This is a genomic window from Pseudodonghicola flavimaris, from assembly GCF_030164425.1.
In the GTDB taxonomy this organism is placed as follows: domain Bacteria; phylum Pseudomonadota; class Alphaproteobacteria; order Rhodobacterales; family Rhodobacteraceae; genus Pseudodonghicola; species Pseudodonghicola flavimaris.
Genome location: NZ_JASNJD010000012.1, coordinates 1 through 57671, shown reverse-complemented (window position 1 = coordinate 57671; position 57671 = coordinate 1). Strand labels below are relative to the sequence as shown.

The 57671-nt window shown below is 65.5% G+C and carries 51 protein-coding genes and 2 tRNA genes (1 of these 53 running past the window's edge); 31 read left to right on the top strand and 22 right to left on the bottom strand.

Annotation, left to right across the window (positions count from 1 at the left end):
* From QO033_RS15770 to QO033_RS15740, 7 genes are all read left to right on the top strand, one after another.
* Positions 1–540, top strand: partial view of an SDR family NAD(P)-dependent oxidoreductase gene (locus tag QO033_RS15770; RefSeq protein WP_284481944.1) — the 3' portion only. It extends 102 nt beyond the left edge of the window; 540 of the gene's 642 nt are visible here — the last part of the coding sequence; its start codon lies off the left edge, out of view; its stop codon occupies positions 538–540.
* Positions 537–998, top strand: a complete 462-nt coding sequence (locus QO033_RS15765; RefSeq protein WP_284481943.1) for an SgcJ/EcaC family oxidoreductase — start codon at positions 537–539, stop codon at positions 996–998. Before QO033_RS15770 ends, QO033_RS15765 begins: the two co-directional genes overlap by 4 nt.
* Positions 999–1142: 144 nt before the next feature.
* Complete coding sequence (locus QO033_RS15760; RefSeq protein WP_284481942.1) at positions 1143–2381, top strand: aspartate kinase; 1239 nt, start codon at positions 1143–1145, stop codon at positions 2379–2381.
* 51 nt (positions 2382–2432) lie between these two features.
* Positions 2433–4676 carry a phosphoenolpyruvate--protein phosphotransferase gene (gene ptsP / locus QO033_RS15755; RefSeq protein ID WP_284481941.1) on the top strand — a complete coding sequence of 748 codons (2244 nt, stop codon included), beginning with the start codon at positions 2433–2435 and terminating at the stop codon, positions 4674–4676.
* Between the two features lie 491 nt (positions 4677–5167).
* The gene (gene edd, locus QO033_RS15750) at positions 5168–6988 is read left to right on the top strand and encodes a phosphogluconate dehydratase (RefSeq protein ID WP_284481940.1); all 1821 of its coding nucleotides are present in this window, start codon (positions 5168–5170) and stop codon (positions 6986–6988) included.
* Positions 6978–7622 carry a bifunctional 4-hydroxy-2-oxoglutarate aldolase/2-dehydro-3-deoxy-phosphogluconate aldolase gene (gene eda, locus QO033_RS15745; protein WP_284481939.1) on the top strand — a complete coding sequence of 215 codons (645 nt, stop codon included), beginning with the start codon at positions 6978–6980 and terminating at the stop codon, positions 7620–7622. The genes edd and eda overlap by 11 nt, the downstream gene beginning before the upstream one ends.
* Before the next feature lie 246 nt (positions 7623–7868).
* On the top strand, positions 7869–8654 hold the full coding sequence (locus QO033_RS15740) for a DeoR/GlpR family DNA-binding transcription regulator (RefSeq protein WP_284481938.1): 786 nt from the start codon (positions 7869–7871) through the stop codon (positions 8652–8654).
* Between the two features lie 67 nt (positions 8655–8721).
* Here the strand turns inward: QO033_RS15740 and QO033_RS15735 are convergent, their stop codons facing one another.
* Both QO033_RS15735 and QO033_RS15730 read right to left on the bottom strand, forming a co-directional pair.
* Complete coding sequence (locus tag QO033_RS15735) at positions 8722–10047, bottom strand: aspartate aminotransferase family protein (RefSeq protein ID WP_284481937.1); 1326 nt, start codon at positions 10045–10047, stop codon at positions 8722–8724.
* Positions 10044–10967: a phosphotransferase enzyme family protein gene (locus QO033_RS15730; RefSeq protein WP_284481936.1), complete on the bottom strand. Its 924-nt coding sequence runs from the start codon at positions 10965–10967 to the stop codon at positions 10044–10046. The genes QO033_RS15735 and QO033_RS15730 overlap by 4 nt, the downstream gene beginning before the upstream one ends.
* A 302-nt stretch (positions 10968–11269) precedes the next feature.
* Between QO033_RS15730 and QO033_RS15725 the strand changes: the two genes are divergently transcribed.
* From QO033_RS15725 to QO033_RS15700, 6 genes are all read left to right on the top strand, one after another.
* Positions 11270–12403 (top strand): ABC transporter substrate-binding protein, encoded by a 1134-nt coding sequence (locus QO033_RS15725; RefSeq protein ID WP_284481935.1) that lies wholly within the window; start codon positions 11270–11272, stop codon positions 12401–12403.
* Between the two features lie 63 nt (positions 12404–12466).
* Positions 12467–13540: an ABC transporter ATP-binding protein gene (locus tag QO033_RS15720; RefSeq protein WP_284481934.1), complete on the top strand. Its 1074-nt coding sequence runs from the start codon at positions 12467–12469 to the stop codon at positions 13538–13540.
* Positions 13527–14381 carry an ABC transporter permease gene (locus tag QO033_RS15715; RefSeq protein WP_284481933.1) on the top strand — a complete coding sequence of 285 codons (855 nt, stop codon included), beginning with the start codon at positions 13527–13529 and terminating at the stop codon, positions 14379–14381. Before QO033_RS15720 ends, QO033_RS15715 begins: the two co-directional genes overlap by 14 nt.
* Positions 14378–15178, top strand: a complete 801-nt coding sequence (locus QO033_RS15710; protein ID WP_284481932.1) for an ABC transporter permease — start codon at positions 14378–14380, stop codon at positions 15176–15178. The genes QO033_RS15715 and QO033_RS15710 overlap by 4 nt, the downstream gene beginning before the upstream one ends.
* A gap of 20 nt (positions 15179–15198) precedes the next feature.
* Positions 15199–15978, top strand: coding sequence for a 3-oxoacyl-ACP reductase FabG (fabG, locus tag QO033_RS15705; RefSeq protein ID WP_284481931.1), 780 nt, complete (start codon positions 15199–15201; stop codon positions 15976–15978).
* A 3-nt stretch (positions 15979–15981) separates the two neighbouring features.
* Positions 15982–16653, top strand: a complete 672-nt coding sequence (locus QO033_RS15700; RefSeq protein ID WP_284481930.1) for a cysteine hydrolase family protein — start codon at positions 15982–15984, stop codon at positions 16651–16653.
* Between the two features lie 61 nt (positions 16654–16714).
* Here the strand turns inward: QO033_RS15700 and QO033_RS15695 are convergent, their stop codons facing one another.
* From QO033_RS15695 to QO033_RS15680, 4 genes are all read right to left on the bottom strand, one after another.
* Positions 16715–17221: an acetone carboxylase subunit gamma gene (locus QO033_RS15695; RefSeq protein WP_284481929.1), complete on the bottom strand. Its 507-nt coding sequence runs from the start codon at positions 17219–17221 to the stop codon at positions 16715–16717.
* Between the two features lie 51 nt (positions 17222–17272).
* Positions 17273–19585: a hydantoinase B/oxoprolinase family protein gene (locus QO033_RS15690; protein WP_284481928.1), complete on the bottom strand. Its 2313-nt coding sequence runs from the start codon at positions 19583–19585 to the stop codon at positions 17273–17275.
* A 23-nt stretch (positions 19586–19608) separates the two neighbouring features.
* Positions 19609–21762, bottom strand: a complete 2154-nt coding sequence (locus tag QO033_RS15685) for a hydantoinase/oxoprolinase family protein (RefSeq protein WP_284481927.1) — start codon at positions 21760–21762, stop codon at positions 19609–19611.
* Between the two features lie 191 nt (positions 21763–21953).
* Positions 21954–23789: a sigma-54-dependent Fis family transcriptional regulator gene (locus QO033_RS15680; protein WP_284481926.1), complete on the bottom strand. Its 1836-nt coding sequence runs from the start codon at positions 23787–23789 to the stop codon at positions 21954–21956.
* Positions 23790–24311: 522 nt separating this feature from the next.
* Here QO033_RS15680 and QO033_RS15675 point away from each other — a divergent pair.
* Positions 24312–24385, top strand: a tRNA-Cys gene (locus tag QO033_RS15675).
* A gap of 347 nt (positions 24386–24732) precedes the next feature.
* Here QO033_RS15675 and QO033_RS15670 read toward each other — a convergent pair.
* From QO033_RS15670 to rocF, 4 genes are all read right to left on the bottom strand, one after another.
* A complete protein-coding gene (locus QO033_RS15670) occupies positions 24733–25611 on the bottom strand; it encodes a ribose-phosphate diphosphokinase (RefSeq protein ID WP_284481925.1) in 879 nt (292 codons plus the stop codon).
* Positions 25608–27125 carry a thymidine phosphorylase family protein gene (locus QO033_RS15665; protein ID WP_284481924.1) on the bottom strand — a complete coding sequence of 506 codons (1518 nt, stop codon included), beginning with the start codon at positions 27123–27125 and terminating at the stop codon, positions 25608–25610. The genes QO033_RS15670 and QO033_RS15665 overlap by 4 nt, the downstream gene beginning before the upstream one ends.
* Complete coding sequence (locus QO033_RS15660) at positions 27122–28507, bottom strand: MBL fold metallo-hydrolase (protein ID WP_284481923.1); 1386 nt, start codon at positions 28505–28507, stop codon at positions 27122–27124. Before QO033_RS15660 ends, QO033_RS15665 begins: the two co-directional genes overlap by 4 nt.
* A gap of 942 nt (positions 28508–29449) precedes the next feature.
* Entirely contained in the window at positions 29450–30376 is a 927-nt protein-coding gene (rocF, locus tag QO033_RS15655) for an arginase (protein WP_284481922.1), read from the bottom strand.
* 121 nt (positions 30377–30497) lie between these two features.
* On the opposite strand from rocF, the gene QO033_RS15650 reads away from it, so the two are divergent.
* Complete coding sequence (locus QO033_RS15650) at positions 30498–30932, top strand: Lrp/AsnC family transcriptional regulator (RefSeq protein ID WP_284481921.1); 435 nt, start codon at positions 30498–30500, stop codon at positions 30930–30932.
* Between the two features lie 15 nt (positions 30933–30947).
* Here QO033_RS15650 and QO033_RS15645 read toward each other — a convergent pair whose 3' ends face one another.
* Together QO033_RS15645 and QO033_RS15640 are read right to left on the bottom strand one after the other, a co-directional pair.
* The gene (locus QO033_RS15645) at positions 30948–31406 is read right to left on the bottom strand and encodes a disulfide bond formation protein B (RefSeq protein ID WP_284481920.1); all 459 of its coding nucleotides are present in this window, start codon (positions 31404–31406) and stop codon (positions 30948–30950) included.
* Position 31407: 1 nt separating this feature from the next.
* On the bottom strand, positions 31408–31986 hold the full coding sequence (locus QO033_RS15640; RefSeq protein ID WP_284481919.1) for a YqaA family protein: 579 nt from the start codon (positions 31984–31986) through the stop codon (positions 31408–31410).
* Between the two features lie 153 nt (positions 31987–32139).
* On the opposite strand from QO033_RS15640, the gene QO033_RS15635 reads away from it, so the two are divergent.
* Positions 32140–32223 (top strand) — tRNA-Leu (locus QO033_RS15635).
* Positions 32224–32592: 369 nt separating this feature from the next.
* Here QO033_RS15635 and QO033_RS15630 read toward each other — a convergent pair.
* The 7 genes from QO033_RS15630 to QO033_RS15600 form a co-directional block, all read right to left on the bottom strand.
* Complete coding sequence (locus QO033_RS15630) at positions 32593–33600, bottom strand: ABC transporter ATP-binding protein (RefSeq protein ID WP_284481918.1); 1008 nt, start codon at positions 33598–33600, stop codon at positions 32593–32595.
* The gene (locus QO033_RS15625; RefSeq protein WP_284481917.1) at positions 33597–34616 is read right to left on the bottom strand and encodes an ABC transporter ATP-binding protein; all 1020 of its coding nucleotides are present in this window, start codon (positions 34614–34616) and stop codon (positions 33597–33599) included. Before QO033_RS15625 ends, QO033_RS15630 begins: the two co-directional genes overlap by 4 nt.
* Positions 34617–34628: 12 nt before the next feature.
* Positions 34629–35510, bottom strand: coding sequence for an ABC transporter permease (locus QO033_RS15620; protein ID WP_284481916.1), 882 nt, complete (start codon positions 35508–35510; stop codon positions 34629–34631).
* Positions 35511–35527: 17 nt separating this feature from the next.
* On the bottom strand, positions 35528–36478 hold the full coding sequence (locus QO033_RS15615; protein WP_284481915.1) for an ABC transporter permease: 951 nt from the start codon (positions 36476–36478) through the stop codon (positions 35528–35530).
* 83 nt (positions 36479–36561) lie between these two features.
* Positions 36562–38208 (bottom strand): peptide ABC transporter substrate-binding protein, encoded by a 1647-nt coding sequence (locus QO033_RS15610; protein WP_284481914.1) that lies wholly within the window; start codon positions 38206–38208, stop codon positions 36562–36564.
* Between the two features lie 85 nt (positions 38209–38293).
* Entirely contained in the window at positions 38294–39625 is a 1332-nt protein-coding gene (locus tag QO033_RS15605) for an NAD(P)/FAD-dependent oxidoreductase (protein WP_284481913.1), read from the bottom strand.
* 123 nt (positions 39626–39748) lie between these two features.
* Positions 39749–40315, bottom strand: coding sequence for a MarR family winged helix-turn-helix transcriptional regulator (locus tag QO033_RS15600; RefSeq protein WP_284481912.1), 567 nt, complete (start codon positions 40313–40315; stop codon positions 39749–39751).
* Between the two features lie 1214 nt (positions 40316–41529).
* On the opposite strand from QO033_RS15600, the gene QO033_RS15595 reads away from it, so the two are divergent.
* Positions 41530–44001 carry a patatin-like protein gene (locus QO033_RS15595; protein WP_284481911.1) on the top strand — a complete coding sequence of 824 codons (2472 nt, stop codon included), beginning with the start codon at positions 41530–41532 and terminating at the stop codon, positions 43999–44001.
* Between the two features lie 69 nt (positions 44002–44070).
* Here QO033_RS15595 and QO033_RS15590 read toward each other — a convergent pair whose 3' ends face one another.
* Together QO033_RS15590 and QO033_RS15585 are read right to left on the bottom strand one after the other, a co-directional pair.
* Positions 44071–44424, bottom strand: a complete 354-nt coding sequence (locus tag QO033_RS15590) for a cyclophilin-like fold protein (RefSeq protein WP_284481910.1) — start codon at positions 44422–44424, stop codon at positions 44071–44073.
* A gap of 147 nt (positions 44425–44571) precedes the next feature.
* Positions 44572–45675, bottom strand: coding sequence for an NAD(P)-dependent alcohol dehydrogenase (locus tag QO033_RS15585; RefSeq protein ID WP_284481909.1), 1104 nt, complete (start codon positions 45673–45675; stop codon positions 44572–44574).
* A gap of 361 nt (positions 45676–46036) precedes the next feature.
* Between QO033_RS15585 and QO033_RS15580 the strand changes: the two genes are divergently transcribed.
* From QO033_RS15580 to QO033_RS15565, 4 genes are all read left to right on the top strand, one after another.
* Entirely contained in the window at positions 46037–46933 is an 897-nt protein-coding gene (locus QO033_RS15580) for a LysR substrate-binding domain-containing protein (RefSeq protein WP_284481908.1), read from the top strand.
* 130 nt (positions 46934–47063) lie between these two features.
* Positions 47064–47825, top strand: a complete 762-nt coding sequence (locus QO033_RS15575; RefSeq protein WP_284481907.1) for a carboxymuconolactone decarboxylase family protein — start codon at positions 47064–47066, stop codon at positions 47823–47825.
* Positions 47825–48004: an NAD(P)-binding domain-containing protein gene (locus tag QO033_RS15570; RefSeq protein ID WP_284481906.1), complete on the top strand. Its 180-nt coding sequence runs from the start codon at positions 47825–47827 to the stop codon at positions 48002–48004. Before QO033_RS15575 ends, QO033_RS15570 begins: the two co-directional genes overlap by 1 nt.
* Positions 48005–48032: 28 nt before the next feature.
* A complete protein-coding gene (locus QO033_RS15565) occupies positions 48033–48428 on the top strand; it encodes a (R)-mandelonitrile lyase (protein WP_284481905.1) in 396 nt (131 codons plus the stop codon).
* Between the two features lie 311 nt (positions 48429–48739).
* On the opposite strand, the gene QO033_RS15560 is transcribed toward QO033_RS15565, so the two are convergent.
* On the bottom strand, positions 48740–49027 hold the full coding sequence (locus QO033_RS15560; protein ID WP_284481904.1) for a hypothetical protein: 288 nt from the start codon (positions 49025–49027) through the stop codon (positions 48740–48742).
* Between the two features lie 77 nt (positions 49028–49104).
* Between QO033_RS15560 and QO033_RS15555 the strand changes: the two genes are divergently transcribed.
* The 10 genes from QO033_RS15555 to QO033_RS15510 form a co-directional block, all read left to right on the top strand.
* Positions 49105–49809: a hypothetical protein gene (locus tag QO033_RS15555; protein WP_284481903.1), complete on the top strand. Its 705-nt coding sequence runs from the start codon at positions 49105–49107 to the stop codon at positions 49807–49809.
* A 34-nt stretch (positions 49810–49843) separates the two neighbouring features.
* On the top strand, positions 49844–50560 hold the full coding sequence (locus QO033_RS15550) for a hypothetical protein (RefSeq protein WP_284481902.1): 717 nt from the start codon (positions 49844–49846) through the stop codon (positions 50558–50560).
* 12 nt (positions 50561–50572) lie between these two features.
* Positions 50573–51940, top strand: coding sequence for an oligosaccharide flippase family protein (locus QO033_RS15545; RefSeq protein WP_284481901.1), 1368 nt, complete (start codon positions 50573–50575; stop codon positions 51938–51940).
* Entirely contained in the window at positions 51937–53277 is a 1341-nt protein-coding gene (locus QO033_RS15540; protein WP_284481900.1) for a hypothetical protein, read from the top strand. The genes QO033_RS15545 and QO033_RS15540 overlap by 4 nt, the downstream gene beginning before the upstream one ends.
* Positions 53274–54059 (top strand): hypothetical protein, encoded by a 786-nt coding sequence (locus QO033_RS15535; RefSeq protein ID WP_284481899.1) that lies wholly within the window; start codon positions 53274–53276, stop codon positions 54057–54059. Before QO033_RS15540 ends, QO033_RS15535 begins: the two co-directional genes overlap by 4 nt.
* Complete coding sequence (locus tag QO033_RS15530; protein ID WP_284481898.1) at positions 54056–54973, top strand: glycosyltransferase family 2 protein; 918 nt, start codon at positions 54056–54058, stop codon at positions 54971–54973. Before QO033_RS15535 ends, QO033_RS15530 begins: the two co-directional genes overlap by 4 nt.
* On the top strand, positions 54970–55911 hold the full coding sequence (locus QO033_RS15525; RefSeq protein ID WP_284481897.1) for a polysaccharide deacetylase family protein: 942 nt from the start codon (positions 54970–54972) through the stop codon (positions 55909–55911). Before QO033_RS15530 ends, QO033_RS15525 begins: the two co-directional genes overlap by 4 nt.
* Complete coding sequence (locus QO033_RS15520) at positions 55908–56672, top strand: hypothetical protein (protein WP_284481896.1); 765 nt, start codon at positions 55908–55910, stop codon at positions 56670–56672. The genes QO033_RS15525 and QO033_RS15520 overlap by 4 nt, the downstream gene beginning before the upstream one ends.
* A gap of 30 nt (positions 56673–56702) precedes the next feature.
* Positions 56703–57479, top strand: a complete 777-nt coding sequence (locus QO033_RS15515) for a WecB/TagA/CpsF family glycosyltransferase (RefSeq protein WP_284481895.1) — start codon at positions 56703–56705, stop codon at positions 57477–57479.
* A gap of 71 nt (positions 57480–57550) precedes the next feature.
* Positions 57551–57671, top strand: a 121-nt coding sequence (locus QO033_RS15510) for a GDP-mannose 4,6-dehydratase (protein ID WP_284482010.1), incomplete at its 3' end; no start/stop codon positions are given.

The following is a 57671-nucleotide window of genomic DNA, read 5'->3' as shown; positions in this document are numbered from 1 at the left end:
AGCGCCGAAATCCGTCTGGATGTTACCGATCCGGCGGCGCAGACGGCGATGGCGGCGCAGCTGGCCGGCGATCCGGTCGATCTGCTGATCTGCAACGCCGGCCTCTATCCCGACAAGGGGCAGCGGCTGGAGGACGGCTATCCGGCGCAGATGTGGGCCGAGGCCTTCGCGGTGAACGTGACCGGCGTTTTCCTCAGCGTTCAGGCGCTGCTGCCCAATCTGCGGGCGGCGACCGGCAAGATCGGGCTGATCTCGTCGCAGATGGCCTCGCATCAGCGGGCGCCGGGGGGCAGCTATATCTATCGCTCGTCCAAGGCGGCGGTGCTGAACCTGGGGCGCAACCTGGCCGCCGATCTGAAACCGGAGGGCATCGCGGTGGGGATTTATCACCCGGGCTGGGTGCAGACCGACATGGGCGGGCCGCAGGCGGAGATCACCGTGGATCAGGCCGCCGAGGGGCTGGCCGACCGCTTCGCGGCGCTGGATATCGCCGACACCGGGTGTTTCCGCACCTGGGACGGGCGGGACCACGCCTTTTGACCGATCTGCCAGAGCGGCCCGGGGATATCCCGGCGGCCTTTGCCGCGGCCTGGGCCGCACGGGACGCCGCGGCGTTGGCCGCGCTCTTCGCGGAGGATGCGGATTTCGTCAATGTCGTCGGCCTCTGGTGGCACGACCGGGCGGCGATCGAACGCGCCCATGCCTACGGGCTGACCACCTTCTTTGCCGAGAGCCAGCTGACGCCGGAGGTGATCCGGACCCGCGATTTGGGGGCGGTGGCAGTGGTGCAGTGCCGGTTCCGCCTGACCGGCCAGCGTGACCCGCAGGGGCGGCCGGCGGGGCCGCGCCGCACCATCCTGACCTTCGTCGCCCGCCGGCTGGCGGCGGGCTGGCAGGTGGTCACGGCACAGAACACCGATGTGGTGGCGGGGGCGGAGACTCACCTGATGCAGGGCGATCTGCTGCGCCCGGCCGATTATCGCGCGCCGCCGGGCTGATCCTTCCGGTCGCCGACGGGCAGCAGAAGCCACGGGAAAACCACCCTCTGACTGCCGCCGGAGGCTCCGGGCCCGCAAGCCATCTTGCTCTTTGCGGTCCCAACGCATAAACCGCGCCGGAACCTGGGCCCAAGGGGAAGACACATGCCCATCCTAGTCATGAAATTCGGTGGCACCTCGGTCGCCAATCTCGACCGTATCCGGCGCGTTGCGAAACGGGTCGGGGTCGAGGTGGCCAAGGGCTATGATGTGATCGTCATCGTTTCCGCGATGGCGGGCAAGACCAATGAGCTGGTGGGCTTTGTCGAGGAAACCTCGCCGCTGTTCGACGCGCGTGAATACGATGCCGTCGTCAGCTCGGGCGAGAATGTCACCGCCGGCCTGATGGCCCTGACGCTGCAGGAGATGGATGTTCCCGCCCGCAGCTGGCAGGGCTGGCAGGTGCCGCTGCAGACCACCTCGGCTCACAGCGCCGCGCGGATCGTCGATATCCCGACCGAAAACATCCTGCGCAAGTTCGAAGAGGGCATGAAGGTCGCTGTCGTGGCGGGCTTCCAGGGGGTCAGCCCCGAAGGCCGGATCACCACGCTGGGCCGGGGCGGGTCGGATACCACCGCCGTCGCCTTCGCCGCCGCCTTCGATGCGGAACGCTGCGATATCTACACCGATGTGGACGGCGTCTATACCACCGATCCGCGCATCTGCGACAAGGCGCGCAAGCTGGACAGGATCGCCTTTGAGGAGATGCTGGAACTGGCCTCTCTGGGCGCCAAGGTGCTGCAGACCCGCTCGGTCGAGCTGGCGATGCGCTATAACGTGAAACTGCGGGTGCTTTCGAGCTTCGAGGAACAATCCGATGAAGCGGGCACGCTCGTCTGCGACGAGGAGGAAATCATGGAACTGAACGTTGTCTCCGGTGTGGCCCATTCGCGGGATGAGGCCAAGATGACCCTGATCTCGGTCGCCGACCGCCCCGGCATCGCCGCCGCGATCTTCATGCCGCTGTCCGAGGCCGGCGTGAATGTCGACATGATCGTGCAGAATATCAGCGAAGACGGTCGCACCGACATGACCTTCTCCTGCCCGACCAATCAGGTGGCCCGTGCCGAAGAGGCGTTGAAAAAGGCCAAGGACAGCGGCGACATCAATTTCCACGACATCGTCGAGGATACCGAGGTCTGCAAGATCTCGGTGGTGGGGATCGGCATGCGGTCTCACACCGGCGTTGCGGCCAAGATGTTCAAGGTGCTCTCGGACGAGGGGATCAATATCAAGGTCATTACCACCTCTGAGATCAAGATTTCCGTTCTCATCGACCGGAAATACATGGAACTTGCGGTTCAGGCGCTGCATGATGCCTTCGAACTGGACAAGGTGAGCTGAGCGCAGACCTGCGCCCGGCTCGCCGGCGTCCGCCGCGATGTGAAGAGGTCAATGCCCGACGGCACGGAAAGTGAGAGTCGCAAGCTGCTCAGACGCTTGCGCGAGGTCATGGCCGGCAGCGATGCCGGTCAGACCCGGCTGGACAAGATCACCCATCTGATCGCCGACAGCATGGGCACCGAGGTCTGCTCGGTCTACCTGTTCCGCGATGCCGATACGCTGGAGCTTTGCGCCACCGAAGGTCTGAAGGCGGAAGCCGTCCATCACACCCGCATGCGGCTGGGCGAAGGGCTGGTCGGTCGTGTGGCCAAGACCGGCATGGTGGTGAACACCGCCAATGCGCCGGGCGAACGCGGGTTCCGCTATATGCCGGAGACCGGGGAGGAGCGCTATTCTTCCTTCCTGGGGATCCCGGTGCAGCGGCTGGGCGAACCCCTTGGCGTGCTGGTGGTGCAGTCGCGCGAGGAGCGGCAGTTTTCCACCGACGAGATCTATGCGCTGGAAGTGGTCGCCATGGTTCTGGCCGAGATGGCCGAACTGGGCGCCTTCGTCGGCGAGGGCGCGGCACTGTCGCCGCCGCACAAGCGGGCGGAGCTGATCCGCGGCGTCAGCGCGCAGGAGGGCACCGCCGAGGGGCACGCCTGGCTGCATGAACCCCGCGTGGTGGTGACCAACCCGATTGCCGACGATCCGCAGCGCGAGACCGAGCGGCTGCATGACGCGGTCGAGGAGCTGCGCGTCGGCGTCGACAAGATGCTGGAAATGTCGCGGGCCGATGACAAGGAACAGCTGCAGGTTCTGGAAACCTACCGGATGTTCGCCAATTCCAAGGGCTGGATGCGGCGGATGGAGGAGGATATCTCGCGCGGGCTCAGTGCCGAGGCCGCGGTCGAGAAGGAACAGAGCCTGGCGCGCAACCGGATGGCGCAGTCGCAGGACGCCTATCTGCGGGAACGGCTGTCCGACCTGGACGATCTGTCCAACCGGCTGCTGCGGATCCTGACCGGGCAGGGGCAACACACCGGTGCCGATCTGCCGGCCGATCCGATCCTGGTGGCCCGCAACATCGGGCCGGGCGACCTGCTGGAATATGGCCGGACCCTGCGCGGCATCGTGCTGGAGGAGGGCTCGGTCGGGTCGCATGCGGCCATCGTTGCCCGTGCGCTGGCGATCCCGCTGGTGGTCCGGGCCCAGAGAATTACTACAGAAGCACTGAACGGCGATCACATCATGGTCGATGGCGAGCAGGGGCTGGTCCATCTGCGGCCGGACGATACGGTGGTCGGCGCCTTCCGCGACAAGATCGCGATGCGGGCGGAGGCGCAGGAACGCTATGCCTCGATCCGCGACAAGCCGGCCATCAGCCGCGATGGTCAGACCGTGGCGCTGCATATGAACGCCGGGCTGATGGCGGATCTGCCGTCGCTGGAAAGCTCCGGCGCCGAGGGGGTCGGCCTGTTCCGGACCGAGCTGCAGTTCCTGGTCCGCAACAAGATGCCGAAGCGTTCCGAACTGGTCGCGCTCTATGCCCGGGTGCTGGATGCCGCCGGCGACAAGCGGGTGGTGTTCCGTACGCTCGATATCGGGTCGGACAAGGTGCTGCCCTATATGAAGCCGCAGGACGAACCCAACCCGGCACTGGGCTGGCGGGCGATCCGCGTCGGTCTGGACAAACCGGGCGTGATGCGGATGCAGCTGCAGGCGCTGATGCGGGCCGCCGATGGCCGGCCGCTGACCATCATGTTCCCCTTCGTCGCCCAGGCCGAGGAATACCGTGAGGCCCGGGCCGAGGTCGACCGCACGCTCGCCCGCGAACGCAAGCTGGGCCACACGCTGCCTGAGCGGCTGGAGATCGGGGCGATGCTGGAGACGCCCTCGCTGGCCTTCGCGCCGCAGAAATTCTTCGATGAGGTCGGCTTCTTGTCGATCGGCGGCAATGATCTGAAGCAGTTCTTCTTCGCCGCCGACCGGGAGAACGAACGGGTGCGGCGGCGCTACGATACGCTGAACGTCAGTTTCCTCAGCCTGATCGAACGGATCGTGGAGCGCTGCGAGCGCTCCGGCACGCCGCTGAGCTTCTGCGGCGAGGATGCCGGACGGCCGATCGAGGCGATCTGTCTCGCCGCCATCGGCATCCGCACCCTGTCGATGCGCCCGGCCTCGATCGGTCCGGTCAAGAGCCTGCTGCATCGCGTCGACCTCGGGGCGCTGCGCAAGGTGATCATCGATGCCCGCCATCGCGGCCTGCAATCGGTGCGCCCGGCGGTGCTGGACTATCTGCGCGCCCAATCCTGAGGCATCCTTGCCGGATCGCGCCTGGCTGGTGCCAGCGGGTCGCGCGTTATCCCCAGATTGAGAGATACTTCATCAGTTCGCTGATGTGATCAGGCTTGTGTTTTCGCGATATCGGTTGGCAGGTTATTCAGGTAAATCTCATCATTATTTGCTGGATCCCGATATTTTCTTGGATCGGCTCCCGGGACGGTGCATAAGATGTGGGCAATTTCGGGCGAGGACGCATGTTCTCACCTCTCGCGCACTGACCGGAGCCGGGCCGTGGTGCCGCAGCGCCGCGAAGTCTCCGCCAGGGCGGGGTATTTCTGATTTCAGTGAAAAGGGTTACGAGTGACAGTTCAATTCAGGATCGACGCCGCGCATCGTCGCGACGCCGCGGGTGGGCGTCCGCGACACGTGGTCTGGCCGGGGCAGGAGGCTTGCAACCCGGCGGTGGGGCTGGGACAATGCGGTATCGCCCGTGAGACTGCACGGGCCGGGCAGGATGACAGATGACTTTGAATCCCACCCTTCGGGAGATCACCGACCGGATCATCGACCGCAGCGCGCCGACGCGCGCCGCCTATCTTGCGCGGATGGAGACGGCGCGGGGGCAGGGCCCGGCGCGGCGGCATCTGGCCTGTTCCGGACAGGCGCATGCCTATGCCGGCGCGGGGGAGGATCAGGCGGCACTGGCCGCGGGGCCGGGCGGTAACCTGGGTATCGTCACCGCCTATAACGATATGCTGTCGGCGCATCAGCCGTTCGAACATTTCCCGTCGATCATCCGGGAGGCCGCCCGCGTGCTGGGGGCGACCGCGCAGGTCGCCGGTGGCGTGCCTGCGATGTGCGACGGGGTCACCCAGGGCACCGCGGGGATGGAGCTGAGCCTGTTTTCCCGCGATGTGATCGCCATGGCGGCGGGGGTGGCGCTCAGTCACAATGTGTTCGACGCGGCGGTGTTTCTCGGGGTCTGCGACAAGATCGTGCCGGGGCTGGTGATCGCGGCACAGGCCTTCGGCCACCTGCCGGCGGTGTTCCTGCCGGCCGGGCCGATGACCAGCGGCCTGCCCAATGACGAAAAGGCCAGGGTGCGCCAGCAATTCGCCAAGGGCGAGGTCGGGCGCGCGGCGCTGATGGCGGCGGAGATGGCGGCCTACCACGGGCCGGGCACCTGCACCTTCTACGGCACCGCGAATTCCAACCAGATGCTGATGGAGATCATGGGGCTGCAGCTGCCCGGTGCCAGCTTCGTCAACCCGGGCACGGAAATGCGCACGGCGCTGACCCGGGCCGGGGCGCAGCGGGCGCTGGAGCTGAGCGCCCTGGGCGAGACCTACACCCCCACCTGCCGCATTCTGGACGAACGCGCCTTCGTCAACGGTATCGTCGGGCTGAACGCCACCGGCGGATCGACCAATCACTTGATGCATCTGGTCGCCATGGCGCGGGCCGGCGGCATCGTGCTGGACTGGCAGGATTTCTCGGATATCTCCGCGATCACGCCGCTGGTGGCGCGGGTCTATCCCAACGGTCTGGCGGATGTGAACCATTTCCACGCCGCCGGTGGTCTGGCCTATGTCATCGGCACCCTGCTGGATGCGGGGTTGCTGCATGCGGATACCGAGACGGTCGCCGGTCCGGGGCTTGCCCGCTATACCCGCGAGCCGAAGCTGATCGACGGTGCGCTGATCTGGCAGGAGGGGCCGGGAGAGAGCGTCAACGCGCAGATCCTGCGTCCGGCCTCCGACCCGTTCCAGCCCACGGGCGGTCTGAAGAAGCTGGACGGCGCACTGGGGGAGGCGGTGATCAAGGTCTCTGCCGTGGCGCCAGAACATCACGTGGTCGAGGCGCCGGTGCGGGTCTTCGACGATCAGGAAGCGGTCAAGGCCGCCTTTCAGGCCGGGGAGTTTACCAGCGATGTCATCGTCGTGGTGCGGTTCCAGGGGCCGCGCGCCAATGGCATGCCCGAGCTGCACAGCCTGACCCCGGTGCTGTCGATCCTGCAGGGCCGCGGGCTGAAGGTGGCGCTGGTCACCGACGGGCGGATGTCGGGTGCCTCGGGCAAGGTGCCGGCAGCGATTCACGTCAGCCCGGAGGCACTGGAGGGTGGCCCGATCGCTCGGCTGCGCGATGGCGATCTGCTGCGGCTCGATGCGCCGGCGGGACGGCTGGAGATCCTGACGGCGGGCGTTCTGGACCGGGCGCCCGCCAGTGCGGACCTCTCTGGCCATCAGGCCGGGGTCGGGCGTGAACTGTTTGCCGCTTTTCGCGCCCATGTCGGCCCGGCGACCGAAGGCGCCAGCGTGTTCGGAGGTTCCGATGCCGATTGATCCTGGCAGCGCCAGCCGCCGGATGCGGGAGCTCGCAGACCTCGCTCCGGTGATCCCGGTCCTGGTGATCGAGGAGGCCGCCCGCGCGGTGCCCCTGGGCGAGGCGCTGGTCGCTGGCGGTCTGCCGGTGCTGGAGGTGACCCTGCGCACAGCGGCGGCGCCCGAGGCGATCCGTGCCATGGCGTCGGTCGCGGGGGCGGTGGTCGGGGCCGGCACCGTGATCACCCCGGCGGATGTGGAACTGGCGGTGGAGATGGGCGCTGCGTTTGCCGTCTCTCCCGGCGCGACGGAGGAACTGCTTGATGCCTGCGAGGCGGCGGGCCTGCCGCTCCTGCCCGGGGCGGCGACGGCGAGCGAGGCGATGCGGCTGGCGGCGCGCGGCTATGACATGCTGAAATTCTTCCCCGCCGCTGCGGCCGGGGGCGCCGCCGCGCTCGCCGCGCTGGCGGGGCCGCTGCCGGGGATTTCCTTCTGCCCGACCGGCGGCGTTTCGGCGGCCAATGCGCCCGATTACCTGCGGCTGCCCACCGTGCCCTGCGTCGGCGGCAGCTGGGTCGCGCCGAAAGCGGCGGTGGCGGCCGGCGCCTGGGACGATATCCGCGCCCTGGCCGCAGCCGCCTGCGCATTGCGCTGACTCCGGGTGCGATGCGGGAACCGAAATCGCCAGTTCAGAACCGGTGTCCTTCGCGCCGCCTGCCAGGGCGTCAACGCGTTCGGTTCCGACCGGGGGATGCGGTTGGAAACGGTACCGTTCATCGCGGAACTGGCCTACATCCTTTGCCAGCATGGATCCGTTGCGGGGACCGGGCGCCGCGCCGGATTGCAGATCCGGCCGGAAGGGTCGCCCGGTAAGATGCGGGCGCAGCAGGGAGAGTGAAATATGGCCGCAGGCCCCGGAAGGTATTCTAAGCGGGTAAGACGCCAGCAGGATATCTTGCAGATCCTGGCGCAAGAACCGACGATGCGCGTCAAGGCGCTTGCGGCGCGGCTTGAAGTGACGACGGAAACGATCCGGCGCGATCTGGAGGAACTGGCGGAGCAGGGGCTGATCAGCCGCACCTATGGCGGGGCGATGCTGCGTGCGGAGGCCGAGCCGGCGCTGTCCCAGCGCGAACGCGAACTGGTGAAGGAGCGCGAGGCCATCGCCCGTTCTGCGTTTCGCCAATGCGCGCATGGCAAGACCTTCATGATCGGTTCCGGTGCGACCACCGCCATTCTGGCCAAGCGGCTCGCCTTCGAACTGCGCAACGTCACCGTGATTGCCCACAGCTTTGCCGTCGCCATGGCGCTGGCGCAGAACCCGACGATCCGCATCATCATGGCGCCCGGCATCTATCACGCGGGCGAGGGGGCGATGCACGGGGCGCAGACGATCCGGTTCCTGCAGGATTATGCGGCCGACTGGGCGATCCTCGGTGCCTCGGCCCTGTCGCCGGACGGGCCGAGCGACGCGCTGTTCGAGGCTGCGGATGTCTATGGCACCATGCTGCGGCAGGCGAGCCACAACATGATCGTCGCCGACCACAGCAAATTCGACCGCATGGCGACCGCGCGCTACGCGCAGTGGAGCGAGATCGAAACGCTGGTCAGCGACCGCCGCCCGGAAGGCCCGCTGATGCGGGCGCTGGAGCGGCGCGAGGTGCAGTTCATTCTGGCCGAGGGATAGGCGCTTCGGGCAGGCCCCCGGGCCTGGCGCGCGCCCCTGGGGGGAGGCGCGCGGGAGCCGCCTCAGCTCAGCTGCGGATCGCGGCGCGGAAGGCGGAAAGGAATTGCTCGGCCTCCGCCTGGTTCAGGCAGAGCGGCGGGCGAACCTTCAGTGTCGCCCCATAGCGGCCGGCGGCGCCGATCAGCACCCCCTGATCACGCATGGCGTCGATCACCCTGACGGTCAAATCCGCATCGGGCCGGCCAGTCTCTTCCTCCGCGAGATCGACGCCGATGAACAGCCCGGCACCGCGCACCTCGGCGACGCGGGGCTCTGATGCGGCGATGTCGCGCAGCCCGTCGAGCAGGAGGCGCCCGGTCTCCAGCGCGTTCTGCTGCAACCCCTGCTCCCGGATCACATCGAGCACGGCGAGCCCAGCGGCGGCGGCCACCGGGTTGCCGCCGAAGGTGTTGAAATAGCCGACATCGGTGCAGAAGCTGGCCAGATGCTCGGGCTTCGCCGCCATGCCGGCCATGGGAAAGCCATTGCCCATCGGTTTGCCCATGGTGACCAGATCGGGCGTCACCCCGTGGCGGGCAAAGCCCCAGAATGCCTCTCCGGTGCGGGCGAAACCGGGTTGCACCTCATCGGCGATGAAGAGCCCGCCGGCGGCGCGCATCGCCTCGACGGCGGGGCGGAGGAAGCCAGCGGGATCGGCGAAGATGCCGTCGGACGAGAAGATCGAATCGGCCAACAGCGCGGCGGGTCGGATGCCGCGGCGGCCGAATTCGGCGATCGCCGCCTCGATGCTGGCGCGGAAGCCGCCGGCGATATCGTTGCCGAAATGCCCGGCACTGGGCGGCGGAACGGCGATGACGTGATCGGGCAGGCTGCCGCGCTTGAGGGCGGAGGGCGAGGTTTCGGTCACCAGCGCGGTATTACCGTGATAGGCGGTCTCGGTGACGATGATGCCGGTGCCGCCGGTGGCGGCGCGGGCGACGCGGATCGCCAGATCGTTGGCCTCGCTGCCCGAACAGGTCATCACCACATTCGACAGCGCCGCGGGCAGGTGCGATTTCAGGGCTTCCAGATACTCGTCGACGATGGCGACGATATAGCGGGTGTTGGTGTTGAGCTTGCCGATCTGGGTCGCGACCGCCTCAACCACCCGGGGGTGGGAATGACCGACAGAGGGGACGTTGTTGTAGAAATCGAGATAGCGGGTGCCGTCCCGGGCAATCATCCAGGCGCCTTGTGCCGCGACCATCTCAATCGGCTGGCGGTAGAAGAGCACCGAGGCGGCGCCAAGGTTGGCGAGCCGGCGTTCCACCGCCTCGGCCTTGGTGTCGCCGGGTTTGAAGGCATTCATCTCGAGGATTTGCCGGACCTCGCCCTGCGGTGTCTGGGTGTTCATGCCGCATCCTCCAGATAGGATTTCGCCAGGGCCAGCGTGCCGGCGGTATAGGCGTCGAGACCCGCCTCCCTTGCGGTGTCGGTTTCCGCGTGGCTGGCGATCCAGGCGGTCAGCAGCAAACGGCGGTACATGATGAAATCGGGGATCATCGCCTCGTCCTCGGCCGAGAGCGGGCGGATGCTACGATAACCTTCAAGCCAGGCGCGCTGCAGGTCGGGCACGATCGGATTCAGTTCGTGGAACGAGATGGCGGAGGCGAAATCGTACACGAACCAGGAATAGCCGCAGTCGTCGAAATCGATCACCCCGAGCCCGTCATCGCGCATCAACAGGTTGGCAAGCCGCAGATCGGCGTGGATCAGGCCAAAGCGGTCGGGACCCTTGCCATAGGCGTCAAGTCGCGTCTTCAGCTTGTCCAGGGCGTGTTCCAGCAGCGTCTCTCCCGCCGGGGCTAGCCCGAGCGCGGCGCGCCAGTCGCCCCAGAGCGGGGCCGCTCCGAAGGCGCTGTCGAAGTCCCAGGTCTTGCGGGTGAAGCCATCGGGCGTCTGCCAGCACTCGACTTGACGATGCAGCCGGGCGGAGAGTTCGCCCAGTAGCCGAAAGCCGGGCACCAGCGCCGCGTCGGCGTCGGGCTCATGACCCTCCATGAATTCGAACCCGACCACATAGCGGGTGTCGTGACCGTCCTGAAACGAGGCGAGATAGCCGCCGGAGACGGTCGGCACCAGTGCGGGCGTTTCCACGGCGCCGGACTGCTGCAGTGCGGCAATCCAGGCCAGCTCGGACAGGATCTCTTCCTTTTTGTGGTAGTTCGGTCTGTGAACTCGCAGAATTACCGGGTTGGTCCGGTCCGGGTCTCGGGCGATGAAAGTGGCATTCTCCGAGACCGTGAGCAGTTTGAGCTCTGTCGAATCTCTCATACCCCACTGTTTCAGAAGGGGTTTCAGGCCATCTTCCAGCTGCGCGATGAAATCTTCCTGATAGAGCAAGGTCAAAATTTCCTCATTTCCGAGCCGATTTTCTGTTCAGTAAAACAAAAAATCTGTGACTTGCAACATTTTCGTTGCAACCACAGAAACTTTTGGGAAGCCTGAGCTCAAGGCAGCGCGACAAGGTTGCCGCGACAACAACTCTTACGTCCCGCTCTCGTGGTCCAGCCGCGTGGGGCCAACCGAAAGCGCAGGCCGCCGTGCCGATGCGCCCAACAGATATGGAGTGTCACATGAAACTTTCTCGCCGGTCCTTTACCGCGGGTCTCGGTGCCGCCGGCGCCGCGTCGATCTTCTCCCCCTCGATGTCCTTCGCCGCCCGCAGCAGCGAGCTGAACATCCTGTGCTGGGAGGGCTATAACACCGATGACGTGCTGGGTCCGTTCCGCGATCTGAACCCGGGCGCCACGGTGCGCGCCGAGAGCGGCACCTCCGATCCCGACATGATCAACAAGCTGCGCGCGGGCGAGGTCAACGTCTGGGACCTGATCAACCTGAACCAGCCCTGGGCACGTGGCCAGCTCTATCCCGAGGGGCTGATCAAGCCGCTCGATAAGGAGCGGTTCATGCCCTACTTCGAGCGGATGACGCCGGAATATGGCAACCCGCCCTATCCGATGGCCTTTGCCGACGATGGCGAGCTGATCGGCATGCCGCAGCGCTACGGCCCGTTCTCCTTCGTGGTCAATACCGACAAGATCAGCCGCGAGATGGCCGAGGACATGGGCTGGAAACTGTTCCTGGAACCGGACATGGCAGGGCGTTTCGGCATCCTGACCTATGACAACTGGAACCTGATCCACATGTGCCTGACCGGCGACCTGAACCCGTTCAAGCCGCTGGACGAGGCGGGCTTCGCGACCTTCGAGGGGGTGGCCAAGAAGATCTTCGCCGGGGCGAAGATGATGACGGACGATCTGGTGGCGATGAACACCGCGCTGATCAACGGCGAGATCGACGCCTATTTCACCGGCGGCACCTACACCGCCTCGCCGGCGCGTCTGGACGGCATGACCCAGATCCGCGGGATTACCCCGAAGTCCGGCCCGATCGACGGCAAGGGGGGCGTGGTCTGGGCCGAGGTGACCTCTCTGGTCAACAACCCGGATGCCAGCCCGCTGGCCTCGGACTTCCTGGAATTCGTGCAGAAGCCCGAGATTTGCAAGGCGGTGGGCTTTGCCGAGGGCACCTATAACCCGGTGGCACAGATGGGCGATCCGCAGGTGTTCAAGCTGTGGGACACCGATGAGCTCGACGCGATCCAGTGGGACAGCCTGGAGGAGGAGAGCGCGCTGTCGGTCGAATACGATTCGGTCGCCGATTACGACAAGCTGATGGAGATCTATACCGCCGCACGCCGCGGTTGATGTCTCTTGGCCGCGCCGCTCTGTTCCGGCGGCGCGGTTTCCCGTTTCCCGACAGAAAAGACCATGACAGACAGTTCGCCCCCCATCCTGCGCATCAACGCGCTGACCAAGACCTTCGACGATTTCACGGCGCTGCACGGTATCAATCTGAACGTGCGCGACGGCGAGTTTCTGGCCATCGTCGGCCCGTCCGGTTCCGGCAAGACCACCCTGATCCGCATCCTCGTCGGCATGGACGAACCGAGTGATGGCGCGGTCTGGCTGCGTGGCACCCGCATCGACGTGGTGCCGGCGAATAAGCGGCCGACCTGCATGGTGTTCCAGTCTCTGGCGCTGTTTCCGCATCGCTCCGTCGGGCAGAACATCGAATTCCCGCTGAAGCTGCGCGGGGTGGCGCCGGCAGAGCGCAAGGCGCGCGCGCTGGAGCTTCTGGATACGCTGCGGCTGCCGCGGGACTATTACAGCAAGCGGATCCAGCAATGCTCCGGCGGTGAGAAGCAGCGCGTTGCACTGGCCCGCGCGCTGGCCTTCGATCCCGAGATCCTGTTTTTCGACGAGCCGCTTTCGGCGCTGGACTACCGGCTGCGCAAGACGCTGGAAAAGGAACTGAAGGACCTGCACCGGCGCACCGGCAAGACCTTCATCTACATCACCCATTCGCTGGAAGAGGCGATGGTGATGTCCGACCGCATCGCCATCATGAAGGCGGGCCGGTTCGAGCAGATCGCCCCGGCAGAAGAGATCTATGCCCGCCCGGTGTCGAAATTCGTGGCCGAATTCATGGGGGAGGTGAACTTCTTCGATCTGGTCAAGGGCGCCGCGCCCGGCGTGGCGCTGTCGGCGGCGGCGAGCGCGGCGCTGGCCGGTCAGACCGGCACGCTGACGATACGTCCCGAGAGCCTGCGCAAGCTGACCGCGGAGGGTGTTGCCGATCTGTCCTTCGAGGGCATTGTGACTGCGGAGTATCTGCTGGGCTCACGCATCCAGTACCGCATGACGCTCGCCACCGGGCAGGAGATGATCGTCGAGGTGCTGCGCGAGAACGCGGTGGAGGGCGGCATCGGCGCGGCGCTGCGCGTCGGCTGCGACCTGTCGGCGGCGCATCTGATCGCGGAGGCCGCCGATGCAGCAGCGTGAACGCAGGCTGGGGCTGCTCTATGCCGCGCCTCTCTCTCTCTTTCTCCTGCTGACCTTCCTTGCCCCGATCCTGCTGGTGGCGGGGTTTTCGACCATGCCGGAGAAGGTGTTTTCGCTGACCCAGATGCCGGATTTCTCGGCCTATCGCACGGTGCTGGAGCAGGGCTATTGGAAATCGGTGGCCTGGTCGCTGTTCATGGCGCTGCTGGCGACGCTCATCCTTTTGGTGATCTGCTGGCCGCTGGCCTATGGCATGGCCAAGGTGTTCAAACGCTTCACCCTGGTTCTGACCATCGGCGTGGTGATGACGCTGTTCGTTTCGGAAAACATCCGTCTGTTCGGCTGGGTGCTGACGCTGATGAAGGGCGGGCTGATTGAGGGGTATTGGCGCTACTGGACCGGGCAGGGCTTCGATGCGCCGCTCTATAACGGGCCGATCATCGTCTTCGGTCTGGTCTATGTCTATCTGCCCTTCATGCTGTTTCCCCTGGCCCAGGGCATCTCGATGGTGCCCGACGACGCGCGGCAGGCGGCCTATGATCTGGGTGCCAGCCGGTGGCAGATCCTGAAGGAGATCGACCTGCCGCTGGCGATGCCGGGGATCATGGTGGGCTCGCTTCTGACTTTCGTGCTGGCCGCCGGCGCCATGGCGGAATCCAAGCTGCTGGGGGGGAGGGCGATCATCACCATCGCCGATGAGGTGCAAACCGCCTTCACCTACGGGCAGAACTGGCCGCTTGGTTCGGCGCTGGCCATGGTGCTGATCGCGATCATTGGCACGGTGGCGATCTGGGCGATCTCCAAGGCCGATCTGGATGCGATGATGGGGCGGAAATCATGAAGACCTCCCGCCTCTCCACTGCGCTCCTGATCGCTTATGGCATTGCCATCCTCGGCTTTCTCTATCTGCCGCTGGTCTCGGTCGGGCTCGCCTCGATCTCCAAGGCCCGCTACCTGTCGTTCCCGATCCGCAAATATGCCTTCGGCTGGTACGAGGATGCGCTGACCTCGGACACGGTGCGCGATCTTCTGGTGATCTCGCTCAAGGTGGCCGGTGTCGTCACCGTCGCCTCCATGGTCATCGGCTTCTTCGGGGCGCTGGCCTTCGCCCGCTATAACTGGCGGTTCCGCAAGACCTATCAGAAGCTGATCCTGCTGCCGATCTTCTTTCCGCAGACGGTGCTGGGGCTGGCGCTGCTGATGTGGTTCAACGCGCTCGGCGTGGTGCCGAGCTGGAAGACCGCGATCATCGCCCATCTGGTCTGGATCGCGCCGATTGCCACGCTGGTGGTGTCGATCCGCGCCTTCAGCTTCGATGCAGCGCTGGAAGAGGCGGCGCGCGACATGGGCGCCAACCAGTGGCAGACGCTGCGCGAGGTGACCATCCCGCTGCTGATGCCGGGGGTGACCTCGGCCGGGCTCTTTGCCTTCCTTCTGAGCTGGGGCAACTTCCCGTTGTCGCTCTTCTCCACCGGCGCCGACAGCACGCTGCCGGAATGGCTCTTTGCCAAGATGGTGTCGGGTTATTCGCCCTTGGTGCCGACCGTGGGCATGCTGACGGTTGCCACCTCGGCCGTGCTGGTCTTCGGCGGCCTTATCCTCGCGTGGGCGATCAGACGCCTGCGCCCAGAAAGCTGACTTCACCGAAAGGGATCACAATGCTGACCTCCATCGCAGGCAAATCCACCATCGTCACCGGCGGCTCCAAGGGCATCGGCAAGGGCATCGCCAGGGTCTTCGCCGCGCAAGGCGCGAAGATCATGATCGCCGCGCGCGGCGAAGAGGCCGCCCGGGCCGCCGTCGCCGAGATCGAGGCGGCCGGCGGCACCGCCGCCTATCATCTTTGCGACGTCGCCGACTGGGACGACGTGCAGGGGCTGGTCGCCGCCACCAAGGCGGCCTTCGGATCGGTCGATATCCTCTGCGCCAATGCCGGCATCTTTCCGCAGAAGAAGATGATCGAGATGGCGCCCGAGGACTGGGATCAGGTGATGTCCACCAACCTCAAGTCCACCTTCCTCTGCGTGAAGGCCTGCATCCCCGAATTCGAGGCCGCAGGGAAGGGCCGGGTCGTCGTTACCTCCTCGATCACCGGCCCGGTCACCGGGTTTCCCGGCTGGTCGCATTACGGCGCCTCGAAGGCCGGGCAGCTGGGCTTTCTCAAGACCGCGGCAATGGAACTGGCCCGCTACAACACCACGATCAACGCGGTGATGCCGGGCAATATCTATACCGAGGGGCTGCAGGATCTGGGCGAGGATTACCTAAAGACCATGGCGGCCTCGATCCCGCTCAAGCGGCTCGGCGCGGTGGAGGATATCGGCAATGCGGCGCTGTTCTTCGCCTCGGACGAGGCGGGCTATATCACCGGCCAGCAGATCGTCGTCGACGGCGGTCAGATCCTGCCGGAGAGCCTTGAGGCGATCGCGGAGATCTGAGCTATGGGATGGAAGACCGACTGGCGCTCGTTCTACTACGAGACGGCGGAGGAGCCGGAGGATATCGTCCTCGATGCGGCCAGGACCGCGCTTCTGGTGATCGATATCCAGAACACCTATCTGGAGGTTTCCGACGATCCGGCTGAGGCCGCCCGCTGGGCGCCGTTCCACGCGCGAATGCACGACACGGTGATCCCCAACACCCGCGCCCTGCAGGACTGGGCGCGGCGGCAGGGGATAGAGGTGGTGCATGCCCGCATCGCCTGCCTGAAGGAGGACGGCCGCGACCGTTCGTTGTCGCAGAAGAAGCCGGGGTTCAATTACCTGCTGCTGCCGATGACGCGGGAGGACAGCCAGATCGTGCCACAGGTCGGCCCGCGCGACGATGAGATCGTGGTGACCAAGACCACCGATTCCGCGCTGACCGGCACCAACCTGCGGATCGTGCTGCACAACATGGGGATCGAGCGGGTGATCTGCGCCGGTATCTTCACCGATCAGTGCATCTCCTCTACCGTGCGCAGCCTCGCCGACGAAAGCTTCGACGTGCTGGTGATCGAGGATTGCTGTGCGGCCGCCACCAAGGAGCTGCACGAGAACGAGCTCAGAACCATCAACATGATCTATTGCCATGTGATGTCGCTGGAAGAGGTGCAGGGGCTGGCGCTGCGGTGACCTGTACAAGCGGAAAGCGGCCGGGACCGGCCGCTTTCCCCGTTGCAGCCTGGCGTGGCGCTCAGGCGGCGCGCTCGGGGATATCGAGCCCGAGCCAGTCGCGGTAGAATGTCTCGATATCCGGTTCGAAATCATGGATCACCGGATACCAGGGCGTCGGGGCCTCGACATCCAGCAGATCGCCCGACAGCGGGCAGAAATACTCGCGGATCACCTGCCAGTCGGTCGAGGGCGCCATCAGCCGGGGATAGAGCTCTTCCATCCGCAGGGCGCTGTCGCGGACGCGGATCCGGGCGTGGAGCTTCCAGTTCTCGGTCCATTCGCAGAAATCGTGTCCGGCAAAGCTGCGGATCATCCACTTCTTGTCGGAGGCGCGCTGGACGATGAACAGCTTCGGCCCGAGCGGCAGGATGATCCGGTCGTCCCAGGGGACCTCTTCCTGCAGGATGTCGATGTATTTGACGAAACGGTCCTGATCCTTCGGCGTCGACAGCATCTGCTGCAGCGTGTCGCGGTCGATGGTGCCGTCGACCAGGTCCTTGATCTTGGATTTGGTGTAGGTGGTCATGATATCCTCCCTTGGGGTGGCCGGGCGCGCCGTGACGCGCCCGGAGTGGGGTTATTCCTCGACAAGCTGGACGGTGCGGACGTCGGGCAGTTCCGACAGGTCCATGGTGTATTCCCGGCCATAGGACGGGATCGGCAGGTCGGCTTCGTTCAGCTTCCAATCCTCGGGCAGGGACCAGAAGGCGCGGAAGTCCTCCTCGAACTTCGGTCCCAGCTTGAAGGAGGCCGCGAACATCTGCTGCACATGGGTGCCGGCGTCCTTGGCAAGGATCTTCTCGCGTTCCCGCGCCATCCAGTCCGCCGTCGGTTCGGATTCGGCCAGCCGCTGCTGGCGAATCTCGGTCCGGCGGGCGGCGGTCGCCGCTTCGTCCACACCGCGCAGCCCGTCGCCCGCCGGGGTCAGGATCACGCCATAGACGCTGTCGGCGAAGCGTTCGAGCAGATAGCCGCCGTTGACATCATCGGCCACCGATTGCGGCACCCGGTCCAGCGGGTCGCCGAAGCCCGGGCCACCGCGCATGTAGTTGAGGTAGAGATCGTAATCCTCGAACATCGCCTCGGTGGTGATCGCCTGCTTGTCGCGTTTGACGCGGGCGCCCTCGAGCATCGACTCGTAAACCGGGTGTTCCGGATCGGTGTCGCCGCCGAAGGGGATCGGGTCGCCGTTGGCGATCTTCTCCTTCAGCCCGGTGTCATGCGCCTCGAAGCGATAGCCCGAGGCCGCCGGATAGCCGCCCATCAGCCCCCAGTCCGAGGTGATATGGCCGTTGCCCATGAAGAACATCGTCCAGTCCTTGGCGTTCCAGACCATGCGCAGGCTCTCGAAGCCGCAGCCGCCGCGATACTTGCCGGCGCCGCCCGAGCTGGCCTTGATCTGCCGGCCCAGATAGACCAGCGGTTCGGCCAGTTCCCAGATCTCCATGTCGCCCATGTCGCCTTCGGGGTTCCAGATCGCCGCGGCGTGGCTGATGCCGTCGCCGAAGGCGCTGGCGCCGACCCCGTTGGCCGCGCATTCGAAGGAGTTCACCGCATGAATCTCGTCATACTGGTTGAACCCGCCGCCCTGCAGCCAGTTCGAGGTATTGGCATTGCCGGCGTTGACCTCTTCCAGATAGCCGCGGCCGAAGTAGCTGCGCGACAGCCCGCGCCACAGCGCCGTCCACGAGCTGACGAGGAAGTGCCAGCTGTAGGAGAACGCCACGCGGCGGTCGTCGGGGTTCATCCAGGTACCCTTGGGCAGGCGGAACTCGGTCCCGTAGGCGGCGCCGTCGTTGATCATCTCGGTCGGGATCAGCGATTGCGTCATCATCACCCAGATGCCGGAGGTGAAGCTGACCTGATGGGCGTTGTAGGTGTGCCAGCCCCAGCGGCTCGACCCTTCGAAATCGAGCTTCCAGGTGCCATCGCCGCGAATGGTGATCTCTGACGGCGTGTGCATGATGGTGTCGACCTTGGCGAAGTCGGAGGGCACCCGCACATCGTCATGGGCATAGGGCACGTCGACGAAGCCGACCTGGCGGTACTTGCCGGGAATGGTCATCGCCTTGATGCGGTTCTGCAGCCCGACCCGCCCGTGTTCGACGGCCTCATAGGCGAAGTTCCAGTAGGATTCGATGCCTTCCTCGGCGATCACCTCCTTCACCAGGTCGCGGATCATGTGGCAGCCGGCGACGCGGGTGCGTTCGTCCAGCATCCAGTAGCGGGTGGTGCGCACCATCCGCTGGCTTTCGTGCAGCCAGTCGCGTTTCAGCGTGTCGTTCTCGCCGATCTTGCGGCAGGTGACCGAATATCCGTCGCCAAAGCGCTGGATCTGCCCGGTGGACATGGAGCCGGGGCCGACCGAGCCGGTGTCGATCACATGGGTCACGCCGCCGACCCAGCCGATCAGCTTGCCCTCGTGGAAGATCGGCACGATGGTGTGGATATCGCAGGGGTGGACGTTGCCGATCAGGCTGTCGTTGTTGCAGAAGATATCCCCGTCGGCGATCCCGGGGTTTTCCTCCCAGCCGTTCTCGATCATGTATTTGATCGCGGCGCCCATGGTGCCGACGTGGATGATGATCCCCGTCGAGGTCAGGATGCTGTCGCCGGCCGCGTTATAGAGGGTGAAGCACAGCTCGCCCTCCTGTTCCACGATCGGGCTGGCGGCGATCTTCTTGGCGGTTTCACGGGCGTCGACGACGCCGGCGCGCAGCCGCGAGAACAGCTTGTTGTACTTGATCGGCTGTTCGTCGCGCAGCTCCATATGGCGCAGACCGGCGTAATGCCCCGTCCGCTTGGTCGCTTCCATCAACCGGTCGCGGTGTTGCTTGAGGGTCTCGCCGCCGCGGACGATGCCCTCCTTGATGTCTGTCTGGATATTCATGGTTTGGTCTCCTCCCTTGATCTTCAGACTTCTTGCAGGTGGAACAGCCGGTGTTCGTCCAGCCAGGTTTCGAACCCTTCGGGGACCACGAAGGTGGTGGCGTCGGATTCGATGATGGCGGGGCCGAAGACCCGGTTGCCGGGCAGAAGCTTCTCCATCTGATAGAGCTGCGCATCGACCCATTTGCCCTTGCGGTAGAACTGCCGCGTGCCGAGCTTGGCCGCCTCCGGCGGGGTGGCATCGTGCAGCTTTTCGCGCGGGATGCGCGGTTTCGGGATCGGCACCGTGCCGCGCATGATCGCGCCGGTGACCGAATAGCCGAGCTCGGGCGAGCGGGCCGAGGCGGCATAGACGCGCCCGTAGGTGTCGTTGAAGGCGCCGACGAGGGCATCCCAGTCGTCCGCGGTGGTGGCCGAGGCGATCGGGCTTTCGATTTCCAGATCGTTCAGCTGGCCGCGATACTGCATCCGGAAGCCGGGCTGCAGTGTCACCTTGTCGGCGGAATAGCCGTTGAGGGCGAATTCCTCCAACACCCGCTCGGCCAGTTCGTCCCAGGCCGCCTGCAGGGTCGCCGCCTGCCTGGCCTTGTCGGTCTCATGGGCGGCTTCGTCGATATTGATGTCGAGCGACTTGTCGTAGCGGTATTCGAAATCCGCCGCCGCGCAGCCGAAGGCCGAGAAGCCCGCCGCCCAGGCCGGTACGATCACGTCCTCGAACCCCAGCCCTTCGGTGTAGCCGTAGGTATGAACCGGACCGGCACCGCCGTAGGAGAAGCAGACGAAGTTCGACGGGCTGGAACCCTTGCCGGAGATCATCGCCCGCAGATAGTCGCGCAGGTCGCTGTCCAGAAGCTCGATCACCCCGGCGGCGGCTTCCTCGACCGTCAGCCCGAGCGGATCGGCGATCTGTTCCTTCATCGCATCCCAGGCGCGCTGCCGGTCGAGCTTGACCTGACCGCCGAGGAAATTGTCCGGGTTGAGATAGCCGAGGATGACATGGCAGTCGGAGATCGACACCGTCTCGATGCCCGAGTCCGCCCAGCAGACGCCGACCCGGTATCCCGCCGAATCCGGTCCCAGCTTGATCGCCTTGGTATAGGGATCGAGGCGGATGAAGCTGCCGGCGCCGGCGCCCACCGAATCCATCGCCACCAGCGGCAGCGACAGCACCAGACGCGCCATGTCGGGGTCGTTCTTGATGGTCAGCTCGTTCTGGGTGATCAGCGCCACGTCGAAGGAGGTGCCGCCGATGTCGGAGCAGGCGATGTTCTTGTAACCCAGCGTCTCGCCCAGGTATTTTGCCCCGATCACGCCGCCGATCGGACCCGACACGATGGTGCGCGCCAGTTCCTTGGCCTTCCACGAGATCGTGCCGCCATGGGTGGCCATCACCCGGAAGTCGAACTTGGACCCGTGATCCTTGAAGGCGGTGGAGATCTTGTTCAGCGTCTGCCGCGACGGTTCGGCGGCATAGGCCTCGAGGATGGTGGTATTGGTGCGGTGGGTCTCCTTGCGCACCGGGTAGTAGTCGGTCGAGGCGAAGACCGGGATCCCCTTGCCGGAGGCGTCGACCTCCTCCTGCACGATATCGCGGACCCGACGTTCGTGATCGGGATTCTTGTAGCTGTGCAGCAGCGAGATCACGATGCCTTCGACATCCTGCGCGATCAGCTCGCGGGCGGCTTCGCGGGCGGTATCCTCGCGCAGCGGGATCACCACGGTGCCCGACATGTCGACGCGCTCCATCACGCCGCGGGTCAGGTGACGCGGCACCAGCGGTTCGTCGTAATAGTGGGTGTTGAGGTGAATCCGGTCCTCATAGGCGAAGCCCAGATAGGCCTGGATGGCGCGGCCCATGCGGTGGAAATCCTCCATTCCCGCATTGACGATCAGGCCGCAGCGCAGCCCCTTGCGCTGCACCACGCGGTTCAGCATCGCGGTGCCGGAATAGACCCCGGTCTGGATCTGCTCCAGCGCTTCCTCCAGCGTCAGGCCCCAGTGTTCGAGGCCCTCCTTGCTCGACGCGATCAGGCCGAGCGCTTCGTTTTGCGGCGTCGATTGCGATTTCCCGACGACGAAATCGCCATTCGCATCGACGAAAAAAGTGTCCGTCATGGTTCCGCCGGCGTCGATGCCGAGCACCTGAACGCTGCGGGCGTTTTCCTTGTCCAGTGGCAAAGTCCTATCCTCCCAGTCAGTGAATGCGTGAGTGTTCGATCACGCCAGGAGAGGATGACCCGGCCGGGCAGGGGGACGGTGTCCGAATTTCGAACGGCGCGTCGGACATGCTGCGGACGCGAAGCCGGTTGCCCGGACGGGGGCCTGCTGCGGGGCTGTTGGCGGGGATAGGCGCGGCGGCGCGGGAGGGCTCAGCCGGCGGCGCGCGGCGGGCGTTCGATCCGATGCGCGTCGAGCTTGAGGTAAAGCGTCGAGCGGGCGATGCCGAGGGCCTTGGCGGTTTCAGTCAGGTTGCCGTTGGCCGCGGCCAGGGCAGCGAGGATGCGCTGCTTTTCGCTGCTGCGCAGCGAGGCCTCGGTCCGGGCCTCGCAGGGGGCGAAGATCTCCGGCGGCAAATCGCCGAGCTCGATCAGGCCGCTGAGCGAGACGGCGGCCAGCTGCTCGACCAGGTTCCGCAGCTGCCGGACGTTCCCCGGCCAGTGATAGGCCTGCAGGTGGTCGACGGTTTGCGGTGTGAACCGGAGCGACCGGATGCCGCCGGCGCGCCGCGACCGTTCGGCGAAGAAACGCGCCAGCCGGTGCACGTCTTCCGGCCGGTCCCGCAGCGGCGGCACCTGCAGGGCGGCGCCGTTCAGCTTGAAGAAGAGGTCCGAGCGGATCTGCCCGTTCTCCAGCGCCGCGGACAGGTTGCAGCCGGACAGGGTGATGACCCGGGGCGCATGGTTGTCGCGGCGGGCGCCGATCTCGCCTTTCAGCAGCTGGAACAGAAGCGACTGGACCTCATCAGGCGCTGCCGAGGGTTCATCGAAGCACAGCACCCCGCCGGCGCGCAGCACGCGGGTGATCCGGCCCTCGCCGTCGCGCTCCCGGCGCAGGCTGTCCGGGGTCAGCTCGCCGCAATAGATCAGCTCGAAAGTCTGGCCCCGGTGGGTTTCCCGCGCGATCGCCCGCGCCAGCACTTCCTTGCCGACGCCGGTTTCGCCTTCGATCAGGATCGGCAGCGGGCTGGCGGCCAGCCGCGCCGCCCGTTTGCACAGCTGCTCCATTCCGTTGCCGCCAGCCGCGATCCAGGACAGATCGAGGGTCGGATCGCCCGGCAATTGCCGCCGCCGGTGTCGCGACGGCAGGACGATCATGGCGCCGATGGTTTCGCCGCCGTCCTCGACGATCTCGATCTCGGCCATCGGCATCGCTTCGGCCAGATCGGAGGAGAGATGGACGGGCGGATCCTCTCGCAGGCGCTGGAACCGGTCCCGCACGGCATCGAGATCGCCGAAATCCGGCGCCCGCTCCGGAAACCTCTGGGTGGCATAGATGTCGTCTCCGAACCGGTCGAACAGCAGCACTTCGTCGTTGCTCCAGTAGCGGCGCGCCGACAGCAGCCGGGCGATCAGCTTCTGCCGTTCCTCCTCATAGGATTCGCGCAGGCCGCCGCCGATCTCGGTGGCGAGCGCGGCCGACATCAGGGCGGCATGGGCCTGGTTGGTGCCCGCCGGGGTGCTGATGTCGACCACCCCCAGCAACATGCCATTGACGGGGTGCAGCACCGGGGTGGCGGCGCAGGACCAGCGCTGGATCTCCTCGCAGAAATGCTCGACGCCGCTGATCTGGACCGGCCGTTTCAGATGCAGCGCGGTGCCGATGGCATTGGTGCCGATGGCCTCCTCGTTCCAGCGCCCGCCGAGATAGAGGTGGTTTTCACTGGCCCGTTCCAGCACCGTGCGGTCGCCGTCGGCATCCAGCACCACCCCCTCCGGGTCGCACATCAGCACGATGGAGCCGGTGTCGCGCAGCAGCTCGCCGGCGCGGTTCAGGATTGGCTCGGCCGAACAGCGCAGCGCCGAACTGCGCTGGCGCAGCGCTTCCAATTCGCGCGCCGTGACCCGGGGTGCGCGTTTCAGCGACAGGATATCCCGTTTCGTCTCCGCCCTTCTCCAGGACTGGAGAACCAGTTCTCGGATGCTCTTTGGTACCTTTCCAAGCGCACGGAACCGCTCCCAGTCCTCCTTCTGGATGCTTTCCGCCATATTGGCTCCTCCGCGCGTACTGCATCATAGAACACCGGATCAGGCAAGTCGCATGGTTGGGGGAGGCGGGCGCGTGCCTGGGGGGGGCAGCACCGGGGGCCGCTGTCTGTTCCGAACTGTGGCTAAAATCGGTCTGCGAGCTTGTCGCCCCCGCGGGGCCCCGGTCCGCGGCGCGATTGTCGTCACCCTTCCGGGGCAGGCCAGGTCCGGAGGCTCCTGGCCACGGGTTCGCAGAACGCGGCGGAGGTCACCGGTCAATGCGCCTGTGCCCGAGGTCCTCGCAGCGGCTGCGCTCCCTGAGTGTGATAGGGTTGGGCCCTCTGCCGCGCGCAACGGGTGATCTGCTTCATCGCCCCCTGAATGCGCCGGGCTCGACCGCGCTGCCGGCCGCAACGGGGCGGAACGGATGGGAAAACCGGGGCAGGGGACGGAAGCCCGCACGACAAGGCGCGAAAACAGGCTTGCGGTGCCTCCATACCGCCGCTATATCGCCCTACACCACATGGCATTTTTTGCCCCGGCGGCGAGTTGGCGGAGTGGTGACGCAGCGGATTGCAAATCCGTGTACACCGGTTCGATTCCGGTACTCGCCTCCATTTATTTTCAATCACTTGCGTGTCCACCGTGCTTGCGCGGGCTGCCCCGTTTACAGGGGCGTTTACAGTTTTGTTCATGCTACACCCCCTTTCGCTTGGGCCAGCTTGACCAGAACCGCGTCGGTTTCGTCGGGCGAGACGCGGGCGCAATGCTCGATCAGGTTCGCCGCATAGCGGACGGACCAGCCCATGTGATTGGCGATCTCGGCAAGGGACAGATCACCGGGCAGGTTGTCCGAGCGCTGGCCATGGTTCTTGGGTGAGATGTCTGTGAAAATCGTATCAAACAGCCTCAGCCGGGGCCGCCCACCCCGGTGATTGCCGGGGCTGGGGGGCAGGCGGCGTGGTCAGCTGCTTTTCATCGCTGCCGCCAATAATGCGCCGACGCCGATCGCGTTTGTCGGGTGGGGAATGGTGTCGGTGCTGACGATCCGCCTGGCTCCCGCCCTGCGAATGGCCTCTTCGGCGCCGGGTGCGAAGACCGCATGGATAACCACGCAGGTCGCAGGCGGGGCACCGATCCGCCCGAGGTGTTCGAGCGTTCGGATCAGCGTGCGTCCGGAGGAGGCGATATCATCGAGGATCACTGGCGTCCCCTGTCGGAGAACGGAAGGGTCGGGCAGGCTGATCTCGACCTGGCGATCCCCGGACCGGTGTTTGGTCAGCACGTCATAGGGGCGCCCCGATAGCCTTGCGACCTCGGCCACCCATTGCCGGCTTTCGCGGTCGGGCCCCAGGAGCACAGCGTCGGGAACGGTTGCCGCAATCCAGTCGGCCAGCAGCGGAGCGGTGGCGACACGGTGTGCGGGGATGTTGAACAGTGCTGAAAGGCTCGGGGTGCGATGCAGGTGGGGGTCGGCGGTCACCAGCCAGTCGAAGCACGCGTCCAGAAATCCCGCAAAGATCGGTGCGCTCACGGCCTCGCGGGGGTGGAACCGCTTGTCCTGCCGCATATAGCCGAGATAGGGCGCGACGAGTCCGATGCGCGTGGCCCCCAGCTCACGCGCCGTAAGAGCAGCGAAACGCAGGGGCAGGGCCAGCCGGTCCGGATCGCGCAGGGTGGCGAGAAAGGCGATCTCACGTCCCGCTGGATCGCCGCCGAGGGTCACGCGCGTTTCTCCGTCTGGGAAGCTGTGCAGCGCGACCGGATGGATTTCCGCGCCGGAGACGGCGGCCATGTTTCGCGCTAGCGGCTCCATCCCGGGGAAGGGGGCGATGATCTTCATTCGCGGTCCTCTTCGATCGTGCAGAGGCCGCATTGCGCCTCGGCATAGGACCGGGCGTATTCCAGTTCTCCCAGGGTCTCCGCGTGGATCTCGAACAGCGGCCTGCCGATATCGATCCGGTCGCCGACCCGGGCCAGAAGGCGCAGCCCGGCGAGTTTTTGCCGTGGCGCTCCCGCGAGTTTCGCGGTGCGGGCGATGCGGCGATTGTCCATCGCGGCGAGGCGTCCCGCCGCGCGGGAGGTGACCACCGCGTGATACCGCGCCTCGCCCGGCTCGCTGAACCCGCCCTGCGCCTCGCAGATCGCCATGAACTTTGCCTCGGCGCGGCCGCTGTCGAGCAACCGCGCTGCCGCGGCGCGTCCACCGGCTTCCCGCGTCTCGGGAGCAAGGTCCAGCAGCGCGCCGGCAAGGTCGAGCGCCCGGTCGCGCAGATCGGCAGGGGCGCCTTCGTCGCGGCGCAGCACCGCCAGGACATCCTGGGCCTCGAGCGCCGGCCCGATCCCCCGCCCGACCGGCGCGGTGCCGTCGCTTTGATGAATCGAGAGTGTCAGGCCGATCGCGTCGCCAACGGCGCAGAGCCGCTGTTCCAGGGCCCTGGCCGTTTCCGCCGAGCGTACCTTGGCCGTCGGCCCGACGGGTACATCGATCAGGACGCGCTTTGCCCCGACCGCTGCCTTCTTCGACAACACGCTCGCCACCAGCTGCCCGTCGCTGTCGAAGTCGAGCGGTCGTTCGATCCGGATCAGAACGTCGTCCGCCGGGCTGAGGGCTAGGTTGCCGCCCCAGGCAATGCAGCCGCACTCGGCTTCGACGACGCGTCGCAGCGTGGCGGCGTCGAGCGAAACCGGCGCCATAACCTCCATCGTGTCGGCGGTGCCCGCGGGCGAGGTGATCGCCCGCGACGAGGTCTTGGGGATCATGAGACCGGCCGCTGCAACAATCGAAACGACGATCGGCGTGGTGCGGTTGCCGGGAAGCCCGCCGACGCAATGTTTGTCGTAGATCGCGGTGCTACCCCAATCCAGCGTTGTGCCCGCTGCCTGCATGGATCGGGTCAGGGCGATGGTTTCGGGAATGGAAAGCCGGTCGCCCGCGCAGGCGGTGATGAAGGCGGCCAGGTCGAGATCGGAGAGGCGCCGGTCCAGGACATCGCGAATGATCGCGTCGAACTGGTCCTGCTCAAGGGCATCGCCATAGACCTTGGCGCGGATGGCCGAGACGGAGGCCGGCGGCTCCGGGTGGGTGAAGCTGGCGCGGTCGCCGGGTTCGGGGTTCAGGACCGACCAGGCTTCTTCCGACAGGGCGGCCGTATCCTCGGGAAGCCAGTCGCCCTCGGTCAGCACGTTGAGCGTGGCAATGACCGACCTGTCGCCAAGCGTCACCTCGATCCGGGTCAGGGCCGCGAACCCCTCGGCACGGCAGACGTGGCAGTCTTCGCGCATGAAGACCACGGGTTGCCGGTAGGTGTCGATCCCGGCGCGGGAGAGGGAGAGCGTATTGTCGATTTCGATCATTTCGGACGGTCCAGCCGGATCGTTTCAAGATGCTCGGGGGCGCGGGCCGGCCAGCCCAGTTCATGTTCGATGCGCCAGCGCAGCCGGTCGGAGGCCGAGGGTTCTCCGTGGGTTACATAGGTCATGCGCGGCGCGCGGTCGGAGGCGCGCATCCAGGCCAGCAGCTCTTCCGCGTCGGCGTGGCCCGAGAAGGCTTTGAGTTGGACCACCTCGGCCCTGATCGGGAAATCGCGCCCGAACATGCGCAGGCTCTCCGCGCCGTCGGCGAGCGCCGCCCCGCGGGTGCCTCCGGCCTGGAACCCGGACAGCAGGATCGCGTTGCGCGGGTCTCCGCCAAAGCTGGCGATATGATGCAGGATCCGCCCTCCGGTCAGCATTCCGCTCGCCGAGATGATGATCATCGGGCCGCGCTGGGTGTTCAGCTGTTTCGATTCCTCGACCGAATTGACCCGTTTGGCGATCCTGAACATCGCGAGGCAATCCTCGCGGGAAACGTGATGTTCTTCATGATGGTTGTGATAGATCTCGGTCGCGTCGATCGCCATGGGCGAGTTGAGATAGACCGGCACATAGGGGATGTCGCCGCGATTTTGCAGCCGGGCGATGTGGTACATGAGGCCCTGCGCCCGCCCGACCGCGAATGAGGGGATGAGCACCGTTCCGCCCCGCGCGAACACTCGCGTCAGGATCGGCCGAAGCTCCTCTTCCGCGTCGATTTTGGCGTGGTTGCGATTGCCATAGGTGGATTCACAGACAAGTACGTCGGCGCCGGAGAACGGCTGCGGCGGTCGCATCAGCGCGTCGTTCTGCCGGCCCAGGTCGCCGCTGAACAGGATCGTCGTTCCCGGCAGGCTGACCCGGATTTGCGCCGCGCCGAGAAGATGCCCCGCCGGGATGAACTCTGCCCAGATGCCGTCACCAAGGTTGATCTTTTCTTCGAAGGGGACCGGGTGCATCCGGGTGAGCGCGGCTTCCGCATCGGCGACCGTGTAGAGGGGCACGGGGTTCTTGTGTTTGGAGAACCCGTGTTTCCGGGCGAAACGTGCTTCCTCTTCCTGGATATGGCCGCTGTCGGGCAGGATCAGCCCACAGAGCTCTGCCGTGGCCTCGGTGCAATAGACTTTGCTCCGATAGCCGCCCCGGATCAGCGCGGGCAGATAGCCCGAATGATCGAGATGCGCATGGGTCAGAAGGACGGTGTCGATCGTCGAAGGACGGACGGGGAATGGCTTGCGGTTGCGGTCTCGCAGCGTCTTGAAGCCCTGGAACAGTCCGCAATCGATCAGAATGCGGCGCTCCCCGATTCTGATCAGATAGCGCGAGCCGGTTACTGTTCCGGCCGCGCCCAGGAAACGGAGCGTCGGGCGCGTGTCCTGTGTCATGATTCCGATCCTTTCAGTTGCGTCGGCTGTTCTTCATGGAGGCGTGGTCAATTGACGCTCTGCCCCTTCAGGGCTCATTGCACATATCCAAAGCGGCCGCGTCCATGATCCAACCCCCCGGCCCGGCACCGCTGAGGCATGGATGGCGTCCGGGAGGCGCATCGCCTTCAGGCGCGGGGCGAGGTGCGCGGCCGGGCGACGCCCGGGCCGACGGTCTTCCCTCCCCGGCTTCACAGCTGGTGCGGCGCGTGATCGCGTGACGCCTCCGACTTCACCGGCCGATATGCCCGGAAGATGACAACCCAGAAGAAGACAAAGGACTGTGCCGGATCTCTTCACCGGCCAAAGGTGGGAGCCGCTGCCAGGGCGAACCATCCTCTCAGTGCGGCTTGCCCCTGCGACGCGGGCAGGTCCTTTCGCACAGGGGGCACCGTCATGCGTTTGCAAACCGTTGGTGGGCTGCCCTGGAAACAAGGCTTCGAGCGATGTCAAAACAGGGGTCACTGGAAATCGCGGCCCCCTCCTGAGATTGACGGATGGGCTCGAATGCATGGCGTGACCTCTTTCCAGTTCACGTTACCACATTCTTTCGCCTGCGGGGAGTGGTCAGAAGGATCGGTCCGGGGGCGGGGCGTTCTGTTTCTTTGCGACGCCTCTCTTCGTGATGGGGATGATGATGGGGATGGTCGCGGGAGCTTCGATCTTTGCTGTAGCGGCAAAGCTTGGCCTGAGCGCAGGCAGCGCGCGGCAATATCTGAAAAATGTGCGTTCGAAAACCGGGGGCACAGTCAGGGCGAACTCCTGTTCCTGATAATGAAATCTCCTGTTTGGATGTCCCCTGAGGGCTGACGGCACGGTCCGGTTGGGATCGGTCTGGCTGCACGATCTGACAGGGCCTTGATGCCCTGTCAGCGCGCCGGTAGTTGCCGGCGCGCTGCGGGGTCAGCCATAGGCGCGGGTCGGTCGGTCGAACACCCGCCGTCCCAGCGCCGAGGCGGTCAGCTCCACCAGCAGATGCGCGGTGCGGCCGCGTTCGTCGAGGAAGGGGTTGAGCTCGACCAGATCGAGCGAGGTCATCAGCCCGCTGTCGCAGATCATCTCCATCGCCAGATGGCCCTCGCGCACGGTGGCGCCGCCGGGCACGGTGGTGCCCACCGCCGGGGCGACCGCCGGATCGAGGAAATCGACGTCGAGCGAGACATGCAGCATGCCGTTCTGCGCGGCCACCTGTTCCAGAAACGCGGCCAGCCCGCGGGCGATGCCGTTCTCGTCGATATCGCGCATGTCGTGACGGCGGATCGGGCTCTGTTCCAGCGCCTGCCGCTCCGCCGGGTCGACCGACCGCAGGCCGATCAGGCAGACATTCTCGGGCGGGACAGGGGCGGTCACCGGCGGAAAGCCATCGAAATCCGGCCGCCCGGTGACATAGCCGATCGGGGTGCCGTGGAGATTGCCGCTGTCGCTGGTGCGTGGCGTGTGAATGTCGCTGTGCGCATCGAGCCAGAGCACGAATTGCGGCCGCCCGACCGCCGCCGCATGGTCCGCCACCCCGGTCACGCTGCCGAGCGAGAGGGCATGATCGCCGCCGAGGAAGATCGGCAGCCCCTCGGCCATGGCGGCGCGGGCCTCGCGGCGCAGAAGCTCGGTCCAGGCGATGGTTTCGTTGCGACGGTAGAGACGGGCACCGGGATCGTCGGGGGCGAAGGCGTCGGGGCGCAGGTTGCCGCGATCCTCGACCCGGTGGCCGAGCTCGCCGAGCGCGGCGGCCAGACCGGCGGTGCGCAGGGCGTCGGGCCCCATCAGGCAGCCGGGGCGACGCTTGCCGCAGTCGAGCGGGGCGCCAATCAGAATGCAGGTGGTCTGGGTCATCGTGTCAGCTCCGGAAAGGGGCAGGGAAGGCTTCTCCCTGAGGGATGGCGCCGGGTTGTGGTGGAAACCAGCCCTCAATTCGACCATATTGGTAACAAATTTTCCAATTTGGATGATCAATATGGACAAAACGGATGAACGGCTGCTGGCGGCGCTGCGGCAGGATGCGCGCTGTTCGCTCTCCGATCTTGCGTTGCAGCTGGGGCTGTCGCGCAGCACGGTGCGCAGCCGGATCGAGCGGCTGCGTCAGTCGGGCGAGATTCTGGGGTTCACCGTGGTGCTGAAACGCGACGTGCTGCGCGATCCGGTGCGGGCGTTGATGATGGTCGGGATCGAAGGCCGCGGCGCCGCGCGGATCACCCGCCAGGTGCAGGGCTTCGCCGAGGTGCGCGCGGTGCATTCGACCAACGGGCGCTGGGATCTGATCCTGGAACTGGGCACCGAAACGCTGGAAGATCTGGATCGCGCCCTGGCCCGCATCCGTGTGCTCGACGGTGTGGTCAGCAGCGAAACCAGCCTGCTTCTGTCGACGCGCAAGGCCTCCGGCGCGGGGTGATGCCGGCGGTCTGCCTCAGCCTCGGGCGCGGGCGGCGGCGACCCAGACAAACGCCAGCAGCAGTGCCAGAATGGCGTTCCAGCTGGCCATCGACAGGCCGAGGAACTGCCACACGATTTCGTCGCAGCGCACCAGCGGCGCCGCCATGATCTTGTCGAACAGCTGATCGGCCGACATCCCGCCGACGCCGCCGGAGGTGCAGGTGGTCGGACCTTCCCACCAGCCCTGTTCGACGCCGCTGTGATAGAGCCCGAAACCGGCGGTGGTCAGCGCCGCGAGCGCGCCGAGCAGCGGCAGAACCGGCCCCGGGATCACCAGCGCCAGCAGCCCCAGGATCACCGCCGCCAGATGCGGCCAGCGCTGGCTGATGCACAGATCGCAGGGCGGCAGCTTGGCAAGATACTGAAACCCCAGCGCGGCCAGCAACAGCAGAGCGGAGCCACCGGAGGCGATCAGGATCAGGGGTTTGCGCATCTCAGAGATACCTCAGCAGAAAGAAGCCGCCGGCCAGCGCCAGCACGAAAAGGGTGAAGATCAGACCGAGCCGGCGTTCGATGAACTCCCGGATCGGCGCGCCGAAGGTCCGCAGCAGCGCCGCGACCACGAAGAAACGGATCGCGCGGGCCAGGACCGAGGTGGCGATGAAGGTCCCCAGCGGCATGCCGGTCCAGCCCGACATGATGGTGATCACCTTGTAGGGGAAGGGGGTGACCCCGGCCGCCAGCACCGCCCAGAAGCCGAAATCGTTGAATTTCACGTTGAACTGCGCCATCGCGTCGCCCTTGCCCATCGCCTCCAGGATCGGCCGGCCGATGCTGTCGTAGAAGAAGGCGCCGATGGCATAGCCCAGCAGCCCGCCCAGGACCGAGGCCACCAGCGCGACGCCGGCGATCAGCCAGGCGCGATGCGGGCGGGCCAGAACCATCGGGATCAGCAGCACATCGGGGGGGATCGGGAACACCGAGCTTTCGACGAAAGCCACCGCCGCCAGCACCCAGAGCGCATGCGGGTGGTCGGCCAGGGTGAGCGTACGGTCATATAGGCGTCTGAGCATGGCCGGTCCTCGGTCGCGGCGGAAAACGCCGGGGCTGATCCGGGCAAACCATGCGGCGAACGCGCGGTCAAGCCATCGCCGATCACCTCGACGCGAGCGCGCGAGATTTCCCTCTGGACGCCCCCCGTCCGCTTACGATATCGGAGGGGCGTGGCCCAAGTGGCGGAATGGTAGACGCAGGGGATTCAAAATCCCCCGCCTTCGGGCGTGCCGGTTCGAGTCCGGCCTTGGGTACCAACGACTTAGAGGGTCTGGCCACACTCACCCTTTAGTCCATTCACCCAACGCATTCACCCTTTCTCAGTTTGTTTTTGTTCTGTTCCGGTTCCGGAATCGGGTCTATTCCCGCTTCTGGCGGGCGGAGCGGCTCATCAATTTGCGCGATGCCCGGAGCCGGTGGTAGGCGACCAGTTCAGCGCTCTGGTTGGTCACCGCCCGGGTCTCTGCATCGCTGCAGCCAGCCTCGGCCAGCCCGACGATCGCGAACTGGCGCAGCCCATACCTTCTTGCGCGTTCACCAAGGCTTTCCCCCCAATCGCGAAATGCCTTTTCCTGCCTGCGGGGCGGAGGCGGCACAAGCAGACGGCGGGGGGGCTCCCCGTGCCTCTATAGCGACTGTTTCTCGACCACCGCCGGAACCAGCGACAGGTCATCGCGGATGCAGGCGCTGAAATGGTCCGGGCCGCGCTGGCGCAGCGGCGGCCGCGCGGCGGCACACTCGGGGCTGGCATGGGCACAGCGGGTGCGAAACACGCAGCCTGAGGGCGGTGCCAGCGGGCTCGGCGGTTCGCCCTTCATCGCGATGCGCTGCCGCTTCGCCCCCACCGCCGGCTGGGGCGCCGCCGACAGAAGCGTTTCGGTATAGGGGTGCGCGGGCGCGGTGAACAGTGCGCGGGTCGGCGCGATCTCCATGATCCGGCCCAGATACATCACCGCAACCCGGTCGGCGATATGGCCCACCACCGCCAGATCGTGGGTCACGAAAAGGATCGTCAGCCCCAGCGTTTCGCGGATCGAGGAAAACAGGTTCAGCACCTGCGCCTGCACCGAGACGTCGAGCGCCGAGACCGGTTCATCCGCCACGATGAACTCCGGCTTCACCATCAATGCCCGGGCAATGCCGATCCGTTGCCGCTGACCACCAGAGAACTCATGCGGATAACGGGAAATCATCGAGCGGGGCAGGCCGACCCGCTCCAGCGTCTCGGCCGCCTGGTCGCGGCGCTGCGCCGCCGTCAGCTCCGGCTGGTGAAACCGCAGCGGCATGGTCAGGCTGTCCTCGACCGTCATCCGCGGGTTGAGAGAGGAGAACGGATCCTGGAACACCATCTGCATCTTGCGGCGATAGGGGTGCAGCGCCTTATGGGACCGACCCACCAGATCGGCCCCTTCATAAAGCACCGCGCCGGAGGTCGGCTGCTCCATCATCATCAGGGTGCGTCCGAAGGTCGATTTGCCCGACCCGGATTCGCCGACCAGCCCAAGCACTTCGCCGCGCCGGATCCGCAGGTCGATCCCGTCGACCGCCCTGACCGAGGCGGTCTGACGGCCGAGCAGCCCCTGACGCACCGGATAATGCTGTTTCAGGCCGCTGGCCTCGATCAGCGTGGTCATGCCGGAACCTCCGTGTTTTCGGTTGCAAGCGGTTCGGATGCCCGCAGACAGCGCACCCGGTGGCCGGTGCCGTCGACGGCGGTCAGATCCGGCAGATCGACATCGCAGAGCCCGGGCCGGGCATGCGGACAGCGCGGATGAAAGGCGCAGCCTTGCGGCAGAGCGTCGGGACTGGGCACGAAGCCTTCGATGGTGCCAAGCGGGCCGGACCGGAGCCCCGCGTCCTCGAACCGCGGCACCGAGCCGAGCAGCCCGCGGGTGTAGGGCATGCGCGGGCTGGAGAGCACCTCTGCCAGCTCGCCGCCCTCGACGATCCGGCCGGCGTACATCACCATCACCCGATCGGCGATCTCGGCAACGACGCCGAAATCATGGGTGATGAACAGCATCGCCATGTTGGTCCTGCGCTGGATATCCTTCAGCAGCTCCAGGATCTGGGCCTGTACCGTGACGTCGAGCGCGGTGGTCGGCTCGTCGGCGATCAGCAGGTCGGGTTCCAGCGCCAGCGCCATGGCGATCACCACCCGCTGGCGCATGCCGCCCGACATCTCGCCGGGATAGGCGTGCATCCGTCGCGCCGGATCGGGAATGCCGACCATCGACAGCAGTTCGATCACCCGGGCGCGGATCGCCGACCGGCTCATCCTGCGGTGAAAGCGGATCGCCTCGGCGATCTGGTCGCCGACACGATGCACCGGGTTGAGCGAGGTCAGCGGCTCCTGAAAGATCATCGCGATGCGCGGGCCGCGGATCGCTGCCATCCGGCGTTCGGACAGCTCCAGCAACTCAACCCCGCCGATGCGGACGCTGCCGCTGATCCTGCAGCGCGGCGCCTCCGGCAGCAGACGCATCAGCGCGAAGGAGGTGACCGACTTGCCAGAGCCGGATTCGCCCACCAACGCCAGGGTTTCGCCGCCGCGAATATCGAAGTCGACGCCGTGGACGACCTGGGTTTCGCGCCCGCCACTGCGGAAACGGACGCGCAGATCGCGAACGGAAAGGACTGGATCGGTCATATCGCCCCCTGCCTATTGCACCGAGCGGGCATCGAGCGCATCGCGCAGCCCGTCGCCGATGAAGTTGAACGAGGTCACCGCCAGGGTGATCGCGACGCCCGGCACGATGGCCAGCCAGGGCGCGCTATCGAGATATTGCTGCGCATTGTTCAGCATATTGCCCCAGCTGGGCAGCGGCGGCTGAATGCCGTAGCCGAGAAAGGAGATATAGGCCTCAAGCAGAATGGCGCGGGCCACCGTCAGCGTTGCGGCGACGATGATCGGCCCCATCACGTTGGGCAGGATCTCGCGCCCCATGATCCACCAGTGCGGCGCGCCGATCATCCGGGCGGCGGCGGTGAAGTCGCGCGCGGCCTGGCCGCGCACCTCGGCCTCGACGATCCGCGCCACCTCCATCCAGGAGGTCACGGCGATGATGATCGTGATCATCGCCGGCGAGGGCTTGAGAAAGGCCGCCAGCGTCAGCATCAGGAAGACGGAGGGGAAGGACAGGAAGGCATCGACCATCCGCATCAGCCCGGTCCGGGTCCAGCCGCCGAAGTACCCCGCCACGATGCCGATGGCGGTGCCGATCAGCGTCGACAGAACCATCGCGGTGAACCCGACGGTCAGCGAAATCTGCCCGGCCGAAAACAGCCGCGCCGCGATATCGCGTCCCAGCGGATCGGTGCCGAGGATATGGCCACCGCTCAGCGGCGGGGAGAAGCGGGCGCGCAGATCGATGTAGAGCTCGTCATAGGGCAGGAAATGGGGGCCGGCGAAACAGGCCAGTGTCAGCAGCACGATGGTGACGAGCCCCAGCATCGCCAGCCGGTGGCGCATGAACTTGCGGACGCGGGGGCCGCGGAAGACCGCAAAGACGGCCCTGCGCGCGGGATCGGGGATGGCGGTCATGGGCACGGTCCTTTCGCTCAGCCGAGACGGATACGGGGGTCGGCCAGGGCGACGCCGACATCCGCGAGGAAATTGCCAACCACGGTGAGGATGGCCGAGAACATCAGAAGCCCCATGATCACCGGGTAATCGTTGTAGCCGAGGCTATCGATGAAGAGCCGCCCGAGCCCGGGCCAGGTGAACACCGTTTCGGTCACCAGCGCGCCGCCGATGATCGTCGGCAGTTGCAGCCCGGCCAGCGTGATCATCGGGATCAGCGCGTTGCGCACGATATGGGCGCTGATGATGCGCCAGCGCGGCAGCCCCTTGGCCCGCGCCGTGCGCACGTAGTCCTGATCCATCACATCGAGCGTCGAGGCCCGCATGTAGCGGCTCCAGATCGCCACGTTGACCAGCGCCAGCACCGCCGAGGGCATGATCAGGTGAATGGCATAGTCGCCCAGGCTCTGATCGCCGACGGTGTACATGTTGCCGGCGGGCAGCCAGCCGAGCTCCAGCGAAAAGAAGAAGATCGCGATCAGGCCGAACCAGAAGGTCGGGATCGACAGGGCGATCATCGCCCCCACCGTGGCGACGTAGTCGAACAGCGAATAGCGTCTGAGCGCGCCGAGCACCCCGATCAGCGTGCCCAGCACGACAGAGATCACGGTGGCACAGCCCATCAGCAGCAGCGTCGCCCACATATGCCGCCAGATCACCGACAGCACCGGGCTCTGATCGCGGTAACTGGAGCCCCAGTCGCCCACGATCAGCTTCGACAGCCAGTCGAGGTACTGGATCGGCAGCGGCCGGTCGAGCCCCATCTGATGGGCGATACGTTCCAGATCGGCCTGGCTGATGCCCGGGGTCAGCGCATATTGCGACAGCGGCCCGCCCGGGGCGAGGTTGATCACGGCAAAGCCGATCATCGACACGATGAGGATCAGCACGATCCCCTGTAACGTTCGATGAAGAAGAAAGCGTATCATGGCGAGGCTCCCGGCGAAAAGCGGAGGGCGCCCCCCGGACCCGGCAGGAATCCGGAGGCCGCGGTCAGGGTTGGGTCAGGCGATCACACCCAGCGCCAGTCCTGCATGTTCCAGAAGTTCATGCGGACGTTGACGTTGGGGGTGAAGCCTTCGAGGTTGGCCTGGTGCCCGCGCACCTCGTTGCGCTGGAACAGCGGCAGGAAGGGGAGCTGGTCGCGGATGATCGTCTGCACCTGGGCATAGATCGGCTTGCGCGCGTCGGGCGACACGGTGGTGGCGCCTTTCTCCAGCAGCGCGTCCAGTTCGGGCAGGGCGATCTGGAAGGTGTTCTGCCCTTCGCCGCCCTGGGCGTTGATCGCCTGCGAATGCATGAAGGTCAGGGTGTCGGGATCCGGCCCGGTCAGGAAGATGATGCCGACCACCGCCATGTCATATTGCGACTGCATCCAGTGATCGCCCCACATGACCGCCGGCGGCAGGTTCCCGATCTCCATCTCGATGCCCATGTCCTTCCAGCCTTGCTGCAGGAACTGCTGCATCTGCTCGCGTACATGGTTGCCCGAGGTGGTCGAGCAGGTGAAGCTGAGCCGCTTGCCGTCCTTGACGCGGATGCCATCGTCGCCGGGCAGCCAGCCCGCCGCGTCCAGCAGCGCCTTGCCGGCGTCCGGGTCATAGACGTGTTTCGGCAGGTCCGGGTTATAATAGAAGCTCTGCTGCGGCATGTAGCTTTCGGTCGGCGTCGGCAGGCCGTAATAGAGCGCCTCGATGATGGTGTCCTTATCGACCCCGAGATAGAGCGCCTGACGCACGGCCTGGTCGCTCAGCACCGGGTTGCCGGTATTGATCGCCAGGGTTTCGACACTGCCCGCCGGCACCGCCAGAACCGTCTTGCCCGGCAGGGCGGAGGCTTCGGCATAATGGTCGGCCGAAATGCCCTGCAGCGCGATCACGTCGATGTCGCCGGTCTTGAACTGGGTATAGAGCACGGTGAGATCGGGGACGTATTTGATCACCACGCGCGCGATCGAGGCACGGGTGCCGTGATAGTCCGGATAGGCCACGAGCTGGATATTATCGCCCGGGGTGCGGCTGTCCCAGACGAAGGGGCCGGTGCCGATCGGCGCCTGGTTGAATGGCGCCTCGTTCGGGTCCACGCCGTCGAAGGCATGTTTGGGCACGATGAAGGTGGAGGCCAGGATCGCCATGTAGGGCGCGAAGGCAGAGGTCATCTTCCACGACAGCTCGGTGTCGGAAATCACCGTGATCTCCTCGACCAGCTCGTGACCGTCGCGGCGGGCGGCGCGGAAATCCGGGTTCTGCTGCAGCTCGATGGTGAATTTCACGTCCTCGGCGGTGAACGGCGTGCCGTCATGCCAGGTCACGCCTTCTTTGAGGGTGATTTTCCACTCGGTGCCATCGGCCGAGACGCCGCCGTTTTCCACTGTCGGCACCTCGGTCACCAGGCGCGGCGCCAGCGTGCCGTCGGGTTCGACCACGAGCAGCGGATCGAATACCGCCCAGTGGATGCCGTCGTCGACCTCGATATGCAGCAGATGCGGGTTGAATATCGTCGGTTCCTGGCTGACCCCGACGATGACCTGACCCGAGGCCTGCGCCCGCGCGGGCCCGGGCAGGGTGGAGAGCCCCAAGCCCGCCGTGGTCATCAGCGTCATGCCGAGAAAGCCGCGGCGCGAGGGGTGGGAAAGGGAGGAAAAGGCAGTTTTCGTCATCTTTGGTCTCCTGTTGGTCTAGGTGGGGGACGGAGGGCGCCGGCGCTTCTTCCGTCGCTCGCGCCCCGTCCGGGAAACGGAAAGGTCAAAAGCCGTCGTCGGGTTCCAGCCGGGTCCCGTCGAAGAAGCGGGAGAACCGGAAGTGATGCGGATCGACACAGGGGGGGCGGCCGGTCACCAATTCGGCCATCAGCCGCCCCGCCGCCGGACCGATGCCGAAGCCATGGCCGGAAAATCCGCTGGCCATGAAGAAACCGGGCAGCGTGTCGATGGCGGAAATCACCGGCACCGCGTCCGGGGTGACATCGATATAGCCGGCCCAGCTCTGGGTGATCTCAGCCTTGGCGAAGACAGGGAAGTTCTCGATCAGCGCCGCCATGGTCTTGGCATTGATCTTTTCGTCCGGTTTGGGGTCGAGCACGCGGGTGTATTCGAAAGGCGAGGCCTCGTCGTTGCGCCAGTTGCGGGCACAGGTCGCCTCCTGGGCGAAACGCGGGCCGAACCGCAGGCGCAGATCGCGCCACTGATGCTTCAGCGCCGGCAGGTACTTGAAGGCCAGCCGGAAGCTGTCGGGGACGATATCGACGATATTGGCGGTGCCGGAGGCCAGCGTGTAGCCGCCGTCCTCGCGTTTGCGGAAGGCAAAATGTTCCGACCAGTAGGCCGCCTCGGGGCCGCCTTCGAGCGGCGCCGTCCGCATCACCGTGCTGACGATCTTGAGCTGCGGAAAATTGATCCCGAGGTTGCCGGCAAACAGCCGCGACCAGGCCCCGCCCGCCAGCACCACCGCGTCGCAGGCGATCGTGCCGCGTTCGGTCACCACCGCCGAAACCGCGCCGCCGCTGGTCTCGATCCCGCGCACGGCGCATTCGGTGAGGATCGCGGCACCACGATCCCGCGCGCCCTCGGCAATGGCGGGGGCGGTCAGCTGCGGCTCCGCCCGGCCGTCGGCGGCGGTGAAGAATCCGCCCTTGACCGGCTCCCTGCAGCCCGGCATGACCGCGTCGAATTCCGCCCCCGACAGCACGCCGCAGTCGAGCTGATAGGGCCTGAGATGCTCTGCCCAGCGTTCGTAATCGGCCATTTCCTTGTCCGTGCGGCCGGCGAACATGATGCCCGAGCGGCGGAACCCGGTTTCCCGCCCGATACGCGCGGTCAGCCCCGGCCACATGCGCAGCGCCTCGGCCATCAGCGGGATTTCCCGCGGATCGCGCCGCGAGATGCGGACCCACCCCCAGTTGCGCGAGCTTTGCTCCTGACCGATGCCGCCCTTTTCGCACAGCGCAACACGCAGCCCCATGTCGCTCAGCTCCAGCGCCGTCGAGGTGCCGGCGATACCGCCGCCAATGACGACGACATCGACTTTTTCGGGCAGGGTTTCATCTCCGTGAACCGGGGTCACGCGTGGGCCAGGCATTTGCAAAATCCTTTGAACAGGCAACAGAAAGCACGTCGGGTCAGGCAAAGCCCGCCGCGCTCTGGGTGAAGGGAAGAGGCCGACCTGAGGGGCGTTACCCGGTCAGCAACAGCCGTTTCAGGGTCATTTGGGTTTCCAGTCGATCCCGCGGTGACGTTCGACATAGGCTGCGGCGATCTTGCGCAGCAGCGCCACCGTCTGGGCGTGTTCCTCGTCCGAGAGCATCCAGAAGGCTTCGTCCCGCTCCCGCTCCGAGATCGCGCGCACCGCATCGAGCACCTCGCGCCCGCGGTCGGTGATGAAGAGCTGCTGACGCCGGCGCACCTCGGGATCGAGCCGTCGTTCCAGAAGGTCGTCGGCGATCAGCTTGTCGACCAGCCGTGTCATCGCCGGCGCATCCTTGCCCGCGAACTGGGTGATCTCCGAGGCGGTGATGCCCGGCTGGCGCAGCACGATGAAGAGGGTCGAGACCTTGCCGGTTCCGCCGGCGACGGGAAGACCCTCAAGCCGTTTCTCGATATCGCGCGACACCCAGAGGTTCAGCAGCCGCAGATAATAGCTGGCCGCATCGGTGAGGCAATCGAGCTCCAGCTCGTCGAAACAATCCTGCGTCTTGCCGTTGTCGTCCTTGGGGTGTTCGTCGCCCTGCATCTTTGTGCCGCCCTGTTTGCGATGCACAATACTTGTCATAAACAATTGTGAATGACAAGTATGTTGTCCGCTCCTGGTGCAATTTGTGACCTGAGGACCGGAGGCGTCCTGTTTCGGGGCCTGCTTCGGAGGCAGCATCAGAGGTTGTACGAGAGGGGGGCAGTCGAGTACGGCGCATGTTTCAGCGCCCCGGCCGATGCGACGCCGGGGACTTCAATCCGCTGCTGGTGTTGCTGGGGCAACGACACGATCCGCGCCGCAGAGGCGTGGCGGAAGGGGCTGGTGTCTCTGGGGTGGACCTGGACAGCGGCGGGGCGACGCACGGACCGGCCCGGGCAAGTGCCAGCCTGTTTTTTATGTGCTCGCCCGAGGCGCTGCCTTGCTTATTCCGAACGATGGCTGATTTCAGGTAGCGTCGCCCTTTGGCGGTCTGCCTACATCTCCTGATGCGGTGGGTATGAACCTGCCCGGAGAATGCCTCCGGACAGGCCAAGCGCGGGCGATGGCCGTTCTTTTCCGACATCCTGACGTCGCGCCGCTCCGGGGGCGGGCTGCGGAGTTTCCGCTTGGCCTGCTCTGGTGGGCTGGCTATACCGAGACCGCGTGCGGGCGTGGCGGAATGGTAGACGCATCGGACTTAGTTGATTGAGTGCGCCGGTTGGAAACTCCGGTGTAGAACTGCTCAAATTCGGGGAAACCTGTCACATGGCAATCCCGAGCCAAGCCCCTTCGGGGGAAGGTGTAGAGACTAGACGGGCAGCGCCTAAGGCCAAGGCTAGGGCGAAGGGATAGTCCAGACCACAAACGCCCGAGGCCGGGCGGCGGCGAAAGCCGTAGCTGGTAAGAAAATCCGTGGGGCGCAAGCCCATGGGGGTTCGAGTCCCCCCGCCCGTACCATATCACTGTTGCAAAGGGTATTACGCTTCTCGGTTTCCCTTTTATTTCAATGTCTTGATTCCTGCCAATGCCGCGATGCGTTCGTCGGGTTACAGGGGAGGGCATGCCGGATGGGGGCTGGAACAGACGATCCGGGGGCGGATGTCTGAACAGGGGAAGAGCATGCCGCGCGAGTAAGTGACCCTTCACGCGGGGAGCCCGTCGCCTCCGTGGGAGGGCCTGCTTGCCGAGCCGATGGACAGTGCCGGGCCCTGAGTTCCGTGAGACTTTTCGCCGGCCATGTGGTATAATCTCCGAAAATCAAAAGGTTGACTTGTACAGGGCGGGCACTTCGGGCTCGCTGGGGCGTTTTAGAGATGAAGGAAAAGGAACTTCGCCTCGCACTCGTCTATTACGGCGGCGTCTCTCTCGCCATCTATCAGCATGGCGTGAATATCGAGATTCTGAACCTGATCCGCGCCTCGCAGGCCTACCACGTCCCGAGCAGCAGCACGCAAAAGCAACTGCCGGACCACGTTTTTGCGCGGAGCGTTTCGAGTGGCGTGTCATCGGAAGGGGTGTCCACCGAGGCCGTGTACTTCGACCTTCTGAAGCAGATCGGCAGAAAGCTCGACCTGCGGGTCGTTGCCGATGTCATCTCAGGCTCCTCCGCCGGGGGCATCAACGCGGTGGTGCTGGCCCGGGCGATCGTTCACGATCTGAGTATCGCGCCGCTTTCCGACATGTGGTTCGAAGAGGCCGATATCCTCAAGCTGATCTCGCCGAAAGCGCGGGCCGGGAAATGGAGCAAATGGTACATCTCGCCATTCATGCGTCTGGCCTTCGCCCGTCTGGTGCGGGCCGGGATATTACCACGGGATGCCGGTCAGGACGTGCGCCGCCGCCTGTCCACCTTCGTGCGGTCGCGCTGGTTCAAACCGCCGTTCGATGGCGCCCATTTTTCCGGACTGCTGCTGGATGGGCTGCTGGCGATGGAGGGCAACGAGGCGCCCGGGTCCACGCTGTTGCCGCCGGAGACGCGGCTCGATCTGCGGATTTCGGTTACCGACTATCACGGTGCCGACAAGGCCATTTTCATGCATGACCCGGTTCTGATCTGGGAACGGGAACATCGGCAGATGCTGAAATTTGCCGCCGAGAGGACTTCGCAGGGGCTGACCCGGTCGGATTTCGACAGGGTCAACATTCCCTCTTTGGCCTTTGCCGCCCGCGCATCTGCCAGCTATCCGGGGGCTTTCCCGCCGGCGCAGATCGGGGAAATGGACAGGTTGATCGAGCGGCGGAGCCTGGAGTGGACGGGCAAGGAGCATTTCCTGGCCACCAACTTTTCCCACTATCGGCAGATCGGGCTGGACCCGGAGGACGTGGTGCTGCTGGATGGCAGCATCCTCAACAACAAGCCGCTTCAGGCGGCGATCGAGGCCTTGCGCCAGCATGCGGCCTATCGGGAAGTGGACCGCCGGCTGGTGTATATCGACCCCCATCCCGAACAGCCGAACTTCGATCCGGGGGTGAGGATGCCGGGGTTCTTTTCGACCTTGCGCAGCGCGCTCAGCGATTTGCCACGCTATGCCCCGATCTACGAGGAACTGGAGGAAACCAGCAGGTTCAACCGCCAGGTCAAAGGGCTGAAAGCCATCGCCCGGACGTCGCGCCACCATGTCGAAGAGCTGATCGAGCAGGCGACGGGCGGCGCCCTGAGCGAACACCACACCGTTGAGCAGATCCGGCACTGGCGGCTGACGTCGACAAATCTGCTCTCCTCGTCGGCGCTGATCTACAACGCCTGGATGCGGTCGCTGGTGCTGGAAGCGATAGATGTCATCGCCGATCTGGTCGCCCGGATCTGCGGACAGGAACCCTTGTCCCAGCATGCGCGCTGGATCAGGCAGGTGATCGAGGCCTGGGCCGAAACCAAGGGCATGTTCCCGGAAGACTACCACATCCCGGATACGGTCAGCGAGAATTCCGAGCTGCCGACATTCGCCAGATTCATCGTGGAATTCGGCGTGCGCTACAAGGCGCGCAGGATTTCCCACATCATTCAGGAGATCAACGCCATCTATCAGATCGAGGATGGCGATTTCGATCCGGACGTCGAATTCGAAAAGCTGGACGAACTGAAACGGCAGGTCAGCACCTGCCTGCGGGGGCTCAATGTCTTCGAGGAGCCGATGTTCCTGCTGAAATTCCCCGTGCAGGACATACGGCAGGTGTTTTGCGCGGAGCAGGCGGCCGATCTGCCCGTCGCGGCCCATTATGCCCGTTCTAGGAATGGCGAGCTGACGGCGCTGATCGGCCGGATCGGAGAGATTTGCGGTGTAGTCGGCACCAACGACGAGCTTGACCAGATCCTGGCCTCTCCGCTGATGGCGGAGCTCAATCCGCGATTTCGCCGGATCGTGCTGTCGGGCTATCTGGGGTGGCCCTATTCCGACGTGGTGATCTTGCCCGCGATGAATGCCCTGGGGCTGGAGAGCGGCGCCTTTGAGGAAGTTCTGGTCGATCGGATCAGCCCGCAGGACGCGACGTCCATCTGCATCGAAGCCGGCTGCGGGCCGTTGCGGGGCGAGGCGGCGATCGGGTTTGGGGGGTTCCTGACACGATCCGCGCGCGAGAACGATTACCTCTGGGGCCGCATTCATGCCATCGAGCGTCTCATCGATATCGTCGCCAGTACCGTCGACCCGGCGACAGCGGAAACCATGCCCGATTTCGCAGTGTTCAAGAAGCGCGCCTTCGAGGCGATGCTGCGGGCCGAGGAAGAGCGGTTGTCGCATATTCCCGAAGTCGTCGCGGCGGTGCGGGCCGAAATCGACAAGCTGTGAACGGGGACCCGCGCGCCCCAGCGGCCCGTGGCCAGGGCGCATGGCCGGGGCGCGCGGCAAGCCGGTCGATCACTCGGCGCGTTCGATCCGTACCGACAACGCGCCGGACTTCAGCAGCGCCGCGATATCGCCGTCGAAGGCGCCGAGGCGGACCAGGCCACGGGTGTTGTCGAAGGGCTTGCAGAAGATCGCGAGATTGCCCCAGGGCGCGTAGAGCGTGATATCGCCGGGGGCGGGCTGGTAGCGGGCCGGCGCCCCCGTGGTGTCGAGCTTGCGCGGCAGGTCGGAGACTTTCTCGATCCCGTGATAGTCGGTCAGGGTCAGATCGAGCGGCAGCAGCGCGGCGAAGTCCCGCCCGGCGGCGGTGTCGTCCAGAGTGGCGGCAAGCACCTCCCCGTCGAGAACAAAGTGGATTTTGGTCATGCTGTTTCCTTTTCTTGGCCCGGCATCGGATGCGTCGGCAAGCGCCGGCGGCAGCAGGCTGGCCGCGCAGAGAAGCGCGAGGGCAGGGGCCTTTCTCCAGAATGCGATCATTGGCTGTCTTCCTTCTGCCTGAGAGCCGGGGGCGGTTCAGGCCGCGGTCATGTCGATGACATAGCGATAGCGCGCGTCTTTGGTGATCACCTTCTGACAGGCGGCGCCGATCTGATCCGGGGTGATCATCTCATAGGTCGCGGCGATGCCGTGATGCGCGGCGAAGTCGATCACCCGCTGGGTCTCGGCGATCCCGCCGGTCATCGACCCGGCAAGGCTCTGACGGCCGAAGCCCATCATCATCCCCTGCAGACCCTCGACCGGGAACAGCGCGCCGACGTTGACGAGCGTCTTGTCGAGCTTCAGCAGATTGAGGAAAGGCTGCATCGGATAGGCCACCGGCACGGTGGAGAGCATCAGATCGAAGCTGCCCGCCAGGCGGCGCATCGCGTCCTCGTCCGACCACAGGTAGGCCTCGGCGGCACCGAAGGCCCTGGCGTCCTCGAGTTTGTCTTCGGAAGTGGTGAAGACAACGACCTCGGCGCCCCTGGCCGCCGCCAGCTTGACAGCCAGATGACCGAGCCCGCCCATACCGATCACGCCATAGCGCTGGCCCGGTTGCAGGTTCCAGTGGTTGATCGGGGAAAACGTGGTGATGCCGGCGCAGAGCAGGGGCGCGAAGCCGGCCAGATCGACCCCCGGCGGGATCCGCAGGGCGAAGTCTTCCTTGACCACGATCTTCCGGGAATAGCCGCCATAGGTTACGCCGCCGGAAATCCTGTCGGGCGAATTGTAGGTGAAGGTAGTGCCGTTCAGGCAATTCTGTTCCCGGTCGGCGCGGCAGTTGGCGCAGGTGCCGCAGCTGTCGACCATGGTGCCGACGCCGGCGATATCGCCTTCGCGGAACTTGCGGACCTCGGCGCCGACGCCGATCACCCGCCCCACCATCTCGTGCCCGGGCACCAGCGGGAAGGCAGGCATGCCCCAGTCGCCCTTGTAGGTGTGGATGTCGGAGTGGCAGATCGAGCTGAACATGATCTCGACCACAATATCCCGGGGGCCGGCGGCGCGCCGGGTGATGGTATGGGGCGCAAAGGTGCCGCTGGTGTCGAAGGCGGCCCAGGACTGCACCTGACTATGGGCGAGGGCATCCGGCGCCGCCTGCGCCCGGGCGGCGCCGGCCAGCGCGGGCAGTGCCACGGCGGCGGCTCCGGCGGTCAGAAAGCCGCGCCGGCGTTCGCCCGCGCGGGTCAGGAGGTCTGCGGATCTCTTGCATGCGTCGCACATGGGGCACCTCTGTCGGTTGGTTTCCGGGTGGTCCGATCCTATCATGCCCTGGATCGCGCGCCGGATCATCGCCGATCCCTGCACAGCATTCATGAGGGCGCATCATGAATGGTCTGAAGGGAGCGATCATGGTCCGGCGTCCGGGGTGGCCTATTTTCGCCGATCAGGGGCCGCCCTCGGTAAATTTTCGCATAATCCATCGATTTCATGAGCAGATAGCATATGTCATGAAAAGACGACCATGACTCATACTCCGTAAGCACCGGCTTCCATCATGATACGCGAGAATATCAACGACCTGATCGCCTTCGCCGCCGTGGCGGAAGAGCGCAGTTTCACCAAGGCCGCGGCAAGGCTGAATGTGTCGCAATCGGCGCTCAGCCATACGATCAAGGGGCTGGAACAGCGCCTGGGCCTGCGTCTTCTGACCCGCACGACGCGCACCGTGGCGCCGACGCTGCAGGGGGAGGATCTGCTGGCGACGCTGACCCCCTGTTTCGAGAAGATCGAAAGCAGGCTGCAGGCGCTGAACGACGCGCAGGATCAGCCCACCGGCACGGTGCGGATCGTCGCCGTCGAATATGCGATTGAGAGCATCCTCTGGCCCAAGCTGTCACCGGTCCTGAAACAGTTCCCCTCGGTGAATATCGAATTCGTCATGGACTATGGCTATACCGATCTGGCCGCGTCGCAATGCGATGCCGGGGTGCGCTATGGCGATCAGGTCAGCGACGGGATGATCGCGGTGCGGATCGGCCCGGACGAACGGCTGATCTGCGTCGGCGCGCCGGCCTATTTCGAGGAGGCCGGGACACCGCAGGTCCCGCAGGAGCTGGTGGATCACCGCTGCATCAACCTGCGTCTGTCGACGCATGGCGCGCTCTATGCCTGGGAGTTCGAGGATCCGGAGGGCGGTGAAATTCACGTCAAGGTGAAGGGGCAGGCCTGTTTCAACACAATCAATCCGGTGTTGCGGGCCGCCCGGGACGGGCACGGGCTGGCGCTGGTGCCGGAACGGCTGGCGCAGGCGGATATCGAGAGCGGCGCCCTGCAGATGTGCCTTGGGGACTATTCGCCCTATTTCCCTGGCTTCTACCTCTATTACCCCAGCCGCCAGCGGTCTTCCTCTGCCTTTGAAGTGGTGCTCGAGGCGCTGAGGGAGCGCAAATGACGTCGGTGGCGCGGAGGAGGCGGGCCGCATTGATGAGCCGCTGTCATGAGTGGAGTGATCAGGTCGGGCATTAAGATCCGCGCGCGCCGGGATCACATGAGGGTAGACGCAGTCGAACAGGAGATCCCCGATGAAGACCTCGATCGCAGCCTCTGCCATCGCTCTCATGACAAGTTCTGCCATCGCGCAGGAGGTTCGCAGCACCTTGCCCGACGCCGTCGGCCGGGTGTCCCCCGCCCTCGACGCCTATGCGAACGAGACGATTTTCGGCTCGGAATGGGCGAGTGAAACGTTGTCGGTCCGGGATCGCGCGCTGGTGACTTTCGCGGCGCTGATGACCCGGCACGAGACCGAGAACCTGCAAAGCTATGTGGCGCTGGCGCTCGACGCCGGGGTGACCCCGGCGGAGCTGTCCGAGACGATCACCCATCTGGCCTTCTACACTGGGTTCGGCAATGCGACCGCCGCGGCCGTGGCCGCCGCGCCGGTGTTCGAGGCGCGCGGCATCGCGGTCGAGACGCTGCCGGGAGCCAGCCCCGAGCTGCTGCCGCTGAACGAAGAGGCCGAAGCCGCGCGGGAGGAGTTCGTCAGCGGGCTCTATAACGATGTCAGCAAGGGCGTCGTCGACAACACCCGTGAAGTGCTCTTTCGCGATCTGTGGCTGCGGCCCGATCTGGCCCCGCGCGATCGCAGCCTGGTGACCGTGGCGGCGCTGATCGCGGCAGGTCAGCCGGAGCAGATGACCTTCCACCTCAATCGCGCGATGGACAACGGGCTGACTCAGGCGGAAGCCGGGGGTATGCTGTCGCATCTGGCGTTCTACGCAGGCTGGCCGAAAGTCTTCTCGGCGCTGCCGGTCGCCAAGCAGGTGTTCGAGAGCCGGGCGCAGTAATGCCGGGGCGGGCGCCCGCCGGCGACCTGATCCGCGACATCGGCGTCGCGCCGCTGGAGACCGGCGGCCTGCACAATGCCCGCTTCATCGAACCCTTTGCCATGGCCACGGTGGAGCTTGCCTATCGGCAGCCCGGCGGGTCCGGTCTGACCTATCGTTTCGAGAAACTGCGCGGCTGACTGCCGTGCCAAAGCAAGGAGACCCCCAATGAAAATCACCCGTTCCGGCAGCGCGCCGTCGATGAAGGGCCCGGAAGACTGGTTCACCGGCACCGTTCGTGTCGATCCGATGTTCGCCGCGGAAGAACCCGGTCGTGTCAGCGGCGCGCATGTGACCTTTGAACCCGGTGCCCGCACCGCCTGGCACACCCATCCGGCAGGTCAGACCATCGTCATCACCTTCGGTCGCGGCCGGGTGCAGCGCGAAGGCGGTCCGGTCGAGGAAGTCAGCGCCGGCGATGTCGTCTGGTTCCCGGCCGGCGAGAAACACTGGCATGGCGCGGCTGCGGAAACCGCGATGAGCCACTACGCCATTCAGGAATCGATCAATGGCGAGGCGGTGACCTGGATGGAAAAGGTCGCGGACGAAGATTACAACGGCTGACAGGCCATAGATCGGATATCATCTGTCCTGCCCGGCTGAAGGGCTGGCGACAGAATCTCGGCCGGTGGGGGAAGCCCCGCCGGCCTTTTGTGTTTCCGGGTGTCGTCTCGGGGGGGAGTGAGGGGTGGCGCCGGGGACAGTGTTTTCCAGAGCGGCGCATCAGTCAGCGTTCCCGGGTATTTTTGATGGAAATTAATTCTCTTTTGCGCTTTGCCTGATTTCCGGGCTTTCTATGGTGTGTCTGGAGTGCGGCATTTCTGAATCCTCTAATTTTTTGATCTATTTTTTATCTCGGCATGTGGGTAATTTTATCAATTCATCGATTGGTTGCGATCATTGAATTTTTTATCTATTTCCGGCGTGCGATTTTTTGGAATGCTGGCTTTATCTTGAGGCGGGGCTCGGCTAGATCTTCTGGTAATTCGCATTGCTAATTTGAAGCGCGATTCTGAGAGGCCGCCTGAGCGCGCCTCGGTGCGGTAGCCATGATTGTTTCCCGGAATAAAGATGTACGCCTCGGGGCCGCTGGTCGCGGCAGAACGAGTGGCTTTGGTGCGGAAAAATCGGATGTCCCTAAGGTCGGTGGTATCCCGGAACAACGGCGCTCCTGCTCGAGCGGGTACGCTTGCACCGTCTAAGACGCCTGAGTCCGTCTTGATGAGATGAGGAGTTCGCCTTGGTTGCGATCAGTCACCCCTATCGCTTTATTTTCATTAAGACGATCAAGACCGGCGGCTCCAGCATCGAGATGTTTTTCGAGCCGCTCTGCACCCCGCCGGGCCATGTGGTTGAACATCTGACACCGACGCTGGTTTCGGAGTATGGGGTTATCGGGCGGCGCGGTCCCAGTCGACTGGGGGTTTTCGACAATGCGGTGTCCCGCCGCCTGTCGCGGTATCAGAAGTGGTACAACCACATGACGGCGGCGCAGGTTCGCCGGCGTCTGGGGCGGGAGACCTTTGATAGCTATCTCAAGATTTCTTCGATCCGAAATCCCTATGATCTGGTGATTTCGTTGTATTTCCAAGTCGGTCGCGGGAAGCGCCAGGCCCTGCCGGAGGACCCTGACGCGTTGCGAGACGCATTTCGGGAATTTGTCGCCGGTCGCTGGACCAATCAGCTGAAACTGCTGAACGTCGACGGGCAAATGGCCGTTCAGAGGTTCGTTCGGCTTGAAAATGTCGTGGACGATCTGAGCGGAATTGCCTCGGAAATCGGGGCGGATATATCGCTCCTGAAGCTGCCGCACGTGAAGAACAATACGACCCGGTCCCGGACGCTGACGGACTATTACGATCGCGGGGCCGCCGAACGGGTGCGCGATCATATGGGGTGGGTCTTCGACCGTTTCGAATACGCGCCCGACATTCCCGGGCTCTGACGGTCGGCAAATCGGTCAGGGGGAAGGACAGAACATGGGGATGCTCAAATCCGCGGTGCGGGAGGGGTTGAAGGCGGCGTTGCCGGCCTCTTCGCCGCCGCTTCTGGTGGCCAGCATGGGGCGGTCCGGCTCTACCGTCGTCTATGACAGTCTGGTCGCGGGGATGGCGGCGGCGCGGTTTGGCGAGCGTGGGTCCCGACTCACGGGGCTGGTGCGCGATACCGCCTGGCATCTGGGCGGGGCACGGTTTCACAGCGGGCGAGTCTATAAGACGCATGATTTTCCCTATGATCTCAGTCCGGGGGCATCGCCGCGGGTGGTGTTTCTGTTCGGCTCGACCAGCGCGGCGGCGCGCAGCGTGCTGCGCTGCGAGACGACCTATGGCCCCGATTGGATCGCGGAGCATCTGGAGCATCTGTCGGCCCATGGCGCGCTGCGCGATGTGCCCGTGCGCGATGTGCTCAGGTTCGGCGAACAGCTCGACGGCTGGCTGGCCTGCGAGACGGTGCCGGTGCTGTCGCTGCGCTACGAGGATCTGTGGCGGTCCGGGGCCGGGACGGTGCTGTCCCGCTATGCCGGTTTCCCGGTCCGCCTGCCGCCACAGCGGGCGCGCGAAAGCGCTTCGGTCGATCTCGGGGCCGTGGGCCGCCAGCTGATGGACACTTACGCGGCCCTCGACGGGCGGGTCGCGGCGCTGCCGGCGATCCGCGCCAATCGCAAGGCACAGCTCTTGCTCGACACGGCGGGGTAGAGGGCAATGACGTTGGGAGAGCTTCCCTCCCGGGGGATCGTCGCCTCGCCGCAGCCGGGCGGGGCGACGCGATTGCTGCGCGCCGTGGCCTGGGTCGCGGTGGCGCGGGTACTGGGAATGGGGATGGGTCTTGCCACCACCATTCTGGTGGCGCGCGTCTACGGCAAGGAGGCGACCGGGCTTGTCGCCCTGATCAATGCAACGGCGGTGGTCTTTGCCACCGCCGCCGGGGCCGGCCTGCCGGTGTTCCTGCTGCGGGTGTTCAGCGATGGGGAGAGGCCGGAGGACCGATGGCGCCATCTGCAGCTCTATCGCCGTGCGCTCTGGCTGGTGCTGGGGATCGCGCTGCTGTTGCTGGCGCCGGTGCTGGTGGCGCTGTTCGGGCGGTTTCCCGGTTTCGCGCGGGAGATGCCGGGCCTTGCGCTCAGTATCGTCGCGGCGGCACTGCTGGGGCGGGTGCTCATGGCCCTGGCGGTGAGCGTGAGCCGGGCGCTGCTGCCGGTCCCGGCCTATGCTGGACTGCTGCTGCTGCCGATCGCGGCGAATCTGGCCATCGTGGCGGTCTGGCTTCTGTTGGCGCCGCCGCTGCCCATTCTGCCAAGCGCCGCTCTGGCCTTTGGTGTCGGCCTGACAGGCGCAGTGGCGGTGTTTGCGGGGATGCTGCGTCTCGGCAAGGCGCGGCACGCTCAGGACCCGGGCGATGCGATCCTTTCTCCCCGCCAGATGCTGGCGGCGGGCGCGCCGTTTCTGCTGGCCTCGGGGGCCAGTGTTCTGGTGATGGATGGCAACATCGTGGTGTCCGGCTTCCTGTTGCCGACCGCGGAGGTCGGGATCTATGCCGTTGCGCATAAGCTGTCACTGCTGACCTCCTTTGCGCTTTCCTCTGTCAGCCTGGTGGCGCAGCCGCAGTTCGCGCGTCTTCGCGCTCAGGGAGACCGGGAGGCGCTACAGCACTATGGGCGTCAGGTCAGCCGGTTGATCTTCTGGAGCTCTGTGCCGATCATCCTGGGCCTGTTCCTTGCGCGTCATGGCCTGATGCAATGGGGCTTTGGCGCCGGTTTCGCCGATGCCACGGCGCCTTTGACGGTGTTGTTGGTGGGGCAAGCGGTCGCCGCGCTGACCGGCGCGACCAATCCCTATCTCAGCATGACCGGAGGTCAGCATCTGCTGGCGCGGATCATCACGGTCGCGGCGGTGCTGAGCATTGTGCTGAACCTGCTGCTGACACCATGGCTGGGCGTGATCGGCCCGGCTGTCGCCATGACCGCAAGCCTGGTTTTCTGGAACACCGCGACTCTGTTGACGATCCGGCTGCGTGACGGATTGTGGCTGTGCTGGGTGCCGGGGATATTCGCGGCCCGCCGCGGGGCCGAGTCATGACCCGGTTGCGCCTGCGGTATCGGCCGAGCCAGGTGGACTATCTTCTGGTCCTGCTGCTGGTGGCGATTTCCGGCAACCAGGCCTTCACCACTGGCGCCCGGCAGGATGTGGTGCTGCTGGGGGCCTTTCTGATCATCCTGTTACGGATGATCAAGCTCCAGCGCGTCCTGGAAAGTCGTAGTTTTCTCATCGTCGTTTCGATCTATCTGATGATCTTTCTCTTCCAAACCCTGTCTTTGCATTATTTCGCTGCGGTGACGATCGCGGGGTTCTTTTTCAAACTCGTGATCGGGGCCGGGGTGATCGGGACGGTGCGCTACTTCCGCCTGGCCTATGTGCGGGTAATGGTCTGGCTCGCCACGCTGAGCCTGCTGTTTCATCTGTCAAGCGTGGTGGCTGCCGCCGTCGGGATCAGGCTCTACGAGGTCTTTCGCCCGTTGAGCGCGTTGATCGGGGCAGAGGCCAGTGGTGTGAACGAGCGGATCAATGTCCTGCTTCACAGTTTTATGGGGGGAGAGGAACTCTATCGCAACGCCGGGATGTTCTGGGAGCCGGGGGCGTTTTCCGGATATCTGATCCTGGCACTGGTGCTGCTGGCGACCATTGCGACCGATCTGCCGGCCCCTGTGCTGCGGCGCTGGCGTGCGATTCTGGTGGTGACCGAGCTGACGACATTGTCGACCACCGGTTATGTCTTCCTGCCCCTGGCTCTGATGACGTTTCGCATTGTCGCGACTGAGCGGACCCGGAACGGCCTGAACCGATTGGCGATCCTGACGCTGTTGCCGCTGCTTCTGCTGCCGATGGCCCTGGCGCTGTGGCAGCTGGATTTTGTCGGTTCCAAGATCGTCGGGCTCTATGAACGGGCGGTCTTCCAGGAGGCCGGCTGGCAGGTTTCCCGCTTCGGCGCGGTCATTTTTGACTGGGCCTATATTCAAATCCGACCGCTGTTTGGGTGGGGGCAGTCGCTGGCGACGCAATTCTCACTGCATCCCGATCTGGAGCGGTTCGCCACCGGCAACGGGTTGACCGGCTATGCTCGTCAGTTGGGTCTTTGCGGGCTTCTCGTTTTCCTCAGTGGCTTTTGGATCGGTCTTGGCCGGCTTGGGGTTACCGGGATCAGCCGCATCTTCGTATTCGCGATTGCGGTCCTGCAACTGAATGGAGAGTTCTTCCTGAGCTATCCTCTCTATGCCGGGCTCCAATGTCTCGCGTTGGAGCGCAATCCCGCAACAGAGGCCGCGCGTGCGGGTCGCCAACGCAAAGGACTGTATCTGCCGATGGGGCGCAGGCAGCCTGCAACCGCCCGTATGATGGGGGGCGGGTCAGTCACATGATTGCCTACGATCCCTCCAGGCCTTTGATTTTCATACATGTTCCGAAGTGCGCGGGAACCAGTATTCGTCCGATCATGCAGTCGTGGTTCGGGGCCGGGTTTCATTCCCACTACATCGCGCCGGCCACCGGGCAATATCCGGACCCCGTCGACTTCGCTACGCAGCCCGTGGGGGTGCCGCAATTGGTTTACGGGCACTTCAATGCGCGTATCGGGCTCGGGATCCCGGATCAGTACCCGGATGTGCGCCAGTTCGTGACAATCCTGCGCGATCCGCTGGAAACGGCGGTTTCGGAGTATTTCTACTCGCTGCAACAGGCCGATCCGATCTGGCGGCGCCGTCCGCGGGCGATTGCTTCCTGGATCCGCGGGGGTGGGCTCAGCCGGCAAGGGCGCCGATATCGGCGGGAAAAACGGAATGCGATCCTGGCCTTCTCCGGGGTGGAGGACTTCGTTCTGAACTATGGCTCTCGGATTCTCGAACATTTTCCGGTGAAGGTGACCGAACAGAACTACGCCGAGGTGATCGAGACCAGATTTGTCGAAATCGGTGTGATGGAAAACCTGGCCGCGTCGATGGAGCGGATCGCACGGGCGCTGGGCAAAACCGGCCAGTTGCCGGACCTGCCTCATGTCAACCGTTCGGGCCGGCATCCCGATATCTCCGCAGAGGTCGCGGCAGCGTTCCGTGAGACCTATGCGCTGGATTACAAGGTCTATGACCATGTGCGTGCCCGTTATGAAGCGGCGGAGCCGGCCCTCGGGAGCGGCGCGGGCGCATGACGAAAATCTCTGTGGTGACAGCCTGTTATAACGCTGCAGACTATATCGATGTGACGCTGCGCTCGGTTCTGGATCAGGGCTATGACGGGCTGGAGTATATCGTCATCGATGGCGGCTCCGACGACGGAACGCAGGAGATCATCGAGCGATATCGCGACAGGCTGGCCTATTATGTGTCAGAGCCCGACGGCGGCCAGTATGAGGCGATCCAGAAGGGGCTGTCGCGGGCCAGCGGCGAGGTGATGTGTTGGCTCAATGCCGATGACATCTATCTGCCCTGGACTTTGTCGGTGGTGGGAGAGATCTTCGCGGCCCATACGGACATCGACTGGATCACCGGACAGCCGGCCTTTCTGAACCGGCGCGGCCAGGCGACGGCGGTTTATGGCGGCCTCGGTGCCTATCCGCGCCGGTTCATCGCCAATGGCTGGTACAGTCGCGATCTGGGTGGCTTCCTGCAACAGGAGAGCCTGTTCTGGCGCCGCAGCCTCTGGGACCGGGCCGGGGGGCTCGACCTGTCGCTGCGCTATGCCGGGGATTTCGAGCTCTGGACCCGCTTCGCCCGCCATGCCGATCTTGTGCCGGTGGCTGTGCCGCTGGCGGCGTTTCGCAAGCTGCCTGGGCAGCAGCGCTCCAGCCTCGGGGCGGAGACCTATGATGCCGAGGTCCGGGCGCATCAGTTGCCGCCGCCCCGGCTGTGGCGTCTTGCTGCGCGGGGCGGCGTGATCGCCCGCAGCCTGACCCGGCTGCTGATCCGGCGGCGCGGCCCGGCGGTTCTTTATGACGAGGGGCGCGACGCCTGGCGGCAGGTGACCACCCGCCGCCCCATCGCCCGCGCCGGCCTGCAGTTCCTGCAGCAGCAATTCGCCTTGCGCCGGGCGGGGAAATCCGACGGCCGGGGAGAGGTGACTTGAGCAGGTCAGCACCGCAATCCGCCGTGTCGCGGCCGCGCCGGGGCTGGGCGGCGGGGATGAGCCGGCCGGTCACCATCCTCACGGTCGATCTGGAGGATTGGTTCCACGTGCTCGACAACGAGGCCACCCGGGGGGAGGTGCAGTGGCGGCGGTTCGCCACCCGCCTGCCGGAGGCGACCGCGGCTCTGCTGGCGCAATTCTCCCGCCATGGGGTGCAGGCCACCTTCTTCGTGCTGGGCTGGGTCGCGGCGCGCTATCCAGAGGTGGTGGCGACGGTGGCCGGTGAGGGGCATGAGATCGCCTGTCATTCCGACATGCACCAGCTGGTGTACGAGCAGACGCCGCAGGCCTTTCGCGCCGATCTGGCCGCGGCGGTGAAACATATCGAGGCAGCGACCGGCATCCGCCCCACCGCCTATCGCGCCCCGGGGTTCTCGATCACCCGCGCGACGCCCTGGGCCTTCGATGTGCTGGCCGATCTCGGCTTCGATACCGATTGTTCGATCTTTCCCGCGCCGCGGGCGCATGGCGGCTTCGCGGGGTACGGTGCCGGCGGGCCGGCGATGCTGCGCACCCCGTCGGGGCGGCGGTTGCGGGAACTGCCGATCAATTACGCCCGGGTTCTGGGGCAGCCGCTGGTCTATGGCGGTGGCGGTTATTTCCGGCTGGTGCCGGGGGCGGTGGGCCGGTGGCTGGTCCGGCGGCAGGCCTATAACATGACCTATTTCCACCTGCGTGATTTCGACAGCGGTCAGCCGATGATCCCGGGGCTGTCGCGGGTGCGGCGTTTCAAATCCTATGTGGGTATTCGCGGCGCGGCGGCCAAGCTCGACCGGCTGCTGGACAGCGGCGAGGTGATGACGCTGGGCGCGGCCGCGGCCACCATCGATTGGGACCGGGTCCGCATCGTCGATCTGGCAGAGGGGCAGGCGCGATGACAGAGCCGATCCAGGATCCGCCGGAGCATATTGCAATTCTCACCGGAGCAGAGGCCGATACGGCATTCGAGGCGGAGTGGTGCGCGCTCTTCGCCCGCTGCTATGGCGCGACAGAGGACAAGGGCCATGCGCTGTTCCGCAAGTACCGGCTCAATCCGGCGCGCTTCGCCGGGCTCTGGCTCGGCGATCGGTTGGTGGCCTGCTACTCGGGCCTCCTGCTCGACAGCGGTATCGGACCGGTGTTCCTGGCCACCGATACGATGTCGGATGGCAGCCGTGGAAAGGCATCTGTGACATTGGGAACCGCGCTTTACGAACGTCTGGCGGCGGCCTCTGTCACGGCGGTGGTCGGCTACCCGAACGAGAACATCCGGCATCTGCGCCAGAAATACCTCGGCTGGACGCTGCGGGGGGAGATGAACCTCTATGTCGGAGTGCCGCTGCTCTGGCGGCTGGGGTTCACCGGCGCGCGGGCGGAGCAGGCGGGGCTCTGGCAGGTGAGCCGACCGGACAGCGGCGCCTTTGCGCCGCTGCCGCCGCTGCTGCGGCTGGCGGCCCGCGGCCATGGCTATGGCGCGCGGCGGCTGGCGCTGACGGTGACGCTGTCGGCGGCGCGGCCGGGGCCGTTCTTCCTGCGGGTGCCGGCCGCCTTGGTCGCCAGCCGACAGTTCGGCTATCGTCTGCTGTCCGAAGATGTCTCTGCCGCGCAGATGCAGACGATGATCGCGGCGCTCGATCTCGACACCATCGATGTGCCCTGAACCGTGCCGCTCTCCGGGGGAACCTCTGCGATGAAGCTGGAAACCATGGGCTATCTGGTCGAGGCGGAGCCGCCGGCCTGCTTCGCCGCGATGACGGCGGTGCTGGACCGTCCGCAGCGGGGCTGCCGCTGGATGGCCTGTCTCAACGTCCATTCCTATGTGGTGGGCAAGGATGATGCGCCCTATGACCGGGCGCTGCGCGCGGCCGATTGGCTGGTGCCCGACGGGGTGGCGCTGGTCTGGGCCGGGCGGATGATGGGACGCCGGATCGCCGGGCGGATCACCGGCCCGGACGTGTTCACGGCGATGATGCAGGCGCTGGACGCCCGGGGTGGCAGCGTGTTCTTTCTCGGCAGTACGCAGGAAACGCTGGAGCGGATCGCAGAGCGGCTGGCGCGGGACTATCCGCGGGTGCGGCTGGCGGGCAGCTATTCGCCGCCCTTCGCCGCGGCGTTTTCCGAGGCGCAGAGCGTGGCGATGATCGCGGCGGTCAATGCGGCCGCGCCGGATGTGCTCTGGGTCGGGATGACCGCTCCGAAGCAGGAGAAATGGCTGGCGGCGCATCAGGCGGAACTGTCGGTGAAATTCGCCGGCGCGGTGGGGGCGGTGTTCGATTTCTATAGCGGTCGGCTTAAACGCTCGCACCCCTTGCTGCGCCGCGCCGGGCTGGAATGGCTGCACCGCCTGGCGATGCAGCCGCGCCGGCACTGGCGCCGGATCGCGATCTCGATTCCCCGGTTCCTCGGGGATATGGCGCTGGAGCGGCTCCGCCTGCGCCGCGCGCCCCACACGCCCGGGCCGCGCTGACCGGCGCGGCTCCTCTCCTCCGGGCATCGCGGGGGCGGGGTGCCGCCGCGATGCGGTCAAAAGGACAAGACATGACCCGCAAAGCACTCATCACCGGCATCACAGGGCAGGATGGCTCTTATCTGGCTGAGTTTCTCCTGGAAAAAGGCTATGAGGTTCACGGCATCAAGCGCCGTGCCTCGCTGTTCAACA

Coding starts and splice junctions, on each gene's coding strand:
- QO033_RS15760 (WP_284481942.1), top strand. CDS start 1,143: ATGCCCATCCTAGTCATGAAATTCGGTGGCACCTCGGTCGCCAATCTC.
- ptsP (WP_284481941.1), top strand. CDS start 2,433: ATGCCCGACGGCACGGAAAGTGAGAGTCGCAAGCTGCTCAGACGCTTG.
- edd (WP_284481940.1), top strand. CDS start 5,168: ATGACTTTGAATCCCACCCTTCGGGAGATCACCGACCGGATCATCGAC.
- eda (WP_284481939.1), top strand. CDS start 6,978: ATGCCGATTGATCCTGGCAGCGCCAGCCGCCGGATGCGGGAGCTCGCA.
- QO033_RS15740 (WP_284481938.1), top strand. CDS start 7,869: ATGGCCGCAGGCCCCGGAAGGTATTCTAAGCGGGTAAGACGCCAGCAG.
- QO033_RS15735 (WP_284481937.1), bottom strand. CDS start 10,047: ATGAACACCCAGACACCGCAGGGCGAGGTCCGGCAAATCCTCGAGATG.
- QO033_RS15730 (WP_284481936.1), bottom strand. CDS start 10,967: ATGAGAGATTCGACAGAGCTCAAACTGCTCACGGTCTCGGAGAATGCC.
- QO033_RS15725 (WP_284481935.1), top strand. CDS start 11,270: ATGAAACTTTCTCGCCGGTCCTTTACCGCGGGTCTCGGTGCCGCCGGC.
- QO033_RS15720 (WP_284481934.1), top strand. CDS start 12,467: ATGACAGACAGTTCGCCCCCCATCCTGCGCATCAACGCGCTGACCAAG.
- QO033_RS15715 (WP_284481933.1), top strand. CDS start 13,527: ATGCAGCAGCGTGAACGCAGGCTGGGGCTGCTCTATGCCGCGCCTCTC.
- QO033_RS15710 (WP_284481932.1), top strand. CDS start 14,378: ATGAAGACCTCCCGCCTCTCCACTGCGCTCCTGATCGCTTATGGCATT.
- fabG (WP_284481931.1), top strand. CDS start 15,199: ATGCTGACCTCCATCGCAGGCAAATCCACCATCGTCACCGGCGGCTCC.
- QO033_RS15700 (WP_284481930.1), top strand. CDS start 15,982: ATGGGATGGAAGACCGACTGGCGCTCGTTCTACTACGAGACGGCGGAG.
- QO033_RS15695 (WP_284481929.1), bottom strand. CDS start 17,221: ATGACCACCTACACCAAATCCAAGATCAAGGACCTGGTCGACGGCACC.
- QO033_RS15690 (WP_284481928.1), bottom strand. CDS start 19,585: ATGAATATCCAGACAGACATCAAGGAGGGCATCGTCCGCGGCGGCGAG.
- QO033_RS15680 (WP_284481926.1), bottom strand. CDS start 23,789: ATGGCGGAAAGCATCCAGAAGGAGGACTGGGAGCGGTTCCGTGCGCTT.
- QO033_RS15670 (WP_284481925.1), bottom strand. CDS start 25,611: ATGAAGATCATCGCCCCCTTCCCCGGGATGGAGCCGCTAGCGCGAAAC.
- QO033_RS15665 (WP_284481924.1), bottom strand. CDS start 27,125: ATGATCGAAATCGACAATACGCTCTCCCTCTCCCGCGCCGGGATCGAC.
- QO033_RS15660 (WP_284481923.1), bottom strand. CDS start 28,507: ATGACACAGGACACGCGCCCGACGCTCCGTTTCCTGGGCGCGGCCGGA.
- rocF (WP_284481922.1), bottom strand. CDS start 30,376: ATGACCCAGACCACCTGCATTCTGATTGGCGCCCCGCTCGACTGCGGC.
- QO033_RS15650 (WP_284481921.1), top strand. CDS start 30,498: ATGGACAAAACGGATGAACGGCTGCTGGCGGCGCTGCGGCAGGATGCG.
- QO033_RS15645 (WP_284481920.1), bottom strand. CDS start 31,406: ATGCGCAAACCCCTGATCCTGATCGCCTCCGGTGGCTCCGCTCTGCTG.
- QO033_RS15640 (WP_284481919.1), bottom strand. CDS start 31,986: ATGCTCAGACGCCTATATGACCGTACGCTCACCCTGGCCGACCACCCG.
- QO033_RS15630 (WP_284481918.1), bottom strand. CDS start 33,600: ATGACCACGCTGATCGAGGCCAGCGGCCTGAAACAGCATTATCCGGTG.
- QO033_RS15625 (WP_284481917.1), bottom strand. CDS start 34,616: ATGACCGATCCAGTCCTTTCCGTTCGCGATCTGCGCGTCCGTTTCCGC.
- QO033_RS15620 (WP_284481916.1), bottom strand. CDS start 35,510: ATGACCGCCATCCCCGATCCCGCGCGCAGGGCCGTCTTTGCGGTCTTC.
- QO033_RS15615 (WP_284481915.1), bottom strand. CDS start 36,478: ATGATACGCTTTCTTCTTCATCGAACGTTACAGGGGATCGTGCTGATC.
- QO033_RS15610 (WP_284481914.1), bottom strand. CDS start 38,208: ATGACGAAAACTGCCTTTTCCTCCCTTTCCCACCCCTCGCGCCGCGGC.
- QO033_RS15605 (WP_284481913.1), bottom strand. CDS start 39,625: ATGCCTGGCCCACGCGTGACCCCGGTTCACGGAGATGAAACCCTGCCC.
- QO033_RS15600 (WP_284481912.1), bottom strand. CDS start 40,315: ATGACAAGTATTGTGCATCGCAAACAGGGCGGCACAAAGATGCAGGGC.
- QO033_RS15595 (WP_284481911.1), top strand. CDS start 41,530: ATGAAGGAAAAGGAACTTCGCCTCGCACTCGTCTATTACGGCGGCGTC.
- QO033_RS15590 (WP_284481910.1), bottom strand. CDS start 44,424: ATGACCAAAATCCACTTTGTTCTCGACGGGGAGGTGCTTGCCGCCACT.
- QO033_RS15580 (WP_284481908.1), top strand. CDS start 46,037: ATGATACGCGAGAATATCAACGACCTGATCGCCTTCGCCGCCGTGGCG.
- QO033_RS15575 (WP_284481907.1), top strand. CDS start 47,064: ATGAAGACCTCGATCGCAGCCTCTGCCATCGCTCTCATGACAAGTTCT.
- QO033_RS15570 (WP_284481906.1), top strand. CDS start 47,825: ATGCCGGGGCGGGCGCCCGCCGGCGACCTGATCCGCGACATCGGCGTC.
- QO033_RS15565 (WP_284481905.1), top strand. CDS start 48,033: ATGAAAATCACCCGTTCCGGCAGCGCGCCGTCGATGAAGGGCCCGGAA.
- QO033_RS15550 (WP_284481902.1), top strand. CDS start 49,844: ATGGGGATGCTCAAATCCGCGGTGCGGGAGGGGTTGAAGGCGGCGTTG.
- QO033_RS15540 (WP_284481900.1), top strand. CDS start 51,937: ATGACCCGGTTGCGCCTGCGGTATCGGCCGAGCCAGGTGGACTATCTT.
- QO033_RS15535 (WP_284481899.1), top strand. CDS start 53,274: ATGATTGCCTACGATCCCTCCAGGCCTTTGATTTTCATACATGTTCCG.
- QO033_RS15530 (WP_284481898.1), top strand. CDS start 54,056: ATGACGAAAATCTCTGTGGTGACAGCCTGTTATAACGCTGCAGACTAT.
- QO033_RS15520 (WP_284481896.1), top strand. CDS start 55,908: ATGACAGAGCCGATCCAGGATCCGCCGGAGCATATTGCAATTCTCACC.
- QO033_RS15515 (WP_284481895.1), top strand. CDS start 56,703: ATGAAGCTGGAAACCATGGGCTATCTGGTCGAGGCGGAGCCGCCGGCC.